The sequence below is a fragment of the Alteromonas gilva genome, from assembly GCF_028595265.1.
Lineage (GTDB): Bacteria > Pseudomonadota > Gammaproteobacteria > Enterobacterales > Alteromonadaceae > Alteromonas > Alteromonas gilva.
Map to the genome: position 1 here is coordinate 2,017,584 of NZ_JAQQXP010000001.1, position 57,671 is coordinate 2,075,254.

A 57,671-nucleotide genomic window follows, 5' to 3' on the forward strand; every position below is an offset into this window, starting at 1 on the left:
ACACTAAACAAATATCATCAGCCGATGAGTATCTACGAAGTGCATCTTGGTTCGTGGAAGCGTCCGGGCGACGCGTCTCAGCGTTATCTTGATTACCGACAGCTGGCCAGTGAACTCATCGCTTACGTGACTGAAATGGGCTATACCCATATTGAGTTATTGCCTGTCTCTGAATTCCCCTTCGATGGTTCCTGGGGATATCAGCCGGTGGGATTGTTTGCGCCCACCAGCCGCTTTGGTTCACCTGACGAATTCAAGCACTTTGTCGATAGCTGTCATCAGCATAACATCGGCGTTATCATTGATTGGGTGCCTGCGCATTTTCCTGAAGACGCCCATGGTCTGGCCAGGTTTGATGGCACGCATGTGTATGAGTACGAGGATCCTCGCCGGGGCTGGCATCCGGACTGGAACTCGTGCATTTACGACTTTGGTAAAGGCACGGTTCGTCAGTTTTTAGTGGCAAACGCGCTGTACTGGCTGGAGCATTTTCATATTGACGGGCTGCGCGTCGACGCCGTGGCCAGTATGCTTTATCTTGACTATTCACGGGAAGAGGGCGAGTGGATCCCTAATATACACGGTGGCAACGAAAATCTCGAAGCTATCAGCCTGCTGCGTTGGATGAACGAAGAGGTTTATCGCCATTTTCCCCATGCAATGACCATCGCTGAAGAGTCAACCAGTTTTCCTAAAGTGTCCAGACCTGTGTTCGAAGGCGGGCTCGGGTTTGGCTTTAAGTGGAATATGGGGTGGATGCATGATTCGTTGCATTACATCAGTAAGGATCCGGCTTATCGTTGTTACCATCATTCTGAAATGACATTCAGCATGGTGTATGCCTTTGATGAAAATTTTGTATTGCCCATTTCTCACGATGAGGTAGTACATGGCAAAGGCAGCCTGATAGGTAAAATGCCTGGCGACGAGTGGCAGCAGGCTGCCAACCAACGCTGTTACGCAGCCTTCATGTATGGCCATCCCGGTAAAAAACTCAACTTTATGGGCAACGAAATTGCCCAAAGCAGTGAGTGGAACCATGATGCGTCAGTAGACTGGTCATTACTTGAGTACGACAAGCACCGCGGCATGCAGCGTTTATATCGCGATCTCAATAAGCTGTATAAAACCTTGCCAGCCTTGCATCAACTTGATCATGACCCGGCGGGCTTTAGCTGGCTGGATCTGCATAATAACGAACACAGTATCTTTTCCTTCGTGCGCCACGCTAAGGAAGGCGGCCAGCAGGTTTATGTGATCAGCAATATGACCCCGCAGCCCCACGAGGACTTCCGCCTTGGCGTGCAGCAAGCAGGGCAATACACACTGGCACTGAATACCGATGACAGCGTATACTGGGGCAGTGGTTTTGCCAGCCCTGGGCACTGCGCAGCTGAAGCGATACCATGGAACCATCAGCCATATTCTATTAATATAAATTTACCTCCATTAGCGACGTTGTTTATCGTTTACGACAAGGATTAATTGTGAATAGTGCATGTCATTCACACCATCAGGAAGTCGATCTGGGCAGGCCGTTCCCGCTGGGTGCGACGGTCACCGAAAATGGCTGTAATTTTGCCGTTACCTGCACTGATGCCAGAGCAGTCGTCCTGTGTTTATTTCATGCCGATACAGAAGAAGTGCTGGGCGAAATTGTGATGCCTGCCAAGTCTGGCGATGTCTGGCATGCCCACGTAAAAGGCGTTAGTCATGGACAGTTATATGGCTACCGGGTTGAGCGTGGTGAGGAGAATTTGCATCATTCCCCCACCGATAAACTATTGATTGACCCCTATGCCAGGCAACTAAGCCGGCCGTTGCACTGGAATGCCCGCCAGTACAGTGGCGACAGTCAGTTTATGATGGCGAAATGTGTCGTGATAGCGAGCCAGTCTGCGCCGCCGGGGAGTGCCGACAGACCTCCTAAACCCACCATTCCGCGCCATCGGCGTATATTGTACGAAGCGCATGTGAAAGGGTTAACCAAACAACACCCTGATGTGCCTGTAGCGCAGCAGGGTAAATACCTTGGCGCTTGCCATCCGGCGATATTAGAACATCTCAAAGCGCTGGGGATAACCAGCGTGCAGTTTATGCCGCTGGCAGCCTTTATGCCCGAGCCTTACATTACCGAAAAAGGCTTAACCAATTACTGGGGGTATAACCCGGTTAACTATTTTGCGCCAGAGCCACGCTACGGTCAGGACGATCCGCTGACTGAGTGTCGCACAATGGTGGATGAATACCACGCGGCTGGCTTTGAAGTGATTGTTGACGTGGTTTATAACCATACCGCAGAAGGCGGACCTGACGGGCCGTTACTCAGTTTTCGCGGGATGTTTCCGCACCAGGCTTATCTGATGGAGCAAACGGCTAAAGGCAAGTTGGTCTATAGCAACCATTCGGGCTGTGGCAACACCGTTTATTCAGCCCATCCTATAATGACCAACATGATCATGGATGCGTTACGTTACTGGGTAAGTGACATCGGTGTGGATGGCTTTCGGTTTGACTTAGCGGCATGTTTGGGCCGCGATCCCCAGCAGTTTTCGGTATTTGCGGGATTGCTTCGGGCTATCAGTCAGGATCCGCAGCTCAAATCGGCAGTGCTCATTGCTGAGCCCTGGGATATCGGTCCCGGTGGATATCAGCTGGGCACCTTTGGCGCCAGATGGTTTGAGTGCAATGACAAGTTTCGCGACTCGGTGCGCGCCTTCTGGCGTGGTGACAAAGGCATCAAAGCAGATTTCGCCACGCGCTTAATGGGCTCGCGGGACGTCTTTCATAAAGGCTATCGCAATATTAATACGTCAGTGAACAATGTCACCTACCATGATGGTTTCACCCTGCAGGATTTGGTCAGTTATGCCGAACGACACAATGAGGCAAATGGCGAAGAAAACCGCGATGGTCATGGCCACAATTTATCGGCCAACTACGGCGTGGAAGGGCCAACCTCTGACAAGGCCATTTTGGCGCGCCGTGAGCAGCAAAAACGCAATTTCTTTGCAACCCTGCTATTTTCTCAGGGGACCCCGCATATTCTGGGCGGAGATGAACTGAGCCGCACGCAGCAGGGCAATAACAATGCCTATTGTCAGGATAATGAAATCAGCTGGTTTAACTGGGAACTGAATAAATATCAGCAAGACTTTTTGGCCTATTGTCGTCACGTGATCAGTATTCGCCAGCAGTCAGAGTTACTCAGCAGAATGTTTTTGGACGATGACGCCTACCAGTTACACAACAATGTGGCGGCTGTAAACTGGTATAACCCTGACGGTAGTGACAAAGGGAACGATGATTGGGCATCGCACAGCAATAAAGCTTTTGCGGTAGAAATCATTGGCCATAAAAATACCGTAAAAGAGCCTGAACACTGGTTGTTGTGTTTTAACGCCAGTGACAGGGACGTAAAATTTAATACCCGTCTGCAGTCGCATAACGGTGGCTGGTCACTGGTATTGGATACCCGCTACAGTCATCCAGCCAAGCAGCCTCATTTGCGCGTACAGCATTTATTTTTGCAAGCTAAACAGTCTTTCGTTCTTTTTCGATATACCGAATTTCCGCTTTAGTTTACATAAACTTACGTCATTTTTGGAAAAATCCCTGTTATACTAAGCGCCTATCAAGCGCTTTTCATTCTGTCGTGGGGTGGTATTATGCGCAACCAGCTAAATGTAGAGGGTAGTTTAATGCAAAACAGTGGTGGCGCTCAGCCTCATAATTCGTGTGATATTGGTGTAATCGGCTTAGGCGTGATGGGTAAAAATTTAGCCATGAACCTGGCTGATCATGGTTATCGTGTGGCATGCTTTGATCTAGACAGTAAGCGTATCGATGCTATTGTCGCCCAGGATGAAAAAGAACGCGGCGACCAGCCAGCCCGAATTGTCCCTGTTACTGATCTGACTGAACTCACTTCTGCGCTCATTTCCCCAGCGGTAATTTTATTATCCATACCCGCAGGTGCACCGGTCGATGCGGTTTGCGAGCAACTCATTAAGGTTGGTATCAATCCGGACGATGTGGTGATTGATACCGGCAACAGTTTGTGGAGTGACTCCGTCGCCAGGGAAAAACGTTTCGCTGACAAATTCTTATTCTTTACCACCGCCGTTTCTGGTGGCGAAGTGGGCGCCCGTTTTGGACCCTCTTTAATGCCTTCCGGCTCTGAGCAAGCGTGGCAAAGAGTCGGGCCAATGCTAAAGGCCATTGCCGCCAAAGTCGACCCGCAAACGGGTAAACCCATTGAGTCATCGACACCCGGTCAGCCTGTGACAGAAGGCGAGCCCTGCGCGGCGTATATTGGTCCTAATGGTGCCGGGCACTACGTGAAGATGGTTCATAACGGGATTGAATATGCCGACATGCAGCTTATCTGTGAAGCCTACCAGGTGATGCGCGTCGCTCTGAATATGACCCCCGTTGATATTGCAAAGGTGTTTCGTCGCTGGAATAAGGGGCCACTGGACTCCTACCTGATTGAAATCAGTGCGGAAGTGCTGGAACAAATCGATCCGCAAACCAATCAGCCTTTAGTGGATGTCATCCTCGATAAGGCCGGACAAAAAGGCACTGGCTTGTGGACAGCAGTGAGTGCGCTGCAAACCGGTAGCCCGGCACAAACCATCGCCCAGGCGGTTTTTGCTCGCAGCCTGTCGAGTTTAAAAACAGAACGGGTTGCGGCCGCAGAGATATTGGCCGGCCCGGATATCGCGCCGGTCAGTGAAGCGCAGCGAGAAGCCACGATCACCCAACTGGAGCATGCGCTGTACTGCTCAAAAATTTGTGCTTATGCGCAGGGCTTCCAGTTAATGAAAAGTGCAGCTCAAGAGCAGGGCTGGACCCTGCACTTTGCTGAAATTGCCAAGATATGGCGTGCCGGTTGTATTATTCGGGCGGTATTTTTACAGTCGATCGCCAAAGCCTATGAAAGCGATTCAGCGTTACCTAACTTGTTGGTGGACCCGTTCTTTGCCGAGCAAATAGCCACCTATCAGGCGGATTGGCGTGCAGCGGTATCATTGAGTGCACAGCAGGGCGTTGCTTGCCCAGCAATGATGTCTGCGCTGAGTTACTATGACTCCTATCGCACTGCGGTGTTACCAGCGAATCTGCTACAGGGACAGCGCGACTTCTTTGGTGCTCATACTTTTTCTCGTACGGACCAGCCCATTGAGGAAAAATACCATATTGAATGGAGTGATCCTTCGCGGCCTTTACAGCTTATCCAGTAGTATCAGGCCTGCGTGGAGAGAATATGAGTAATAACGATCAGTGGCGCGACAAACTGAGTGCCGAAGAGTACCGGGTTACCCGCCAAGCGGGCACGGAGCGCCCGTTCAGCGGCTCATTATTATATGAGTCGCGCAGTGGGACATACCAGTGTAAGTGCTGCGGTGCCAAGCTGTTTGATGACAGCAGTAAGTTTGATGCCGGCTGCGGCTGGCCATCGTTTTTCGCTCAGACTGACGATGATAATGTCGGTTACCGCTTTGATGAAAGTCATGGTATGCGGCGCACTGAGATTTATTGTAAGCATTGCGATGCCCATCTAGGGCACGTATTTGATGACGGTCCGGCGCCTACCGGCCAGCGTTATTGCGTAAATTCAGTCAGTTTAGATTTTATTCCGCAAGACTAACGTACACGTTTCCCAGGACTCACCTACACAGCGACCATCAAAGGCAGTGCAGGGCTGCCTTTCAGGTGGTCGAAATCCGTACCGCTCAACCTGTCGACACCATGCACTGCTGGCTGTTTTATGTTCAATGACGTGTGAAGTGGCGCCATTTCTTAATCTAATTGTGATTATTCATAAAAAAATACGCTTTTTTTTATGTAATTGAATTTCACAATTGTTAGTAAACTGTTGAAGTAAAGGTCGCCACAGTGAATGCGATGAGCCATCAATAGTGGGTTTTTTGAGGGCGAATTTCAGCGCTGAACTAATAATGCGGGTTTAACACTTCACACTGGCGAACTTACCCATGAGGTTATACATCAGCGTAGTGGGCGTTAGCGCCCGCGCAAAAAAACGACTCTCACCTACTTATAAGCGGTCTATTTTCAGGGCTTTTGCATCAAACTCACGGGCTTCCAGCGCATCGATGATGTCGTCAGCAATTCGATCTAACAGCGCAGCGGGGAGTTCATGCTTAGCAGCCATCGCCGTTAACTGACTGTTATCAGTACTCTCGGCAAAATGATTGGTCACTTTGGTCCAGACGTACGCCATTCGGTAATTTTCGGTATCTAATGATAACGACGTTAATAACCCCGTAATTCGGCCATCAATCTCCTCATCGACGTTGGCATAATGGCTCAGCGCTTTAAACAGGGCATTGCGCGCCGCCTTTGGGTTGTCGGCGATTTGAATACTGGCGAGGTCAACATAGTACTTGGGCTCGGCAAATACGTCGCGCTCAGCTGCGTCGACAAAACGTTGTTTTGCGTCCTCGTAGCCAAACCTTGACCATTGATAGTAAGAAATATAAGGATCAGGTGAGTGCTTTGTTTGCCACTGCAGTTCTTTAAGGGTTTGGGCCACCGACACCGAGGCCTGTTTACGGGCAAATTCTTTGTCGCGGTATTTTACATGTTGGATTTGCGCCGCTTTGTTGATGCACTGCTGATAATTTTCATAATTAACCAGTAAATCATACTTGGGTCTGTCACTGTCGTCATCCTGGTAATCATAGCGGTGGCGTACGATTTCGGATTTTTCGGTACGACACCAGCCGTCGGTATTTAGGTCACTGCAAAATTGCGGGTTGTCTTCGCAGATTTGCTTTATCGAAGGGGCAAAAAAATCACTGCAACCGGCGAGCAACAGAATGCCTGACGCCAACAAGGCGCGGCACAAAAATGTGGATAATTTACTAAACAAATTAGGTTGAATCGTTAATTTGGTTATTTTTTTGAAACTTTTCAACAATTTGGAGTTGCCCCTTTGATTATTTAGAATACCTGCTTGCAGAGATAAGGCGTTGTTACAGGTATTGTACTACCGACTGCTTCTGCTCACATCGTCAACTTTATACATGATTTTTTTGGTGAAGGCACTAGTATGAACCACCCATTTGAGCAAGAATTGCAATCCAGCTGGCAGGAACGTCAGGAATATGCGGAAATGATGTTACCAATCATTGGTAAATTATATCGCAATAAATCCATCGAAATCACAGTGTACGGCCGTACTTTACTCAATGCCAGCGCGATTGATGTGATTAAAGCTCATCGAAAAGTACGATTACATGAAGGCATTAAACTGCGTCTGCGGGAGAGCTTTCCGGTCCTGGAAGCCATCCACGCGATGCCGCTGGCACCGGCACAAATCGATATTGGTAAACTGGCCTTTGATTTTCACTACGGCAGCGGCGTTGATAAAACGGATCTGAGTGCGTATTTGCACAAAAAACTCGCCGATGTCGTCAGTAAAACAGATGAACATACCCCTCAGGATGTGGTTTTGTATGGCTTTGGTCGCATTGGGCGATTGCTGGCAAGATTAATGATCGAACGTCAGGGGCAAAGCAACAAACTGCGTTTACGGGCAATTGTCGTGCGCGGTGGTCGTGAGGGGGATCTGGAAAAACGCGCCAGCTTACTGCGCCGCGATTCTGTGCACGGCCCGTTTAATGGCAGTATCACGATTGATCATGAGCGCAATGCGCTTAAAGCTAACGGCGCTTATATTCAGGTCATTTATGCCAACAGCCCCGATGAAATCGACTACACCGCTTATGGTATCAACAATGCCCTGATTATTGATAACACCGGTATTTGGCGCGACCGTGACGGACTGGGTTTACACCTGAAAGCGAAAGGCGCTGCCAAGGCGCTGTTAACGGCGCCCGGTAAAGGTGATATCAAGAATATTGTTCACGGCGTCAACGATAAAGATATTTCGCCCGCCGATACCATCGTGTCGGCTGCCAGTTGCACCACCAATGCCATTACGCCGGTACTCAAAGCGTTGGATGAGGAGTTTGGTATTGCTAACGGCCATGTCGAGACCGTTCACTCCTACACTAACGATCAAAACCTCATCGATAACTATCATAAGGGCGAGCGTCGTGGTCGCAGTGCACCACTGAATATGGTGATCACCGAAACCGGTGCGGCGCAGGCAGTTGCTAAGGCATACCCTAAGCTGGCAGGCAAACTCACGGGCAACGCGATCAGAGTACCCACGCCGAACGTGTCGATGGCAATTCTTAATCTCAACCTGAATGAAGCGACGGACAAAGTCAGTGTCAATGAGTTTTTGCGTGATACCGCCTTGTTCTCTTCGTTGCAGCATCAGATAGATTACACCGCGTCAACCGAGGTGGTGTCGACTGACATGGTTGGCTCGCGAGCGGCGGCGGTAATTGATTCTCAGGCCACCATTGTGGCAGACAACCGTCTGACACTCTATGTTTGGTACGATAATGAGTTTGGTTACAGCTGCCAGGTAATGCGGGTTGCTATGAATATGGCAGGGATTACGATACCGGCGTTACCGGTATAATCAGCTACGCACCGTAAAGCGGCAACCAGGCTACACCGCACAGCTCCATTGGCGCGCTTGCCTGGCTTAACTGGTTGGCGAAATTGGGTGTAGAGGCGTGCGCAAAGGCGATTACAGCGTTATCCTGAGAATAAGATAACGCTGTATTTGTCAGGCGCGTTACCGTACTCTCAGCGGCAGTGCCAACTGTTCAATCTATCACCACAAACGACAAAAAACGGCTTTTCACCCTGCAAGTGCATGGTATTGTTATTCATGACTGTGTTAAATTAACCGAAAATTGATAACAATAAAGACAGATGCATATATCAAGTCAATTCGATAGCGGGAATATCCGTGTTGTTCGCGCAGAACAATGCAACGACATTGTGCTGGCCATCAATAAAGACAATAACTCCGATTTTTATCAGTGGTTTCACTTCCGGTTGAGTGGTGAAGTCAATCAGTTGCATCGTATTGCCATCACTGAACTGGCTGCCTCTGCTTATCCGAAAGGCTGGGAACAGTATAATGTGCTGGCATCCTATGACCGTCAGACCTGGTTCAGGGTCGACAGTGACTTTGACGGCGATGCGCTGACCTTCAGTATTGCCCTGGAGCAACCGCAGGTTTATTTTGCCTATTTTGTTCCGTACAGCTACGAAAGACACCTGGATTTGCTCGCCGATGCACAATGTTCACCCTTGTGCCGGTTGGTTCATTTAGGCGAGACCCTCGATGGCAGAGACATGTCGATGCTGGTGATCGGTGAGCCGGGCGAAGGCAAACGTAACATCTGGATTACCGCACGTCAGCATCCTGGAGAAAGCATGGCCGAGTGGTGCGCTGAAGGCATTATCGGGCGCTTACTGGATGAACAGGACGGCATTGCCCGCGCTCTGCTAGAGCAGGCGGTGTTTTATATCGTGCCCAATATGAACCCTGATGGCAGTGCTCGTGGCCATCTACGGACCAATGCGGCAGGCGCAAACCTGAACCGGGAATGGCAAACACCGACACCTGAGCGCAGCCCTGAGGTGTACTATGTGCTCAACGCGATGCGTGAAGCCGGCGTTGATATGTATCTGGATTTGCACGGTGATGAAGCCTTACCCTATAACTTTGTGGCAGGAAGTGAGGGGATTCCGGCGTATTCTGAGCGCCTGAAGACGCTGGAAGAACGTTTTAAATCGGCATTGTTGCTTGCTACCCCTGAGTTTCAGGATGAACATGGATACGCTAAGGATGCGCCGGGCAAGGCCGATTTAACCATCGCATCCAATGCGGTAGGGCAGGCGTTTGAGTGCCTGGCGTACACCGTCGAAATGCCTTTTAAAGATAATAATGATTTACCGGATCCATTATTTGGCTGGTCAGCGCAACGCTGTCAGCAGTTTGGTGAAGATTTACTGGTCGCGACCCATGCAGTTGTTGCCAGCCTTAGGACATAACAACAATAAACAACATTAACAACAAGGGGAATTTGGTTTGGAAGGCTTGTATAACTTTTTAACGTCACTCGATGGCATGTTGGGGGGAGCACCATGGTTCCCATTCGTGCTGCTTGGGGTGGGGTTGTTCTTCACCGTTTATTTAAAGTTTCCGCAAATACGCTTTTTTAAGCATGCCTGGAAAGTGATCACCGGCAAATACGATCATAATGATGACCCGGGTGATACCACCCATTTCAGAGCCCTGACTACTGCACTATCCGGTACGGTGGGAACGGGTAACATTAGTGGTGTCGCCTTTGCTATATTTCTTGGTGGCCCGGCAGCCTTGTTCTGGATGTGGGCAACTGCATTCTTAGGCATGACAACCAAATTTGTTGAGGTAACACTGTCGCATAAGTACCGGGTTAAAACCGAAGACGGCACTATGGCTGGTGGCCCCATGTACTTTATGGATCGCGGTCTGAACATGAAATGGCTGGCGGTTGCGTTTGCGATTGCCACCGTGGTGAGTTCTTTTGGTACCGGTAACCTGCCACAAAGTAACGGTATTGCGACCAGTATCGAAGCGACCTTTGGCTTTGAGCCATGGATTGTCGGCAGCGTGCTGGGTATTTTGCTGGCGCTGGTAATACTTGGCGGTATTCAGCGTATCGCGGCGGTCACTGCGCGTATTGTGCCCTTTATGGCTGTGGTGTATTTAGTGGGTGCCCTGGCGGTTATCTTTGCCAATATCGAAAACGTGCTGCCGTCGTTTATGGCGGTGATTAAAGACGCCTTTACCGGTTCTGCTGCGGCAGGCGGTTTCCTTGGTGCGTCACTGGCTTACGCCTTTAACCGGGGCGTCAACCGAGGCCTGTTTTCCAACGAAGCCGGTCAGGGTTCGGCGCCGATTGCTCACGCTGCGGCGAAAACCAAAGAGCCAGCCTCAGAGGGCATGGTGTCGTTGCTTGAGCCGTTCATTGATACCATTATTATCTGTACAATTACCGGTTTGGTTATTCTGTCGTCAGGCGTTTGGAAAGAAAAACACGAAAACGTGTTTGACCGTTCAGACATGATGTTTGTCGCGGGTGAATATACAGATGCTAACGAAGACGATAAAGCCCGTCTTTACGGTTTTTTAAATGACGTCGAAGGTAACGAACTTGAAAAGTTCACCGGCACCATCACCGTGGTAAATGGCTCTGCGGTCACTGATGGCTTTACCCTGATTAACGCCCGTTCGATAGCCGAAGATGTCCAGTATCTGGTGGGTAGCGAAGATCCCTTCTCGGGAACGTTACAAATCAACGATGGTAAACCGGTCAAAGATAACCTCATTGTTCAGGGTAAATCGCTGGTACACTCCGCGGCACTAACGACAATTGCCTTTACCCGGGGCTGGTTTGGTGACTTTGGCCAGTATATCGTGTCGGTGGGCTTATTACTGTTTGCCTTTTCTACTGCCATCGCATGGTCCTATTATGGTGACCGCGCAATGACCTATTTGCTTGGCCCGCGCTCTATTATGCCGTACCGGGTAATTTACGTGGCTGGCTTTGTGTGGGCGTCGTTTTCTGATACCACGCTGGTATGGGCATTATCGGCGGTTGCCATCGTGGTCATGACGCTGCCAAACCTGTTTGGTATTATGTTACTGAGCAAAGAAATGAAGAAAACCGTGGACGATTATTGGTCACGGGTTAAAGAGAACGATTAAAGTAAACCAGATGCCGCGTCGGGCTGTAAAAAGAACGACGCTGGCAGTATTTAAAAGCCAGGGTTTGACCTGGCTTTTTGGTATGAATTAAGTGTTGTATAGCTGACTATTCCAGAGGAGATATAATGGCATTAATTGATTGTCCGTCGTGTGGTAAAAAAATGTCAGATAAGGCCAAAACGTGCTCTAATTGCGATTTTTCTTATGCTGATGCGACGCCCGAAGATGTCGAGCGTAAATTGAATTTAAAGCGGTTTAAAAAAATGCACAGCATTCAAAATCAGTCGATGCTGGCAATGCTGTTATTTATTGGCGGTTTTGGATTTATGTACTGGGGCGGCGTATCACCGGGTGATATGCAGCATAATCTGGCGTTATTAAGTTGTGTTGTCGGTTTTATGTGGTATGGCATAAACCGGGTTCGAATCGTGTTATTAAAACGGTCAACAAAATGAATGTAGAGCAAATTCTGGCAGCCATGACGCCCGAAGTGTACGAACGACTTCGGTTGGCTGTTGAGACAGGTAAGTGGCCTGATGGCAATCCGCTGAATGAAGAACAGAAAGAAAACTGCCTACAGGCAGTATTGTTATATCAGGCTAAAGTAGCTCACTCAACCGAACATATGACGGTGAGTGCTGAAGGTGAAATAGTCCATAAGAGCAAAAGCGAGCTGCGTCGCGAATTACGCGAAAGTCAGTCAAATGAACATTCCATTGCGCGGTTTAAACAGGATGATATTTAGTCGTTTTTTCTCACCAGCTCATAGCAGTGACGATCCGAACATCCGGATCAAAGCTATTGCAAACCTGTCTCCGGATTCGGCAAATGAGCGTAGAATTCTCCACGAGTTGGCGTTCAATGATGCCGATGCAAAAGTGAGTCTGGCAGCGCTTGATAAACTCGATTCCTTTGTTCTGTGGCTTAAAATGTCGCAGATTGCGCGCGATCCTGCACTGGTCAGTGCAGCGCAGTTAAAGGTCGAAAGTGCGCTAATAGATGGTACCAGCGAGATTAGTCAGGCCGAAGTAAAAGAGTACATGCTTAAAGCCGCACCAGTGGAGTTGGTAGTCAGATGCTTGCCGCGTATGACCGCACTGCATGCCGATACCGACTTCTGTGGCAAGGTACTGGTTAAAGTCGGGCGCAGCAGTTTTTATCAGCAATTGTTGATGGAGACGCCGGTATTTGCCCTGAAGTCACATATTATAGAAAACAGCCATGACACTGATTTACTTCAGCGTGTGTTGCGTAAGAGTGACGATGAGTCGTTGCAGGCGCTGTTAAATAAACGCATTGCCATGCTAGCCGAAGCGGCACAAAAACCCATCACGCTGGCGCGACAAGTAACCTTAGTGCTGTCCAAGCTATTAGCGTTGTTAGATAAAAGTGATTATCAACAAATATATCAGGCACAACAATCACTCAACCAGGAATATGCCGAGCTGAGCAACGATTTTGCGTGCCTGGATGCGGAAACCCGTGGTGAGTTTGCCAATAAGTTAGCTAATATCAATCAGCGCATCGACAAGCTGCTTCAGCGGCTTCGGCCTGATTGGGAGGCTGAGCAACACGCGGCCGCTCATGCCCGGGCACGAGCGTCAGCCGAGCAGGCGGTTGCCGAGGTTAAGCGCCATCAAAAGCAATTGCATGGCGAACAAATACTGAGCCTTACCCTGGGTGAAGTCACGCAGTTTCAGCAGGCTGTTGAACAGGCTGAGAAAGCCCTGGCAGATTTACAAAAGTTTGAGCCCGCAACCGATGAATTTGAGTCAATGCTGGAGACCTACCGGCATATATGGGACCGGCTCCCAGACTTGCAGCGCCAGGTTGAACAAGCCCGTCAGCAACTCATGGTGTGGCAGGCATTAATTGAGTCGTCAGACACGGATTGGCAGATAGAGGACATCCGCTCGCAGTGGCAGGAGATTACCCAGTCCATGGCGCTGGTGCCGGCGTTTTTGCGTGACCAGTGGCAGCAACTCTTTGCCCAGTTTAAACGCCAGGATCAGCATCGCCGTGCTGAGCAACAGCGCGAGTTAAAACACTGCCGCAAACACATTAACATTATTAATCAGTTGGTAGAGCAGGGGCGCTTTCGGGCTGCGATGGGCAGATATCAGCGTCTTGAAACGGATTATAATAAATTACCTGATCAAACCCGGGCGATGCTGGAGAAACGGTTTGAACAAACACGTGAGCAAATCGCCAGACTCGAAGGGTGGCAGATTTATCTTGCCGCGCCGCGTAAACCTGAACTGTTAGAGCAGGCCAGTGCATTGCTCAGTGAGCAGCACAACGATATGCCTGCCAGAGCACGATCCATCAAGTATTTGCGACAGCAATGGCAAAGCCTCGGAGAAACCAATACGCCCGAAGACACAGCGTTGAACAAGCAGTTTGACGACATACTCGAGCAGGCCTTTGAGCCGTGTCGCGCCTATTACGCCAAGCTTGAAGAGCAAAATAATCAGGCTGCACAGGCGCGTCAACAGTTGGTTGATACACTGCAAGCATTGGCAGTGGATACCGATATAGCACCTGAGCAACGGTATCAGCAGTTTGAAACGCTTAAAAAGCAATGGCTTAAGGCGGCGCAAACCGACAGTGAGCGGTATCAGCGTCTACGTCAGGACTGGGATAAGCACAGCGCAGTGGTTACTGAGCTATTAAACCCATGGCTGCTGCAAAATCGCCAGGCCAAGCAGGCATTGATCAATGAAGTGAATGCGCTGGCCGAATTCGACAATGCAGCAGAAGCCCGGCAAAGGGCGAAAACGTTGCAGGCGAACTGGAAAAACATCGGCCCTGCCGGTAAGCGCAATGAGTCTAAATTGTGGATGGCGTTTAAAGCGGCTAATGACGCGTTGTTCAATAAAGCAAAATCGGTTCAGGCCGAACAAAAAGCGGCTCAAAACCAAGCCGCAGAAGGCTGGCGTGCATCATTGGCGGACATTCAAAACAGCATGGCCGCAGGTCAGTTAGACGAGGCCAGTCAGCAGCTTGCCCGCAGTCGTCAGGCCATTGCCGACTTTACCGATAACGGCTTACAAAACGTGTTACAGCGTGAACTTGAGGCCTACCAGCTGCGCCTTAATAAAGCGAAAAAACAACAGGCCGCTGAGCAAATTGAACGTGCCATTGCAGCGCTTGCTGAGCATATGGTGAGCACGCCTTCGGCGGCGTCGCTGACTGCAATGTCAAAACAGTTTTCTGAACTACCGTCGCTCTGGTTCAAAGCGCAACAGGCAGAGCAAACGGGTGACTGGCTCAATACGCTGATCACTTTGGAAGTCCTTGGCCAGATTGAATCACCTGAGCAGGATGCTTCAAAGCGCTCGACGATCCAACTTCAGCTCATGCAGGCCAAACTGAGCGGTGAGGCGCTACCTGAGCCCGACCATTTAATTGCCAAACTTGTGGCCGGCGTGTGTGACACCGATGCGGCTGATTTGGCCATGTATCAATCACGCTTTACGGCAGTTTTAACACACTTTAGCCGACAAGAGGTGCGTTAATGATGCGTAACGCGATTGAGTATGTGTTTCCCAATCAACCACTGGCGTATCGCTTCTTAAATACTGTAAAGCATTTTGACGCTGAAAAACTGGTGGTCAAATATGGCCAGACCAATCATCACGTTAAAGTGAGTTACGAGATTAAGACAGCAGGCTTTGATACAACGCTGGGACAGTTAGACGATTTGGCTGACCAAATGGACGGCAGCGAAATTTAAATATTTGTTATGGCCCTGCACCCAAAGCGTCACAGCGCCTCAGGTTCAGGGCATTATCGCAGCCGTGCCTGCGGCGTTACGTTGTACTCATACAATGGGCAAAGCCGTTCCGCCGGTGCCCGGCTATCTCAGGCACTATTTTTAACCCTGTTTCAGAACCGCTTTCAGCCGGGACTCTTATCTTAAGTTTCTTCAATACTGCGCAGGCTTTTGCGCTATGTCGCCTTCCATTCGGAAAATAAAGTAAGCTGACTACCTGTATCTGTAATAGTCTTTAACAGCTTAATTGTTAATATTTGTAACATCTTTTAATACGTCGAAAATAAGCTTTATGGGTACTATTAGATGTTGATAATAAACAATAAAAATGCGTTGCGCAGAGTTGCTAAAGGTGTTCTTTTGTTAACTGCGTGCGCTAGCCTTGTAGCCTGTAGTACGAATAAAGATACCGGTGCTGCTGAAAACGCTACCGCAACCAATGCGGCACCTGTTGCGTTTGACAATCCCATTATCCGCTACGACACCGCCGATCCGACAAATCAAAAGGGCGAGATTATTTATACTGCCGATCCGGCCGCCATGGTGGTTGATGACACGGTGTATCTGTATACCACCCATGATGAACAGTTTGTCGACGGTGAAGGTTACCGAATGTACGACTACCGTTTGTGGACCAGCACCGATATGCAGCGTTGGGAAAATAAAGGCACAGTGCTGAGATATTCTGACTTTGACTGGGCCCGTGGTGATGCTGAAACTGGCAACGCCTATGCGCATCACGTTATTCACCGTAAAGATGAATCCGGAAAATCCAGGTATTATTTTTATGCCACGGTTGAAGGGGGTCAAACAGACGGTGAATTTGGCTTTGCAATTGGCGTTGGGGTCTCTGACAGTCCGGAAGGTCCGTTCACTGATCCGCGTGGCATACCAATGATCCGGCTTGAGGATACCGCCGAGTATAAAGACCACTCCTGGCGTAATATTGATCCGGCGGTCTTTATTGATGATGACGGCAAAGCCTACCTGTATTGGGGCAACCAGCAACTGTGGTGGGTTGAGCTTGAGCCCGACTTAGTTCACCTGAAAGGTGAACAGTACACCGTGGACGCAACCGGTAACATGCAAAACCGGGATACGAGCGATGTAAAGATTCATGCTGTGGATACGTTACCGAATTTCGAAGAGGCCCCTTACGTTTCTAAGCATAATGGTATTTATTATCTGGTGTATGCGGCAGGTTTTCCCGAGAGTATCGCTTACGCTACCAGCGATTCGGCGACTGGCCCATGGCGATATCAGGGCGTGATCATGCCGCCTATTGAAAATACCACGACTATTCATCCGGCGATGTTTGATTTCAATGGTAATACCTACCTGGCGTATCACAGCGCGCAGTTGCCGGGCGGTGGCAGTTACAGACGGTCTGTGTGTATCGACAGGGTTTATTTTAATGAGGATGGCAGTATTAAGGATATTGTCAGAACATCCGGGCAACCTCAGTAACACACCGGTGCACAATGCCAGGTGATCACAATAAGTACGAGTCGGTATCAGGTAAGCCGCGGTGTGAGTGGTACGTTGCTGACTGATATTAGCTTTTTGGATTGTAGGTTTACAGTGAAAGAGTCATGATTATATGCAATATTTAGCTAGTCAGAGACACGATCTACGCGGCGCGATGCGCACACTGCGCGCCCAGGGTCAGCAAGTTGCGCGCGCCCTTAGGTCTAAAATCGCAGGACTGAAACCTGTGTTAATGGCAACGGGGGTGGTGCTGGCATTCCCTGTTGTAGCGCAGTTAGATCATACTATGACGCCGATTGCGGTGCCCACACAGCCAAACGCTATTGAGCTGGGGACGGGTGAGTTGCCAGGTGCTGAGATAGCTGAGTCGTGGCACGCACAATACGGCAGCCGTTTTGCGCGTAATGTTACCGTGGCGACGCTGACGCCGTTTCTGCCAGATCCGGACAAAGCTACCGGCGCCGCAGTGGTGGTTGCCCCCGGTGGTGGATTTCGCACGTTATCAATGGACAACGAAGGCTGGGATGTCGCCAGTGCGCTGGCAGAGCAGGGCGTTGCGGCCTTTGTGTTGAAATACAGACTTAATCAGACCCCGGCGACCATGGCCGATTTTCAGCGCTCGATGGAAGACATGTTTTCTGCTACCGGACGTCGTCCGCCTCGTCCGCAACCTTCTGAAATGAAAAAGCAACTTGCGCCTCAGCTTGAAGACTCCCAGGCGGCTTTTGCATTGATCCATGATAAAGCAGACGAGTGGGGCATCGACAGGGACCGCATTGGCATGATTGGCTTCTCCGCAGGTGCAATGCTGACTATGGCCACCTCGCTGGTGGGTGAAGGGCATAAACCTGCTTTTATTGGTAATGTTTACGGTCCTATCACCGCGGTCGACGTACCTGCCGATGCGCCGCCATTATTTGTCGCACTGGCTGCTGACGATCCATTCTTTGCTAACAGTGATTTTGGCCTGATTAAAAACTGGCACGCTGCGGGCAAACCCGTTGAGTTCCATTTTTACGAACAAGGTGGTCATGGCTTTGGTATGTATCAAAAAGACACGACCAGCACCGGTTGGTTTGACGCATATACAAGCTGGCTGGCTATGCATGGTATGCTGACGCAATCAGACGATTAACAGCTCCTTACCTCGGGTAATATAAAGGGAAACCGTCTGGTTTCCCTTTACATTCTGCAGGCTAATGAGAATCGAACTCAACCTCATAACCTGCGTATTTTCTGATATTGATCACGCGGTCCTCGTCCAGCAACCAGTACTGACCTTTAATTCCCTGTAAGATACCGCTGAACTGGGGTGTTTTATCGAGGTTAATGGATTTTATTTTTACCGGATATTGCTCAACCGGGTAGTCAATAGTATGGCTGATATCGTCAACGGCAGCAAAAGCCTGCAGGCCTTTTTGTGCGCTTATTGTACTCAGTTCTGCCTCAAGCTTTGCCAGCATTTGATGCTTTAGGGCAATGAGATCCTGTTGTTCGGGCTGGCCTTTTAACATGGTGCGCCAATTTGTTTTGTCGCCGATGTACTGGGTACATAACTTTTCGACCTGACCGCTGGTAAGCCGATCGGGCACGCGCAACATAACCGTGGCCTGACTGGCGCCCTGATCAATCCAGCGACTGGAAATACCGTCGGTGACATGACGGGTTATCCCCACTTTTAAATTGCCGGTATTAGCCAGGTAAACAAAGTGATCGGAAAAACAGTGTTCTTCACCCCATTGAGGCTCCCGACATGTCCCCTCATGATAATGGCACTGCTCGGGCTTAATTATGCAGGTGTCACACTGAGCCAGCGACCGCATACAGGGGTAGCAATAGCCCTGGTTAAAGCTTTTATTGGTTTTACGCGAACAGTGAACGCAGTAAATAGCGCCACTGTGGGTCAGGCTAATGGAGCGACCAATGAGTTCATTCATGGCCAGTAAGTCTTCGCCGACGGGTAATTGGTATTGTGCCTGGTGATTTGAATTGGTGGATACGCGCATTTTTCTTAGGGTACCAGTGTACGGCATGGCATTGTCCTGTTAATCAGTGAGTTCGCCGCGCAGGTTTTGCGTAAGGCGAGATTTAATTTGGCCAAAAGAAAGCGATTGACTGAGTAAATAATGCAGCTTGGCTAATGTCGCCTCCGGCGTCATATCATAACCGGATACCACGCCAGCTTCTGACAGACCATGGCCGGTTTTATATCCGCTCATATTGACCCGGCCTTTAAAGCACTGGGTACAATTGACCACCACAATTTCTTTTTGTGCTGCACTTTGCAGCTGTTGCAGCAGCGCTGCATTTTGTGGCGCGTTACCGACTCCGTAACTGAGTAAGATTAGTGCATTGACGGGCTGCTGCAGGGTGTTTTCGATGACCATTGGTGATATGCCCGGATACAAACTTACCAGTCCCACCGGCTGTGCGGTGACAGGGTTTACGGAAAGTTTATGGTCAGTGGCCTGAGTAATTTGCCCGGCTCTTAAGCGAATGTTGATACCCGCTTCAATAAGCGGCGGGAAATTGGGCGAGTCAAAGGCGTCAAACCCATCGGCATCCACTTTACGGCTGCGATTACCTCGCAGCAATTTATTGTTAAAAAACAGACTGACTTCCGCAATGGGATAATTCGCGGCAATGTACAAAGCGTTGAGCAGGTTTACCTGGCCGTCAGAACGAAGCTCGGCAAGCGGAATTTGCGATCCGGTCACGATCACCGGTTTGGTTAACCCCTCGAGCATAAAGCTCAGCGCAGAAGCCGTGTACGCCATGGTGTCAGTGCCGTGTAAAATAATAAAGCCGTCAAATTTATCGTACTGGGCTGCAATATCATCAGCAATGAATTGCCAGTCGGCCGGGCTCATATCTGATGAGTCGATGAGTTCATCGTATTCACGCAATGTATAGCGCGGCATCTCGTCGCGATGAAATTCGGGCATCGACGCCAGGGTATTGGCTAAAAACCCAGCCACCGGTACGTAACCTTTTTGCGAGGGTCTCATTCCGATGGTGCCACCGGTATAAGCAATATAAATATGTTTGCGCATGATTCGTTACTTAGCTGCTTTTTTGCCGTAGTGTAACAGGCTTTAGGGATTGCCAACATTGTATATCGGCGATTAGTATTTTACTTTACGTTGATCGGCGTGTGCGCCGAAGCAGCTTAATTTAAACCTGTTTTTTTGCAGGCTTAACAAACCCAGCAACAAGAAAGAGAGCCTGTTATCCGTGCGCCACAAATTGAACACTAACCCATAAAGCAATTCATTGGTTTAAAGGACTTACTTAATGCAACAACAACGCGGTAGCCTGGTCTGTGTCGGACCCGGGATGATATTGGGCGCGCATATCACTGAGCGCTGTCGAAATTATATTGAGCAGGCTGATGTGGTGTTTATGAGTTGTCACCCTATTGTCGAAAGCTGGATTGCGTCGATGAACAACGATGTGCGCTCTTTACAGGGGTTCTACGGAGAAGGTAAAGACCGCCGCGAGACCTATCGGCAAATGCAGGATGCCATTATGCAGCAAGTACGCGAGAATAAGCGCGTTGTTGGCGTGTTTTATGGTCATCCGGGTATCTTTGCTCAGGTTCCTCACAAATCCATTGCCCAGGCACGTGAAGAGGGGTTTGCTGCCCATATGGAGCCGGGGATTTCCGCGGATGCATGTTTGTATGCAGATATGGGCATCGATCCCGGTCGCTATGGCATTCAGCAATACGAAGCTAGTCAGTTTTTGTTTTACCAACGGCAAATCGATCCGTCGGCGTATTTACTATTATGGCAAATAGGCCACGCCGGCGATGTGTCACTGACAACCCGCCAGTCGGGTACCGCAGAGCGCCAGGTGTTAGTCGATCAATTATTGCAGTACTATCCCGGTGAGCATCAGGTGGCGATATACGAATGCCCTTTTATTATCACTGAGCATTCTAAAATAGACTGGTATCCTTTACGTTCTTTGGCCACGGCGGATATTTCACTGGTTTCGACCCTGGTAGTACCACCGTGCCAGCCTATGAAGCCAGCGCCTGAAATAGTTAAAAAGTTAAACTTGATTTATCAAAGCGCATAGTTTTACACTTGAACCACTTTATGTCTTGTCAGTAGCCAAAAATTACAGGCTGACGTCAGTGGGTTACGCGGTTATTGCGACTAATGTTGTTGGCAATTATGCGTTTAATGTATTGCGGCGTCAGGTTCCGGAAGTGTTTGGCGGTTCTGGTGGTATGGCGATATGGGGTAATTTGACAAACAGGTAACCGTCTCGCGTTGTTAATTTAGCAAACATTATCCAATAAAACAGAGGTAAAAAAAATGAGCGCTATAGAGTTACTTGACCAATTAGGTAAAAGACCGGACTTTGACATTAATACATTAACTGAAGCGCAGCGGGCTGAGATTGCCAATGCGGTAAAACTAGCGGGTGAGAACAAGCCAATTTTAACTATCGTAGAGCCTCAAGAGCCGGATAATGACGACGAGCCTAAAGAAAGCGTAACGAACTGATAGACATTGAGCAGGTTAGCCCTCTACATACTGTTATGCGTCGCTGTATTCGTTAGTAGCGAGTTAGTGGCAGCAGACGCTGACAGCACACTGCAGCATGCAGACGAGCTGCGGCTGTCAGACAAAGACAGAGCACGTGAATTACTCAATTCGCTGGATCCTGCCAGCCTGTCCGGCGAGCAAAGGGTTTATTATCAGTACATTGATACCGTTATTAATTTGTTCAACGGTGACGTTAAACGAGCAGCCGAACGCTACAAACAACTTTTGGGCGCTGTCACCGACAATGCCCTCAGAGTTCGTATCGAAGCATCTTATCTGAACCTTCTTGCTGCGCTGGGCAAGTGGAAAGAGGGCTTGTCCTTAGGTGAAGAGCTGTTTTCCCGAATTGCTAAAACGCAGGATACCGAAACAAAACTGCGCGCTTATTTGGGCCTGATTGCCTTTTATGACCAGTTAAATCAGCCTGAAACCGTCCTGATACTTACCAGTAAGGTGGTCGATAAAGAAAATGTCCCGCCGGAAGTTATGTGTGGCGCGCTGGCTGCCAGAATTAGTGCGTTTAATAAACTTGATGACTATTCTTATTCTTTTGAAGAAATAAACACTGCAAGTCAGTATTGTCTCGAAAATAACCTCTCTATTTACTACGTTACACTCGAAATGCATAAGGTTAACTGGTTAACTAACCAGGGAAATTATACTGAAGCGATCCCCTTTTTAGAAAACCTGATTAATAACCCTGATGTGCAGGCGTTTAAACCACATTTTACTTCAGCGATGGCGTTATTGGCCGCAGCTAATTTTACATTAGGGCGGGTGAATGAAGCCAAAACCATTGCGCTACGCGTACTTGAAGTCGATCCTAATAACAACTACACCGGTTCCGTCATTAAAGCACTGAGTGTGCTACATCAAGTTGAAAGAGACCATGGCGACATGGCCAATGCCTATCGATATCTTGAGCGACTCACCAGTCTGCAGAAAAAAACAAGTTCATCAGAGCTAACTAAGCAACTGGCGATTCAACAAGCATGGTTTGAAATTGATGCAAAGCAGAATGAGATAGAATTACTCGATAAGCGTAACGCGTTATTATCAACACAGGCGAAGCTGGCAAACGAAAGCCTGGAAAACACCTTGCTTGCGCTGGCATTGGTGTCGTTATTACTGGCGTCGCTGGTTTTCTGGTCCTACCGCAGTCATAAAATTCAGGTACAGCTCAAGCACTATGCGCGCACTGATATGATGACGGAGATCAACAATCGCGGGTATTTTACCGAGTGCCTGACACACTGTTTACAGCAGGCACATAAAGCGAAAACGCCGCTGAGCCTTATTTTATTAGATCTCGATCATTTTAAGAGTATTAACGACAACTTTGGCCATCAGGCCGGCGATTGGGCACTTAAAGAAGTGGCGAGTCGTATTAAGCACTCAGCAGGTAAAGACGCCATCGTCGGTCGTTTGGGCGGTGAGGAGTTTGGCGTTGTATTACCCGGCTGTGATAGTCGCAGCGGCGTAGCAGTGGCTGAGCAGTGCCGCATGGCAATCAACGGCATTGATACTATGCAAGCGGGTTATGGATTTTCGATTACCGTTAGTGCCGGGGTAAGTTGTACAACCGAAGCGGGTTATAGTCACAATAGCCTGTATACGGCGGCTGATTTGGTGCTGTATCAATCCAAACAGTATGGTCGCAATCGCGTGTATGAATACTCTTCTGCAACGTCCGGGTAATTAACCAGGCATGGTGTGATGGGCGCTTCAACCAGTCTATAGCCCAGATACTAACCACGGCAGAATGCCTGGCGTGACAGCACAGACACCATGTTCGCATTATCTGGTAAATGTCGTTGAATCAGTATTAAAACAGCCCATTACTGCGTGTTGTCAGACGCAGCATGGACTGTTTGGCAGCATGGCCGGATATTCAATAGCGGCTAGCTAACGTCTTCGCCAGCTGCTTGTCTGTCGGCATGGTAACTTGAACGTACCATTGGTCCGCACGCGGCATGAGAAAAACCGATTTGTTTAGCAATCACACCTAACTCGTCAAACTCATCCGGATGCACGTAACGTTTTACCGGATAATGGTGCCGGCTGGGTTGCAGGTACTGACCCAGCGTTAGCATATTGACACCATGTGCACGTAAGTCTTTTAAGACTTCAGCAATTTCTTCTTTGTTTTCACCCATTCCCATCATAAGTCCTGATTTGGTGGGAACATCCGGATGCTGGCTCTTAAATTTCTTCAACAAATCCAGCGACCATTGATAGTTAGCGCCCGGGCGGCATTCCCGGTACAGGCGGGGAATGGTTTCCAGGTTATGGTTAAATACATCAGGTGGTGCGGCCTTGAATATTTCTAAGGCGCGGTCCATACGGCCACGAAAATCCGGTACCAGTACTTCGATTTTAGTGTTTGGACTGTGTTCACGAATGGCCGTAATGCAGTCAACAAAATGTTGTGCACCACCATCGCGGAGATCGTCGCGGTCAACAGACGTGATAACCACATATTTAAGATCCATTTCTTTAATCGTGGTGGCCAGTTTTACGGGCTCTTCTGCACTTGGAGGAAGCGGCTTACCGTGGGCAACATCACAAAATGGACAACGACGTGTACAGATATCGCCGAGGATCATAAAGGTTGCTGTACCGTGGTTAAAGCACTCAGCCAGGTTAGGGCAACTGGCTTCTTCGCACACCGAGTGAAGTTTATTTTTGCGCAACGTTTTTTTGATATGGTCGATGCGATCGGTTGTGCGCGGCAGTTTGATTTTAATCCACTCCGGCTTACGCAACATTTCTTCTTTTTCGGTGGGCACAATGGTCACCGGAATATGTTTGACCTTTTCATCATCGCGGAGCTTTACTCCGGCTTTCGCTTTTACGTTACTCATTAAAGCCTTCTATAGTTTGAATGTGAGCGATACCAAGCTCTGCCTTTAAATGGCTGAGCATTGTTGTAGCGGCACTGGCTATTGAATCTACGCCACCAAGACGGGCGCAGTCGGTCATTTCCATCCCTTGATAACCACAAGGGTTAATTCTTTGAAAGGGCTCAAGATCCATGTTGACGTTTAATGCCAAACCATGAAACGAGCAACCTTTGCGAATTCGTAAACCTAACGAACAGACTTTTTGTTCGTTAACATAAACGCCGGGTGCATCAGCACGGGCGTTAGCTGTTATACGGCTGTCAGCCAGGGTATTGATCACCGCGTTTTCCATTGCCGTCACCAACTGTCGTACACCGATTTTACGCCGTCTCACATTAAGCATGAGGTACATAACCAGCTGGCCGGGACCGTGATAGGTTACCTGTCCGCCTCTATCGACCTGAACAACCGGAATATCGCCGGGCATGAGAACATGTTCTGCTTTGCCGGCTTGTCCCTGGGTAAACACCGGCTCATGCTCTACCAGCCAGATTTCATCAGCGCTGTGCTGGTCGCGGCTATCGGTAAATGTTTGCATGGCGTGCCAGACAGGCAAATAAGGTTGGCGTCCAAGATGTCTGACGATTACCGTATCCGCTATCGTATCTGTTACCGGGGAAGCAGCCGCGGCTTGCAAAACTGCCGTCACTTACAGCACAACCCTGACTAGTTCAATTTTTGCCAGTTCAGTATATATCAATTCCATATGCTCTTTACTGGTCACTGTCACGCTCACCGACACAGAGTGATAATTGCCTTTAGTGCTCGGTTTAACCGTTGGCGCATAATCGCCTGGTGCATGTTCCTGCAAGCAAGCAATGACATGAGCGGGTAAGTCTTCGTGAGCAACCCCCATCACCTTAAAGGTTTGTGCCGTCGGAAAGTCCAACAGCTCATCAAAACGCGTGTCCACTTTTTATCACCTCTCAAAAGAATACGGCACGAATTGTATCAATTCGTGCCGCACACCACCAGATTAACCAGACAGGTTAGTCGTTAAAGCCCAGCTGCAGCATAATGTAATCTGTTAAACGATCGATCAGGCCGCCTTCATTTACTTCGTGAAGTGTCACCAGCGGGTATTCAGCCACGTCTGTGCCGTCAAGCTGAATGTAGACCTTACCAACCACTTCGCCCTTGGCCAGCGGGGCTTCGAGCTCTTTGTCGATCTCAAAGTTGGCTTCCAGGTTAGCAATTTGGCCCCGTGGAATAGTAATGGGGGTCGCCTGGGTAATTCCCAAGTCTACCGTGTCGCGATCGCCCATATAAATGCGGTGGGCAACAAAGCTCTCGCCGGCTTTATAGGGGGTAACCGTTTCATAAAAACGGAAGCCATAACGTAACAGTTTTTTGTTTTCTACTTTTCTGGCACGCTCGCTCTCGGTACCCATAACAACAGAAATGAGTCGCATATCGCCTTGGGTAGCAGAAGTAATTAATGAATAGCCGGCGTCAGACGTATGACCGGTTTTAATACCGTCCACACTAAGACTTTGATCCCACAACAGGCTGTTACGGTTGTATTGTTTAATGCCGTTATACGTAAACTCTTTTTCACTGTAAATGGCGTACATGTCAGGCGTTTCTTCAATCAACGCTCTGGAGAGGGTAGCCATATCACGGGGTGAGGTGTAATGCTCTGCGTCATGCAGACCGTGACTGTTTACAAAGTGGCTGGAATTCATGCCCAAACTCGCGGCATGGGCATTCATCATGCTGGCAAATGCGCCCTCTGAGCCGGCGATATGTTCTGCCATTGCTACGCAGGCATCGTTGCCGGATTGCACTATAATTCCGCGCAGCAGATCCCGTACCGACACCGATGTGCCCACTTCGATAAACATTTTAGACGAGTCCGGGAAGTTTTTCGCCCATGCATTTTCGGAGATGGTAACTTCATCATCCAGCGAAATATTACCCGCTTGCAGTTCTTTACCAATGACATAAACCGTCATTATTTTGGTTAAACTGGCCGGTGCCAGGCGCATATCTGCGTTTTGATCGGCAATACTGCTGCCAGTTTCATGGTCCATTAAAATAAACCCTGCTGCAGCAACAGTGGGCGGCGGTGGAATGACTACCGCGGCATTAACAGTTTGCCAGCAGGTCGTAAGTATTAAAGAAAAACTGAACAACAAAGTTGTAAAGCATGACGGTTTAGCGCGCTTGATTTTATTATGCATGTTATTACCGTTTTGAGTTGGAAGCGAAATTCTAATTAATCGGCGGCATTTTACCGTATGCCAAATGATTGGACTAGGGGCAGGGCAAAAAGTTTAATTTCAATTAGCACAGTCTCACTGACAATGACTGACTACTAATTTACTGCCACCTTGTAGGCACCCGGATAACCATTTTGTCTGAGAGCGTCGAGCAGCATGTCGAGTTTAAACCGATCGGTGAGTGGACCAAGTCGTAAGCGGTATACCTGGTTGATCAGCGGGATCTCAACGGGCACCTGATACAGCGAGGATAAACCACTCGACAACTGTTTGGCTTTGTCGGCGTCCGACAGGGCCGCTACCTGGATATAATAACCCGGCTGACCGGCATCCGTTAAGCCACTGTCAGCGCTCTGCCCGGCGTTACTTTCTTGTGGCGCGCTCTGCGCAGCGACTTCCGCATCGGCATCGTGTAAAGCCTGTTGGGAGGGCAACTCACCGGCATACAACGCATAAGGCACGGCAGGGGCTTTGCCGACGGATACCATATCATTGCTATCGACATGAATAACTTCAAGCTTTACGGCGGTGGTACCATTTTTATGAAAGTCCAGTTTCTTCGCGGCGGCATAGGATAAATCAATAATTCGGTCGGAATGAAAGGGACCGCGATCATTGACTCTGACAATGGCGCTTAATTGATTGCTCAGGTTGGTGACCTTTACATAGGAGGGCAGGGGCAATGTTTTATGCGCCGCGCTCATACCAAACATGTCATAGATTTCGCCGTTGGAGGTAAGATGGCCGTGAAACTTCTGACCGTACCAGGACGCATTGCCAACCGCGGTATAGCCTTTGCCGCTGGTCAGTGGCTTGTAGTGTTTACCGAAGACTTCGTAAGGCCTGCTGTTAGTTTCGCGATACGGCTCGTATCTGGGCGTGACATCTTCCATTGCAGGCTCCGGGTAACTGCTACTCGGCGCCGAGTCTTTGGCCTGGCTATAACGCGAGGGCGCCTGACAACCACTCAGCGCCAGGCAGACTACAACGATGAAAATAAAACAATACCGGATCATTAGCGCGACAATAATCTCTTTTGTGTACCGATACCCATAAGCATGCCAAAACCGGCCAGCAATGTCACCATGGAAGTGCCACCATAACTGATTAACGGCAGTGGCACACCTACCACGGGCAGGAGCCCCGATACCATGCCCATATTAACAAATACATAAACAAAAAATGTCAGCGTTATGCTGCCGGCCAGTAATTTGCTGTAGGCATTTTGCGCGCGTACGGCAAGCATTAAACCGCGAATAATAATAAACAAATAAATAGCCAGTAATGCCAACACGCCCACTAAGCCAAACTCTTCACTGAAGACAGCAAAAATAAAGTCGGTATGGCGTTCCGGCAAAAACTCCAACTGAGATTGTGTACCTTGCAGCCAGCCTTTGCCCTCAAGGCCACCAGAGCCAATGGCAATTTTAGACTGAATAATATGGTAGCCCGAGCCGAGTGGGTCGCTTTCCGGATTCATAAAAGTCAGCACCCGTTGCTTTTGATAGTCCTGCATTAAGAATATCCACATGACCGGCAAAAATGCCCCTACTAAACCCGCTACAACCATGATGAGTTTCCAACTCATACCAGCCAGAAAAATGGCAAACACACCGGAACTGGCAATTAACAGTGAGGTGCCCAGATCGGGCTGTTTGGCAATCAGTATGGTGGGCACCACAACCAGTGAAAAACCGATAATTATGTGAGACAGGCGGGGCGGTAAATTAAACTTACTGATATACCAGGCAACCATCATTGGCACGGCCAGCTTCATGGCTTCGGAGGGCTGAAAACGAATAAAGCCGAGATCGAGCCAACGTTGCGCACCCTTACCGATATCGCCAAAAATCAATACGGCGATGAGCATTAACAAGCCGGTACCGTAGGCATAGATACTTAACCGTCTGAATGCCATAGGCGGTACCTGAGCCAGTGCCACCATCACTCCAAGGGCAATGCCAAGGCGCACTATCTGACGCTCGATGAGTCCAATATCCTGGCCTCCGGCTGAATAAATCGTTACCAGGCCAACGCCCATTAACACTAATAACCCCAGTAACAGCGGTAGATCAATATGAAAACGATGAGAAATCGACAGGTGATTTTCTCTGAGGGTACTGCGCTTCATTCACCGGCTCCTTGCTCATTTGCGGTACTGGCAAACATCTCAGGCCGGTATAGTTCAAAGTAAGTATCCATCATTTTGCGGGCCATGGGCGCGGCATATTTACTGCCACCGCCGACATTCTCTACTACTACCGCAACGGTAATTTCGGGGGCTTCATAGGGGGCATAGCCAATGTACATGGCGTTGTCCCGAAGGCGCTCATCCACTTCTTCGGCGACGTATTCTTCGTCCTGGGCGACCGAGAACAGCTGTGCCGTACCGGTTTTACCGGCAGATTGATAAGGGGTATTAGCGAAGGCAAACCGGGCTGTGCCAATCTCACTATTGACGGTTTTAAACATGGCATCCTGAATAATATGCCAGTTATTCTGGTCGACTATTTCAATCGGACGCAGGGTCTTAAGGGGTTCAAGAGACGTTTCACCGTTTGCTTCATAATAGCCGCGCAATATTTGCGGTACAAAACGGGTACCGTTGTTAACCAGCGCATTGGTGGCATGAACTAACTGAACCGGGGTGCTCGTCCAGTAACCCTGGCCAATGCCGACGGCAATGGTATCACCAATGTACCAGGGCTGATTAAAGCGTGCTCTTTTCCAGCCCCGGCTGGGCAGGTTGGCATCGCTTTCTTCGTACAAATCGATGCCGGTATAGTCACCAAAACCAAATTCAGACATGTAATCGCTGATGGCATCAATGCCCATCTCATAGGCCAGACCATAGTAATAGGTATCGCAGGACAACTCGATGGCTTTGGTAATATTCACATCTTTACCGTGGCCCCATTTTTTCCAGTCGCGCCACACGTGAGTCACGTTGGGCAAACGAAAACGGCCAGTGTCGTTAATGCTGTATTGCTCATCAATGGTATTGCTCTCAAGACCCAGCAGTCCCAACAAGGGTTTCACTGTTGAGGCCGGCGGATACTGGCCCTGGGTTGCCCGGTTAATCAGTGGCCGATCGGGGCTATTGAGCAGTGCAGAGTAATTTTTGCTGCTAATACCATGCACGAACAGGTTAGGGTCGTAGCCTGGGTTTGAGTACATGGCGAGTATGCCGCCTGTCAGGGTGGATGAAATCACAATGGTGCCGCGCATATCCGCTAACGCCTGCTGCGCCGCCTGTTGTAGACGGATATCCAGGTTTAATACGATGTCGCGCCCCGGTGTTGGCGGCTGTACGTTCAGGGTACGAATGATCCTGCCCTGACTGTTAACCTCGACCTGTTGAAAGCCGACTTCACCATGCAAAATATCTTCGTGGTATTTCTCGATACCCAGTTTGCCAATATCGTAGGTCGCGGCGTAGTTATCTTCTTGTCCGGCTTCCTGCAGTTTCTGCAGATCTTTTTTGTTGATTTTGGACACATAGCCAACCACATGGGTGAGCGTCTCCTGAAACGGATAATGACGAGTCAGACGGGCTTCGACTGACACACCAGGAAAGCGATGACTGCGACTGGCAAAACGCGCGACTTCTTCTTCGCTCAGACGGGTACGAAGGGCGACGGGTTTAAAACGACGTTGTCCGCGCAGCGCCTTTTTAAAGTCGGCTATTTCTTCGTCGGTAATGCCCATCAACTCGCGTAATAGCTGCAAAGTTTCATCGAGATCGCTGACTTTTTCAGGAATCACTTCGAGGCTGTAAACGGGGCGATTTTCGGCCAGTAATACGCCGTTTCGATCGTAGATCAGGCCGCGGTTTGGCGCGATAGGCAGTACTTTAATACGGTTGCCATTGGAACGCGTCTGGTAATCGTCGTGATGTTCGACCTGCAGGACATACAGATTACTTACCACCAGGGCCAGTAATGCGATAACCACCAAAGCAGCGATAACTGTCCGGCGCGCGAACAGATTAGCCTCAGCGGAATGGTCACGTATGGTCTGGCGTTTAATTGGCATCGTTTATTCCCGGTGATAGGGGTGGTTTTGCGTAACCGACCAGGCGCGGTACAACGACTCGGCAACAATGATTCTTACCAGCGGGTGAGGCAGGGTTAACGGCGACAGCGACCAACGCTGTTCTGCCAGGGCACAGCATTCTGGCGCCAGACCTTCAGGACCGCCAATGAGCAGGCTGATGTCGCGGCCATCCATTTTCCAGCTATCGAGTTGCCTGGCCAGAGTAGGGGTATCCCAGGGCCGGCCGGTGACCTCAAGCGTGACGACTTTATCCTGTTTGCCAATTGCGGCAATCATGGCCTCGCCTTCTTTTTGCAGAATACGCTTTATGTCTGCATTTTTACCGCGTTTGCCAGGGGCAATTTCGGTAAACGTCACCGGCATATCAGCGGGAAAACGCCGTAAGAATTCATTGGTACCGGTAGATACCCAGTCTGGCATTTTATTGCCTACTGCTATGACCTGAATACGCACTACTCACCAACTCCATCTAGCGACTGGCTTAACCCCAAAGTTTTTCTAACTGATAGAAGTCTCTGGCCTCATCCTGCATGATATGGACAATGATTTCGCCCAGATCAACCAATACCCATTCACCGGTGTCTTTACCTTCGATATTAAGCGGGGTATGGCCGGCATGTTTTGCTTCAATCTGCACATGTTCGGCAATTGAGCTGACATGGCGTTTGGAGTTGCCAGAGCAAATAACCATTGTATCGGTAACGGTTGATTTGCCTTTGACATCAAGTTCGACGATATCACGCCCTTTCATATCGTCAATTTTATCGACAATAAAGTCTTTGAGTTGCTCGTGTTGCAAAAGTTCTCCTCACTGGCACTTTATTGCGTGCCGTACAAGTGGTGTTGTTTAATATAGTGCAATACTGCCGGGTTCAGCCAGTAAGTCACATCGTTGTCATTAATATCCGTAGCGATACGTTCGCGTAGCCGGGTCGATGACACCGGATAATCCTGACTTGCAGTGCTGTATACCAGCCCTGACGATTGTGCGTGTAGCTGCTCAGTATTGCTGCACCGGCGTTCAGCCAGCCATTCCTGCAGCGGTTGACTCAGCGAGCCTGGCGCACCGGGTCGACGCATAACAATGATATGACAGTAGTCTGTCAGTGATTGCCATTCGTACCATGTGGGCAGATTATACAGTGAATCTTCGCCGAGCAGGAAAAACAAATTTGTGTCGGGCTGATTGGCGCGGATCTGGCGCAGCGTCTTAACGGTGTAAGAGGGCGCCGGTAATGACAGCTCCAGCGGTTCCACATAGAGTCTGGGATCGTCGGTGCAAGCCAGTTCGAGCATTTTCAGCCGGTGTGTCGATGAGGTTTCCGGCGCCGCTTTATGTGGCGGTATTTTACAGGGAAGTAAACCTAAGCGGTCGACCCCAATTTCACTGATTGCGTCGAGACCGGCGTTGATATGACCGCGGTGCGGTGGATTATAAGTACCGCCTAGCAACGCTGGCATCAGCTTATATCCTGGGTTTCAGCAAACGCCATGCGGGTCAGTGGAACCCCGGTAAACAGTAAACACAAATGGCACAGTTTTATGTAAGGGCGTATCACACTGGCTTGCTTGAACAATTGATCAGCATCGGTTAGCTGTTGCCCTATAGCGGCTAAGTCCTCTTTGTTCAGGCGCTGCATTGCCTGCTGGTAATAGCCCTGACGGTTTTTCCAGATGCCAAGCTTGGGCCAGCTGATCGTTTGCCCGCTGCTTTGCAGGTGGTTTAATTTCCACAGCGTTTGCCACTCACGGATTAGCGCCCAGATAATAATGTTAGGTTCTATGCCTTCACTTTCCAGCCGGTGCAACACTTTGACGCAACGGTTGCGGTCACCCTGCAGCATAATATCAATCAGCTGGAATACATTAAAACGGGATTGATCAACCAACGCGTTGGTGAGTCGTTCTTCATCAAGCTGCTTATCTGGGTAGGCCAGCAGCAGCTTTTCAATTTCTTGTGCGGCGGCCATTAAATTGCCTTCACTGAAATTGGCAATGTACTTTACGCACTGCGGCGTAAACCGGAAGCCGTGTTTTTGCAAACGTTGCTCAATCCATCTGTGCAGCTGACTGCCTTCCAGCGGGTAGCAAAGGGTATAAACCCCAATCGTATCGAGTGCTTTAAACCATTTGGTTCGCTGGACGTCTTTACCGATCCGGCCACCGTGAATAATCAGCAGCGTATCGGCTGACAACTTACCTGCCAGGTCGGTGAGAATACCGGCCCCTTCAGTGCCAGGCTTACCGGTTGGCAACTCCAGTTCAATTAACTGTCTGGCTGCAAACAAAGACATACTCTGGGTGGCATCAATAAGCGCCGACCAACTGAACTCACTGTCAGCAACCAGTACGGTGCGTTCATCAAAGCCTTGTTGTTTAGCGGTGTGACGTAATGCCTGGAGCAGTTCAAATTTTTGTTGAGGTTCATCACCGAACAGCAAATAACAGCCTTTCAGGCCGTTGTTGAGTGTCTGCACAAATTTGTCGGGATAAACCTGCATACGGCTAATTCCGCGGGGACTGGCTGGACAACAAACGAATAATCCGATCGGCCGCATCCAGGCGCATTTCATCTAACACCAGGTTGAGTTCGCGGGATTTGGCCAGCACCTGATCCGGATCGTCCTGATATTCGCGCAGGACTTCGAAAAAGTTGCTCACTTGTTTTCCGTCGGGGAAGGTCACCGTGTAGCGTACACTGTAAATAAGCTCGTATTCTGCCACTTGTCCGGTGGCAAACACCGATAATAAACGCCTGTCGAGCTTTTCTGGCTGCAAGCGAATGGTAATGGTGGTGTCCTCATAAACCGGCTTTGCCTCTGTGCCACCGTCTATCTGGTATACATCCATACGCACCTTCAGCGCCCTGAGTAAGGGCGCATTGCGGGTCGTGGACTCAATATGCAGATAGTTGGTATTCGACGGCAGGATTTTATCACTGCGCAGGTGAAAACCACAGCTGGCCAAAACCAGTGTGGTTAGCAGTACTGCGCAATAACGAACCGTGGTGTGCAGACCCATTAGTTAGCCACAATGTTAACCAGTTTACCCGGCACCACAATCACTTTGCGGATTGTTTTACCTTCGGTAAATTGTTGTACATTGGGCTGGGCTTTAGCCAGCGCTTCCACTTCATCTTTACCGGCCGATGCGGCAACCGTAATTTTGGCCCGCAGTTTGCCGTTGACCTGAACGATAATCAGTTTTTCATCTTCAACCAGTGCGTCCTTATCTACGCCTGGCCAGCTGACGGTTTCAATGCTCTCGGAGTGACCGAGTTGCGACCACAACGTGTGACAAATATGCGGTGTAATCGGGTTGAGGATCAAAATAACGCTCTCCACCGCTTCGCGCATCAGGGCAATATCCTGGTCATTGTCCTGCGGGGCTTTTTGCAGGTGATTGAGCAATTCCATGACGGCAGCAATGGCGGTATTAAAGGTTTGACGACGACCCAGATCGTCGGTGACCTTTTCGATGGTTTTGTGCACCTCGCGACGCAGCGCTTGCTGTGATTTGGTTAACGCTTTTACATCCAGTTCGCCCGGCTGACCAAGCTCAATATGCTCAGTTACCAGTTTCCATACCCGGCGCAGGAAACGGTTAGCCCCTTCCACACCAGAATCGACCCACTCCAGCGTTTGCTCTGGTGGCGCGGCAAACATGGTAAATAGGCGGACGGTATCGGCGCCGTACTGGTCGATAACCTGCTGCGGATCGATGCCGTTGTTTTTCGACTTCGACATTTTGGTCATGCCGCCATGTTTTACCGGCGTGTTGTCGGCGGTTAACCAGGCTTTGGTAATCCGTCCTTTGTCATCTTTTTCGGTGCTTACATCAGCAGGTGAATACCAGGTTTTTTTGCCTTTATCATCTTCGCTGTAGTAGGAATCTGCCAGCACCATACCCTGACACAACAAACGCTTGTATGGTTCGTCAGAATCAACCAGACCTTCGTCACGCAGGAGTTTATGGTAAAAACGCGAGTACAACAGGTGCAAAATGGCGTGTTCAATACCACCCACATACTGATCAACCGGCAGCCAGTAATTGGCTTTGGCCGGATCAAGCATGGCATCATCGCTGCCGGCACAACTATAGCGGGCGTAATACCATGATGACTCCATAAAGGTGTCGAAAGTATCGGTCTCACGCTGCGCAGGCTGGCCATTATAGGTGGCTTTTGCCCACTCAGGATCGGCTTTTATGGGCGATATAACGCCGTCCATTTCAACGTCTTCCGGCAGCAATACCGGCAGTTCGTCGGCAGGGACAGGCACTGACTCGCCATTGTCCAGATTAAGCATGGGGATTGGCGCGCCCCAATAGCGCTGGCGGCTCACACCCCAGTCACGCAAGCGGTAGTTTACCTTACGCTCACCGCAACCCAGTTCGACAAGCTTATCGGCAATGGCATTAAAGGCGTCTTCATATGCCAGGCCATCAAAGGCGTTAGAATTAATCAGAACGCCTTTTTCGGTATAGGCAGCCGCGGTTAAATCGCACTGTTCGCTACTTTCCTCGCCAGGCGCAATCACCTGTTTGATAGGTAACTGGTAGCGGGTGGCAAATTCCCAGTCACGCTGATCGTGTCCTGGTACGGCCATTACCGCACCAGAGCCGTAATCCATCAAAACAAAATTAGCGACCCATACCGGTACCTGTTCACCGGTTAGCGGATGTACCGCGGTAAATGGCGTCGCGCAGCCTTTTTTCTCCATGGTGGCCATGTCGGCTTCAGCCACTTTAGTATTTTTGCAGTCTTCAATAAACCTGGCGAGTTGCGGATTATTGGCCGCGGCGGCTTCGGCCAGCGGATGTTGCGCGGCAACGGCTAAATAGGTCACACCCATAAAGGTATCCGGGCGCGTTGTGTAAACCGTCAGCTCAGTTACATCGGCGGCAGGGTCGGTCAGCTGGAAGGTAATTTCGACCCCCTCAGAGCGTCCAATCCAGTTAGCCTGCATGGCACGTACTTGTTCCGGCCAGTCTTCAAGTTGTTCAAGATCGTTTAACAGTTCTTCGGCATAGTCGGTAATTTTAATGAACCACTGAGGGATTTCTTTTTGTTCGACGACCGCACCAGAGCGCCAGCCACGACCGTCAATAACCTGTTCGTTGGCCAGTACTGTCTGGTCAACCGGATCCCAGTTTACCGTTGAGTTTTTCTTATAGACCAGGCCTTTTTCGTACAAGCGGGTGAAGAACCATTGTTCCCAGCGATAGTAGTCTGGCTTGCAGGTTGTCACTTCGCGGTCCCAGTCATAGCCAAAACCCAGCGACCTAAGCTGGTTTTTCATGTAATCAATATTGGCGTAGGTCCACTTAGCCGGCGCAGTATTATTGTTGATCGCCGCGTTTTCGGCAGGTAAACCAAACGCATCCCAGCCCATAGGCTGAAGCACATTTTTGCCCTGCATGCGCTGAAACCGGCTGATCACATCGCCAATGGTATAGTTGCGCACGTGACCCATATGGAGTCGACCGCTGGGGTAGGGAAACATTGACAGACAATAGAACTTTTCTTTACTCGGATCTTCAGACACTTTAAAGCTGTCGGTGTCTTGCCAGTGCTGCTGAACTGAACGCTCGATTTCTTGTGGATTATATTGATTTTCGGCCATTTAACTGAGGCTTCCGCTTTATTAATACTGAAACAACTGGATGGCGACCGGTGAACTGCCGGCAGCCTGATATCATAACCGCATAGAATAACTTAGCCTCGTGGTAAGTCACAATAGCTCAGAAGCCTTTGCGGGTGAATAAATCGTTTATTTTGCGGTAATTTTCGAGCGCACCGATAAGAATGGCGAATTATCCATCAGTTATTGTCAGCGACCATCAACCTCCACTGCTCGTGGAGCGGTGCTATCGGCATGGATTATTGCGCCTCTGCAGCAGTCAGCGTGGTGGGTTAAAGATGCGCTCTGCAACAAATTAACCCGGACTAGTACGATAAATGTGCAACTACGCGCAAATCACTACCGCAGCGGCCATTTGGGTTTGACAGTCCGGGGGAATCAGGATTCACTGTACCCAGAGAGTTTAACAAGAAGAACACCGCTATGACCTGGGAGCGTTTATCTGCTGCGCAGCTAACTCCAACGCTTAACCGTCGGGCTATTAATCAGGCCCTGAAAGACGATGCAGCGCTAAATTCTACGTTTATTGGCCAGGAACGGGCCCGCGAAGCACTCACATTCGGTCTGAATATCGATTCCACTGGCTATAACCTGTTCGTGATGGGTGAGCATGCGACGGGGCGTTTCACCTTAGTAAAGGAGTATATTGAGCGCCACGTCAGTAAGCTGCCAACGCCCGATGACTGGTGCATCATTAACAATTTTGAAGAGGAACGCGAGCCGCTGGTGTTACGTCTGCACCCCGGCGGCGCGCGGGAATTTGCCAGGGATATGGCGAATTTGGTTGATGAATTGCTCGATACCTTTCCGGCGGCCTTTGATAACCCGGGTTATCAGCGCCGCAAAACGGCCATTGCGCGCACGTTTGAGCAACGCTACAACGAGGCTATAAACAGTGTTGAGCGCTTTGCGCAGGCAAATTCAGTTGCGCTGCACGAGGACAACGGCACAGTAAGCTTTGCCCCCATTGTGGATAACCGGCCTCTGGATGACGCCGAATTTGCGTTACTCAGTGATGAGCAACGCAGCTATTTTTATCATCTGATTGAAGAGCTCGAGAACCGCCTGAGTGAAAGTTTATTGTCGTTGCCAGTGTGGAAGCGCGAGAACTCTGAGCAGTTGCGCCAGCTCAACCGTGAGACAGCGGAGCATGGCATAAAGCCGATGTTACGTCAGCTTGAGCATAAATATGCCGCCGATCTGGCCGTGTTAAAACACTTACGTCAGCTAAAACCTCATTTAATTGAAGCGATTGTGGCGTTTTTAACCGATGATGCCAAAGCCGAAAAGCTCGATGAACGGGATCGTCGTGAATTGCTCGAGGAACACTTTTTACCCAACGTATTATGTGCCCGGACAATCGACAGCGGTGCGCCGGTTATCTATGAGCCCAACCCGACTTATCAGAATTTGTTTGGCCTGATTGAATATACCCATGTGGGCGGCGCGGTATATACCAATTATAAAATGATCCGGCCCGGCGCATTGCATAAAGCCAACGGCGGCTATTTGCTGTTAGATGCCGATCAGCTTTTAGAGCAGCCTTATGTGTGGGAAGCACTCAAACTGGCGGTCAAGTTTGGTAAATTAAAAATGGATCTGCCTCAGCAGGAAGTAGGCATGGCCAACGCAATGACGCTGATGCCCCAGGCTATCGACTTAAAGGTAAAGGTGATATTACTCGGCTCCCGCGATCTTTACTATGCCTTGCAGGATTACGACACAGAATTTAACGAGCTTTTCCGCGTGTTGGTGGACTTTGACCATGAGATTACCGCCACCCGCCAGAACCTGTTTGATTTTGTTGGACGGGTGCGTAAAAAAGTGCTGCAACTGGGGCTCACCGGGATTACGAATCAGGCCATGTACCGGTTGGTTGAATACTCATTGCGCATGGCAGAGCATCAGGAAAAGCTCTCTGCGCATTTTGCCGACGTTATCGAACTGCTTAACGAAGCCCACTATTTTTGTCAGAAAGTCGGCGCTGAGCAAGTCGACCTGGGTCATTTAAACTCGGCTCTGATGGCTAAGAAGCGTCGCACCGGCCGGGTTAGTACCTCGCTGCTCAATGACATTAAAGAAGGCCAGGTGCTGATCGCCACCGAAGGCAAGGCAATCGGCAAAGTTAACGGCTTAACGGTAATGGATGTGGGCGACACGGCCTTTGGCACACCGGCCAGAATTACTGCAACCGTGTATGCCGGAGCGAGCGGTGTGGTCGACATTGAACGTGAAGTAGAGCTGGGGCAGCCTATCCATTCTAAAGGCGTGCTGTTATTAACCGGATATCTGGGTAATAAGTACGCACAATCGTTCCCCCTGACGGTGTCGGCTAATATCGCGCTGGAACAATCTTACGGTCATATTGATGGCGACAGCGCCTCGTTAGGAGAATTAGTCGCCCTTATTTCGGCAATTACCGATATCCCTGCTAAGCAGTCTCTGGCGATTACCGGATCAATCAACCAGTACGGTGAGGTGCAGGCCGTCGGCGGCGTAAACGAAAAAATTGAAGGCTTTTTTGATGTCTGTCAGCACCGTGGTTTAAATGGTGAACAAGGGGTAGTGATTCCCAAGTCTAACGAACGGCATCTGGTGCTGGACAAAGCCGTCGTGGAGGCCGTAAAACAAGGCCAGTTTGCTATTTACACTGTTGAGACGGTTGATGATGCATTGTCCTTGCTGATGGATAAAGAAGCCGGTGTGTTATCGAGTCGTTGCCGGTATCCCAAAAATACGGTGAACGATCTGGCGGTTAAACGTTTATATCAGATAGCCTGTGTTGTAAACGGTGGCGAAGAATAACCGTCGCCGAAATAATCGACACAATATGATAAACACCAGCTGGTATGTACTTTAAAGGGGGCTGCTTGGCGCAGCCCTTAATGTGCGTGTTATTTAGGTTGCATTCGTAAGCCACCATCAAGACGAATGGTTTCACCATTTAGGTAACTGTTTTCGATGATGTGAATGACCAGCTGCGCAAACTCCTCAGGCCGGCCCAGACGCTTAGGGTAGGGCACACCCGCTCCCAGGGCATCCTGAACCGACTGGGGCATGGCCGTTAACAACGGCGTAGCCATTACGCCAGGGGCAATACTGTTGACGCGTATGCCTGTGGCTGCGAGATCCCGTGCCATGGGCAGTGTCATTCCGATAATACCAGCCTTGCTGGCAGCATAAGCGGTTTGACCAATCTGACCTTCGTAGCCGGCGATGGAGGCAGTATTAATAATCACACCACGCTCCTCAGACGGCGTTGGGTTGTTAGCAGCCATATGGGAAGCGGCCAGCCGGGCAACATTAAAGGTGCCACTTAAATTAATCGCAATCGCCTGATTAAACTTAGCTAAGCTGGCGGGTTGAGCAGCTTTGTCCAAGGTGCGCTCGGCCGGCGCTATACCGGCGCAGTTAACACAGATATCGATTTTACCAAAGCGCGCAACAGCCTGTTCAAGCGCTGCGGTTACCTGTTGTTCATTGGTGACATCGGCCTGGACAAACAGCGTGTTGGCATCACCTAATGCGTTAACCTGCTCAGCCCCGGCTTGTTGATTAATATCTAACAGCACTACATTGGCGCCTTTTGCCACCAATGCCTTTGCTGCCGCCAAACCGAGTCCCGAGCACCCACCGGTGATCACAGCTGCGGATGTGTTTATCTGCATGATATATCCGTTTGTAAGTAAAATGTTAAAAGTTAATTTAACCTTACGTTAACGGAAAGGGAATGTAGGAGCGTTGAATGCCGTTATTTTTTTGGCAACTCAATTTTACACTCTTCAGTAGGGCGGTATAAAATTAGGGTGTGACCAATGACCTGTAATTTTTCGGCATTCGTTTCCCGAATAATCGCATCCATGATGAGTGTTTTTTCTTCACGGTCGTCAGTGGGGACTTTTACTTTGATGAGTTCATGGTGCTCTAAAGCACTCTCCACCTCAGCTAAAACACCTTCTGTAAGGCCATTTGCACCCAGTTGTACCACTGGTTTTAAGGGGTGTGCTAACCCTTTTAGGAATTGCTTTTGTTTATTCGAAAGTTTCATTATTCAGCTTTTCTTACACTTTAAGTTTAGTATGCGTCTTGAAAAAGCGTATTCTAACGCCATCTCGACTACAATCCTAACGACATTGTGCAGGAATAACAAAAATTGTGCAGTAATAGCAAAAAAGAACGCTTCAGCCACGAAAAACCCATGGTTTGCAGAACATTTTGCCTATTAGTATGTCTCAGTAGCCTAAACCTGACGAGGGGCTTTACGGCTGGCGGGTTTTAAAGAATAGCTAGAAAGTCTGGTTTACAGCGTGGGTTCAACGGGCAGTAATTGATTGCATTCCTGATTGACCAGAATCAGTGGTTAAACCGTAATGACTGTAGCGCGGAATTCGCTGTGGGTTGATTACAAAGGCGGGGTACCGGCAGGCGAAGGAGTAGACCAGGCCGGCTCCGTTGATAGTTACCTTAGTCAGTGTTGCCCGCTATCGCGCTGCAAACAGACATTGGATTTGTGTAACCAAGTGTAAGAGTCCGTTGGCAGTTGTGCCATAAGGGGCTGACAGGGGGAGAGCTTAGAGGGGTATTGTCTGGCTCTTCGTGACAGATTTATAACGAATAAAACGCGTACGCCGGAATGTTCCAGAGCGCGTTACAGAAACGTGTAATTGGTAGCAAGCGGCTATAAAGTATAGTAGGCTTAGTTATCGCGTTTTAAAGGCACTCACCGACGCTACAGGTGACGCAAATCGGCGTCAATTGTGGTTCGGATGATTTTTACAGAGGTTAGTAGCATTGAGCGACATGGCAAAAAACTTAATCTTGTGGTTGGTTATCGCAGTTGTACTGATGGCGGTTTTCCAGAGCTTTTCTCCTGGCGAATCAAGCCGGGCGCAAACTGACTACACCACATTCCTGAAAGAAGTAAAGCAGGGCGCAATTCGAGAAGTGCGAATTGACAGCGACGCAAAGGAAATTCGTGGTGTTAAACGCACAGGCGAAACGTTTAAAACGATCATTCCGTATTTCGACGACCAACTCATTTCTGACTTGGTAAAACAAGACGTGCGTGTACTCGGTGAGCCACCAGAGTCGCCATCCATATTAACGTCGATCTTTATTTCATGGTTCCCAATGCTGCTGTTGATTGCCGTATGGATATTTTTCATGCGCCAGATGCAAGGCGGCGGTGGCCGTGGTGCAATGTCATTTGGTAAAAGTAAGGCCCGACTGTTAAGCGAAGATCAAATCAAAACGACCTTTGCGGATGTAGCAGGGTGTGACGAAGCCAAAGAAGACGTGTCTGAACTGGTCGACTTTTTACGTGACCCGTCGAAATTCCAGAAGCTGGGCGGTAAAATACCTAAGGGTGTTTTAATGGTTGGCCCACCCGGAACCGGTAAAACCTTGTTGGCCAAAGCCATTTCCGGCGAAGCTAAAGTACCTTTCTTTACTATTTCTGGTTCGGACTTTGTGGAAATGTTTGTCGGTGTCGGTGCCTCCCGGGTTCGCGACATGTTCGAGCAGGCACGAAAATCGGCGCCGTGTATTATCTTTATTGATGAGATTGATGCGGTGGGCCGTAAGCGTGGTGCCGGATTAGGCGGCGGTCACGATGAACGTGAACAAACCCTCAACCAGATGCTGGTAGAGATGGACGGGTTTGAAGGCCATGAAGGTATTATTGTTATTGCAGCCACTAACCGACCAGATGTACTTGACCCGGCATTGTTACGCCCGGGACGTTTTGACCGTCAGGTGGTTGTAGGTTTACCGGATATTCGCGGACGTGAACAAATCTTAAAAGTGCATGTGCGCAAAGTGCCTGTTGCTGATGATGTGGAACCGTCGGTGATTGCCCGTGGTACGCCAGGGTTTTCAGGCGCAGATTTGGCTAACCTGGTAAACGAAGCTGCTTTATTTGCGGCCCGGAGTAACCGTCGAATGGTATCGATGGAAGAGTTCGAGAAAGCCAAAGATAAAATCATGATGGGCTCCGAACGTAAGTCCATGGTGATGACGGAAGAAGAGAAAACCATGACCGCTTACCACGAAGCAGGTCACGCCATCGTGGGCCGACTGGTGCCAGAGCATGATCCGGTTTATAAGGTGTCGATTATTCCACGTGGCCGGGCATTGGGTGTCACCATGTATTTGCCTGAACAGGACCGTGTTAGTCACTCTAAACAGCATCTGGAAAGTATGATATCGAGCCTGTTTGGTGGACGTATAGCGGAACAGCTCATTTATGGTGACGACAAAGTGACCACTGGTGCTTCCAATGATATCGAACGTGCCACTGATATTGCCCGTAAAATGGTAACGCAGTGGGGCTTGTCGAGCAAAATGGGGCCGATGCTGTATGCTGAAGACGAAGGCGAGGTCTTTTTAGGTAAGTCAATGTCGAAAGCATCGAGCATGTCAGACGACACAGCGCGAGCCATTGATGCAGAAATTAAATCGATCATTGATCGTAACTACGAACGTGCGGTCAATATTCTCAAAGAGCATATCGACGTGCTGCATTCGATGAAAGATGCGCTGATGAAATATGAAACCATTGATGCCAAGCAAATTGATGATTTGATGGAGCATCGTGAAGTACGCGCACCGGCAGGATGGGAAGACCGTCCCGACGATGGCGATAAGCCAAAAGGTCCGCCGTCTAATGAAGGCGAGATTAAAGACGATGGTGTGGATAAGCCATCGACAGGTAAGCCTGGCGACTTACCGGGTTAACATCGCTACGTGGTAAATATCAAGCGCCGGCCCTCCGGCGCTTTTTTGTAGTTTTCAGAATATTCATTTGTCATTCATTATGAACATCAGGTCAATTTCTTTAAGTAAGACAAAGCCACAGGTGATGGGCATTCTCAATGTCACGCCTGATTCATTTTCCGATGGTGGTAAACATAACTCGCTTAGTGGCGCAGTTGAGCAGGCCCATGCCATGGCCGAAGCTGGTGCGACTATTATTGATATAGGCGGTGAGTCCACTCGCCCAGGCGCTCCCGAAGTCAGTTTAGACAATGAGCTTGAGCGGGTAGTGCCGGTTATTGAGGCCATTCGCCAACACTCTGATATCGTTATTTCTGTGGACACCAGCAAAGCAGAAGTCATGCGCCAGGCGCTGGCTGCGGGGGCCGATATGATCAATGATGTCAGGGCGCTGCGGGAGCCCGGTTGTCGCGAGGTTGTAGCTGAATTTAAGGTGCCAGTATGCCTGATGCATATGCAGGGGCAACCGCGCACAATGCAGCAGTCACCGCAGTATGAGGATTTGCTCAGCGACATCGACACCTTTTTTAATGAACAAATCACAGCCTGTATCGACGCTGGGATCAGTCGCGATAAGATCCTGCTTGACCCTGGCTTTGGCTTCGGTAAAACTTTGCAGCACAATTATCAGCTGTTACATTCATTAGCGCGATTTCATCATTTCAACTTGCCTTTATTGGTGGGTATGTCACGTAAATCGATGCTTGGTAAAGTGACAGGTCAGCCGGTAGAACGACGCCTGGCTGGTAGTTTAGCGGTGGCAACCATTGCCGCTATGCAGGGCGCACAGATCCTTAGGGTCCATGATGTCGCAGAAACTAAAGATGTAGTTGATATTGTCAGCTATTTAAATAAAGTCTAATAAAAGGGTAGATATGGGCAGCAGGAAGTATTTCGGAACCGATGGGATCCGGGGCAAAGTTGGCGAAAGTGCAATTAATCCTGAATTTGTTATTAAACTCGGCTGGGCAGCGGGAAAAGTGCTTGCCGGGCAGGGCACCAACAAGGTTCTCATTGGCAAAGATACCCGCATATCCGGTTATATGCTGGAGTCTGCCCTCGAAGCGGGGTTGTCCGCTGCAGGCATCAATATTGGCTTGCTCGGCCCCATGCCTACGCCAGCCATTGCTTATTTGACCAAAACTTTCCGTTCTGAAGCCGGCATTGTGATTAGTGCGTCCCATAATCCCTACTACGACAATGGTATCAAGTTCTTTTCTGGTGATGGCTATAAGCTGGACGACGGTATAGAGCTTGAGATTGAAGCGATGATGGATAAGCCGATGACCTGTGTGGCATCTAACAAGCTCGGCAAAGCTGTGCGCGTTAATGATGCCGCGGGCCGTTATATTGAATATTGTAAGGGCACTTTTCCGTCGGAATTATCGCTTAAAGGCTTAAAAGTCGTGGTCGACTGCGCCCATGGCGCTACCTATCATATTGCCCCTAATGTTCTGGCTGAACTTGGGGCTGACGTTATCGAGTTAGGCACCAAACCCGATGGGCTTAACATCAACGATAAAGTGGGTGCCACTGCAATGCGGGCAACCGTCGATGCGGTGCTGGAGCATCAGGCTGATCTCGGCTTTGCGCTGGATGGCGATGGTGACCGCATCATGATGGTTGATCACCTTGGTAATGTGATTGATGGCGATCAGGTGTTGTTTATTATTGCCCGAAATGCGTTAAAAGCAGGGCGGCTGAACGGCGGCGTTGTGGGCACACTAATGAGCAACCTTGGCTTAGAAGTAGCACTGAGTAAATTGGGCATTCCATTTTTACGCTCCAATGTTGGCGATCGCTATGTGATGGAATTATTACAGCAGAAAGGCTGGACCATTGGCGGTGAAAACTCAGGCCATGTGCTGAATTTAAACCTTGCCTCGACCGGCGATGGCATTGTGGCCGGTTTACAAGTGATATCAGCCATGTTGCAAGCGGATATGTCGTTACATGAATTAGCCAGCGGTTTTGAGAAGTTCCCGCAAACTCTGATCAATGTTCGTTATACATCAGGCGAAACTAACCCGTTGGAAAGCGATGCGGTATTAACGGCTAAATCAGAAGCAGAAAAAGCGCTGGGCAAAAAAGGCCGGGTATTACTGCGAAAAAGTGGTACTGAGCCATTGATCCGGGTTATGGTGGAATCCGATGACGAACTGGCTTCGACCACCTGGGCAGATAAAATTGCCGATGCTGTTCGGAATGTAGCCGGTTAGTGGCTTTTAGGTCAATAAATTGCAGTTTTGTACTTGTATATTTGCAGTGGAATAGTTAATATCACGCCCGCTTTGACGCTGGGATGAAGTCAAACACAGTTGGAAACACTATGCGAAAGTCTATCGTAGCAGGAAACTGGAAAATGAACGGAAGCCGTTCATTAGTAAACGAATTTTTTACGCTCATGGATGGCGTGAATAAGCAGGCGGTCGAGGTGGTTATTTGCCCTCCGGCTTGCTTTATCAGTGACTTTCAGGGCGTTGACTTTGCCCTCGGTGGCCAAACCATGAGCGAACTTGATAATGGCGCTCATACGGGTGATATTTCCGCAGAAATGTTACTGGAACTTGGCTGCAGGTATGTCATTGTTGGACATTCTGAAAGACGTGAAGATCACGGTGAGACCAACGACATGGTAGCCGCCAAAGCGGCAAAAGCCCTGGCAGCAGGCCTGACACCTATAATTTGTGTTGGTGAGTCGCTGCAAACCCGGGAAGCGGGTGAGTTGGAATCATTTATTGCGGCGCAATTAGATGCACTGACAGCAACACTGTCAGCCAGTCAGTTAGCGCAGGCAGTAATAGCTTATGAGCCGATATGGGCCATTGGTACCGGTAAAACGGCCAGTCCCGAGCAGGCACAACAGGTACATGCATTTATTCGCAGTCACCTGGCTGCATTCGACAGCAACGCGGCAGCGTCTTTACCGTTACTGTACGGTGGCAGCGTGAATAGCGCGAATGCGCAAGAATTATTTGCTCAAACTGATATAGACGGTGGTCTGATTGGTGGAGCTAGTCTGAAAGTTGACGAATTTAGAAAGGTTTGCCAGGCGGCAGGCTAACGAGGGTATAAAATGATTTATCAAGTGCTTCTGGTTGCGTACCTTATTGTCGCACTGTTGCTAATTGGCTTTGTGTTGATCCAGCAAGGAAAGGGTGCCGATATGGGCGCGTCTTTTGGTGCCGGCGGCTCAAGCACCGTATTTGGCTCAGGCGGTTCGGGCAACTTTATGACCCGTACTACGGGTATCTTAGCCACGTTGTTCTTTGTCATCAGTCTTGTTTTAGGTAGCATTACTGCACAGCGTGAAAAAGCGCCTGATGAGTGGGAAAATTTAGAAGTACCAGCAGTTGAGCAAACTGTTCCTGCGGACCAGGATGTACCGGCAGTACCTGCAGAGCAGGACGACGTACCACCGGGACATTAATTCAACAAGTTTTGCGGAAGTGGTGGAATTGGTAGACACGCCATCTTGAGGGGGTGGTGAGCATAGCTCGTGCGGGTTCAAGTCCCGCTTTCCGCACCAATTATTAAAGCCCGTACGGTCAAACGTACGGGCTTTTTTGTGTTGACGTATACCTCGTCCGCGCAGGTGTAGCTGCGCTGGCAGCTGTGGCCGTATTAATTGAAGCGCGTACATACCCGGAATAACGGCAACGTGTGCACAATTACTCGGTTATAAGCCAAAGGGAGTGAGGCTGATGCGATGAGACAATCTCTGCGAAAAAAGATAATACAGGTGTGTAATTCTAAGATTTCAGCAAAGGGCGCTAACGTCGGACTGTCATTCTATGCTTTCTTTGCGAATAAGAATGAAGACCCGGAGTTACTGATGGAAGCCGCGACATGGTGGATACAGACCCACCAACTGGACCACTTCGTTAAAGCGCGTGTTATTAAAGCAATGGTAGAGGCTGGGCTTTAGCCCTTTACCGTTAGTTGTTGCGCCCGCTGCAACACGACTTTGTTGCACTGGTCAGTATTCACTGTTGTCGTTTGGTACCTGGCTGGAAACACCAACACGCGGGCTGCTTTACAATGTAGCCTGAACGTTAGTGTCTCCCGGTTATAACCTTATTATGGCCAGCCAGCGTCAGCGTGGCGCCGTTTTGCATTAATTTGGCTGAACGATTTCTTGCGTGGCGCTGAACCGCTCCTTATCTACCAGCAATAAAAGACTTTTCGGCTGGGTTTCTATGCTGACTGATTGTCCCTTGTAGGTTTCACCGTCAATGACATAGGTCGTTTCGCTATCGAGTTCAACGCAGACTTTCTTCACCTTACGATGGTTAATTTTGTCTGATGAACGTTTGGATTCGGCATTACTGAATACCAGTTCGGCCACGGTAAATAATGGCTGCTCATTGTCATCGGCATTTAACCAGGTGACATCTAGTTCACCGTCTGTCATATCGGGCAAATTGCCGCCCTGGGCCAGCGCCGTACTTAACGGGGCGGCATTGGCGACGACGAAAGAAGGTGTAGTCAGCGAACTTGTATCATCGTCCAGGGTCACTTTTATCTGCATAGGTTCATTGTTGTTCATGGCTTTCCACAGGCCCGACAAATAGGCCATCTGACCACCACTGTCTTTTTCTTCCCGGTCGGCATGTTCAATCATTTTAGATTCAAAACCAATGGCCGCAACAAGCAGCATGAGCCGATCGTTGCATATCGCAGTATCCACCTTACGGTAGTGTTGCTGGCAAATAATCTCACAGGCGCGGGTGACAGGACTCAGCGTACTGCGCATGCCATAAATGACCTGGCTTAGCGCATTGGCAGTGCCAAGTGGGATAACCCCCAGCACTTTATTGTATTTGATTGCGGTTTCGGCAACTTCACTGACGGTGCCATCGCCGCCACACGCAATCAAAACTTCATCACCCGCTGCAATGGCTTGTTCAGCCATATAGCTGGCATTGAGATTGGGGGTTGTCTCGTAAATGGTTACCCGAAAATGATTGTTAAGATAAGACAGGATTTCCTCACGATTTTCTGGCCATTTACCGCCACCGGCAACGGGATTTGCAACAATAGCGAGTTGTCTATTGAGTTTTAACCGGCCGTTTTGTTTCACTGTAGATAAGCTTTTTAACTGATGTTTGTTTAGTCTTGCCGTTGCGCGGATTGATTGTATTTTATTCATTACATCAACAATCGACAGCGCATCATCCCGAGCCAGAAGGTACGCAGCCATCACCAGCACTGACCGTCCGCGCCCCAACGCACAGTGAACCAGTGCTTTGCGGCCATCTTTTAAATGCTGATCCAGCCAGTTTATGGCCAGGTGCAGTTGCTCAGAGGTAGGGCTGGCGTGATCAAGCACCGGGATATTAAGGTAGTCTACGTCGTAACGATAGGCCGACCAGTCAAGACCATCAAATTCCGCAGTGACATCTAAGATACAGTCTATGCCTTGTTCTTTGAGGTGTTCAACGTCGGCACTGACTAATCGGGTACCTAAATACAGTTGGTCTTCTATTTTCTGAATGTTCGGTACTTTGTCGTTTTTACGCTCAAAGTAATTGTACAAGCGAGCGCCCAGTAAGAAAGGGATAAATAACCACCTTACAAACCAGGGGATCCGCCCGTCTTGTTGTTTACGGAACAGTTCAGGGTAGTTAGATATGTACGCAAAACTCACCAGCATCAACGAAGCACTGCCCCACCATAGCGGGATATCAAGCCACCATATCGGTATAACAAAGGTTAACAGACCGAGGATCACGGCGGCTAATACGTAATACTTCACCATTTTCATAAACTTGTTCCTTATTTCGCAGTGAACTCACTGGCTGTTTCGTCGTATCTACATTACGTACTGCGATTACGCGTACTGCGTGTTGCGATGAATAACGTACCTTACGGTTATCCCGGGAAAAACCGAACAGGTGTTTTTAACCTGTTTTGTGGTCTTTCCAGCAAGATAGGATACAAATAGTGTGCCGAACACAAAACAACAGGAGTCTCGCCTTTGCAAAAATTCATTAATTTTGCCGGGTTTCAATTATTGTGGTGGTTGCTCATTCTGGGACAAAATCAATATGCCTGGCTGGCACTGGTGCTGCTTGGTGTTCACGTTGCACTCAGTGGCTCCGTACAAAAAGAAATTTTGATCCTCCTCGCTGCAGGGGTGATTGGTACCGCAGTAGACAGCGTGTTAGCACTGTCTGGTGTGTATATCTTTTCTCCCAGTCCGAAAATATTACTCATTCCATTGTGGTTATCCTGCCTGTGGTTGGCTTTTGCTGCCACGCTGCGCCACAGTCTGAGCTATCTACGGCATAAATACGGGTTAGCCGCACTACTTGGCTGTATAGGCGGGCCAGCCAGCTATTTGGCTGGCATGAAACTCGGTGCGGTTCAGTTTGGCCCCGGTGTTTTTGTGGTGATGGCACTACTGGTTGGCATATGGGCATGCCTTATGCCTCTACTTTTTTACATCAGTAATGTTATTGAAGCGCGATTTGATGCCTTAACCGTATCTACCGCAGATAATAAAAAGGAGTAACTATGACACCCATTGCAATGGTCACTGGCGGCAACCGTGGAATTGGCCTTGAAATTGTAAAAGGGCTTCTCAAGCTTGGCTACAAAGTGCTACTGGTAGGCAGGGATGAAGACAATACAGAGCAAGCTGCTGAGGAATGCATAGGTGACGTTCACCCCATCGTTATGGATCTGTCCAGTACTAACGCCATCAGCGACGGTGTTGTTCAGGCGCAGGCTGTGTTCGGCGATATTGATATTCTGGTCAATAACGCCGGTGTTATGTTTGACCAGGACGTCACCGAGTTACCTGAGCAGGATTTACAGACAGCGTTTGATGTGCATGTTAAAGCGCCTGCGCTTCTGACAAAAACGCTGTTACCGGCCATGATAGACAATAATTACGGGCGAATTATCAACGTGTCCAGCGGCTGGGGGAGCTTTGCTGAAGGGCTTGAAGGTCCGCCTGCCTACGCAATCACTAAAGCGGCACTCAATGCGTTAACCGTAAAAACGGCGGCACAGATCCCGGCCGGTAAAAATGTCACGGTTAATGCAATGTGTCCGGGTTGGGTGCATACCAGAATGGGCGGCAGCGATGCGCCACTCAGCCCCGAAGAGGGCGCCGATACGGCAGTATGGCTGGCTGGTCAGGACAAGGGCGGACCAAACGGGTTGTTTTTCCGTCAGCGCAAGCCGATAAATTGGTAGTTTGCACCGTGAAAAATTTTCATAGTGCCGGGTAGACTCGTTGTGTATAGGTCACTCGTAGTTCGGATATTTCAACTGTGATAATTCGTAAGTTATTAAATAATTTATGATTTTTGAGTTGGCTTTAGTCTTGCTTCCAACCAGTAGCGACAAGAATATGTGCGCGGGAAAATAATTACTGCATGTAGTCTTAATTATTGGTTGGTAAGGAGCATAGAGTGAATACATCAAGTGTTACAACCGGGAGCGTGGCCCGTCGACCACACCAGCGAAGTTACACCCGGCCTGAGCCTTCTGTTGTGACTGTTGGTGTGATCGTATTTGAATGGAATGACAGTATCCGCAAACGAATACAAAAATTGGGCAGTGTGTTAGGCCAGGCAGGTATTAAGTTACAGCTGTTAACCTACACAGACATCCACCAGTGTGACGATAAAACACAGAGCCTGGATGGGGTAGTAGTGCAGATTGTCGCCGCTGCCGGACACGTTGAGAAGCAGCGGTTTGATGCTATTTTGCAGCACCATCAACAACAGGTATTTGGCTCCCATGCTGTTATTGCCGCGTTTAGCACCGACGCGTCAGGTGGCGGTGAGGTTGAAGCGGCTATCGATCTGAGCATGAAAGCTCACAGTCGCCGCTGCGAGTGGCTTGGTCTGGTCGACAGTGAGCCGGAACACAGACAATTTAGTCAGTGGTGCACTGGTATCGCAATGCGGGTCAGACAGTCTGTTAAGCGTAATACAGTACTGGCCGCATAATGTTCAATTTAAGGTATGAATCAAATGTTTAGAGCCGTAATAAAAATGTCATTCTTATGCGATGGAACTAAATTCAGCAGGTTAACAGGTGTTTTTTGATTGAACGTCTTATAAACCTAATTCTTTAAATATATCTTCAATAAAAACATATGCTTAAATTGAATTATGATGTTTTTGAAAAGTGTATATTTTGTCGTTAAGATTTATTTATTTTAGACAAGTAGCTGTTTATAAAGAGATTAGTGATTTTGTTGGTGACACCGCAGGTTGTAATTATTTTTTAAATTAGTATAATTAGACCTCAAATTAATATTTAGATTTGACAATCTTACATAACATAAAGGCAGTTTATCTGTATGGCATTTGAAAGTTATATATCGTTGGCTATCTATTTCGCAGTGATGCTGGGTATTGGTTTGTTCGCCTACCGGCAATCGACAAGTGATATATCCGGGTACATTTTGGGCGGGCGGCAGGTGAGCCCGCAGGTAACTGCATTATCTGCCGGGGCCTCAGACATGAGTGGCTGGATGCTAATGGGCCTGCCAGGCGCGATGTTTTTAACCGGTTTCGATGCCATGTATATCGCGATTGGTCTGGTGGCAGGTGCGCTGGCTAATTATTTTCTGGTCGCACCGAAGCTTCGTGTCTATACCGAAGTTGCGGACGACTCGTTAACGGTTCCCGAATTTTTTGCTAAACGGTTTGGTTCGTCCACAGCGAGTGTGCGCATCGTATCCGCGGTAATCATTGTACTGTTTTTTACGTTGTACACGTCGGCGGGTCTGGTAGCCGGCGGTAAGTTATTTGAAAGCGCGTTTGAATTAAGTTATCAGACCGGGTTGGTTGTTACGCTAGCTGTGGTTGTGTCATACACGCTGTTGGGCGGCTTTCTGGCGGTTAGCATGACTGACTTTGTACAGGGCTGCATTATGTTTGTAGCGCTGGTGCTGGTTCCGGTAGTGGCGTTTACAGAGTTTGATAGTTTCTCACAAATGAATGGGGCCGCATTAGCGTCGGTACCGTCATTAGGTGAATCCTGGCAACAACTCACCGTCCTTGGTTTGGTGTCAAGTCTGGCATGGGGACTGGGTTATTTTGGTCAGCCACATATCATTGTGCGCTTTATGGCTATCCGGTCGGTAAATGCCATCAGCACAGCACGCAACATTGGGATGTCATGGATGCTGGTAACTATTATCGGCGCGCTGGGAACTGGCTTTGTGGGTATAGCGTATGCCAACCAGTTCGGTTTGGTGGTCGATGATGCCGAAACAATCTTTATTTTATTTTCACAAATATTGTTTCACCCACTCATCAGTGGATTTTTAATGGCGGCAATTTTAGCAGCTATAATGAGTACCATATCATCGCAGCTATTAGTGTCGGCAAGTTCATTAACGGAAGATATTTACCGGGTTGTCAGTAACAAAGAAGCAACCCAAAAACAAACGGTAGCCATAGGTCGCTACGGTGTAGCAGGGGTCGCCATTGTGGCACTTGTTCTGGCGTGGGATTCGTCTAATTCGATTCTGTCGCTGGTGAGTAATGCCTGGGCTGGCTTTGGTGCAGCATTTGGACCTCTGGTACTGTTTTGTTTATACAAAAAGAATTTAACACACAAGGCCGCACTGGCAGGGATTATAAGTGGCGCCGTCACTGTTCTGTTTTGGATTTATGCCCCCGTCCTCGACGGCGGACAAGCTCTAAGCAGTGTGATGTACGAAATCGTGCCGGGTTTCATTGTTAGTTCGCTAACAATCTGGGCGGTTAGCGTGTTCAGTGAAGAGCCACACGCTGATGTGCAGGCCAAGTTCAACGAAACTAATAAAGTCTTAGCAGAATTATCTTAAGGTGATAAGAAATATGAATCGCTCAAATTGGAAACGCATCGTAGTTAAGGTCGGTAGTGCATTGATAGCGCCAAACCGCCAGGGGTGTAGTAGTCATTATTTATTAAGTATTGCGCAGTTTATCGTGCGCTGCAGAAGTCAGGGCATTCAGGTTGTGCTGGTGTCATCGGGTTCGGTCGCAGCTGGTGCACACCAGTTCCCGGAGCACTCAAAGAAAAACATTGCAGTGAAGAAAGCCATGGCTGCTGCCGGACAAACCGAAATGATGGCAACCTGGGATCGGTTGTTTGACTTTGCCACGGCGCAAATTCTATTAACCCATGCCGATCTGCGCGACCGTGAACGGTATGTCAGTATTCGTGAAACAATCTTTAGTTTGTTGGATCACGATGTGTTGCCCATCATTAACGAAAACGACACCGTCACCACTGATAAACTAAAAGTTGGTGACAACGATAACTTGTCGGCAATGGTGGCCACAGCCGCCGATGCTGACGCTCTGATTATCTGTTCTGACGTAGACGGATTGTACGACAAAAATCCGCATAAACATGATGATGCAAAATTGTTGTCATGGGTGGATACCATTGACGAGAAAATTTTTGCTATGGCTGGCGGCGCCGAAGAAGGCGGTGTTGGCACTGGCGGAATGCGTACCAAGGTTGAAGCTGCTGAAAAGGCAGTGTCGCATGGTATTGATACCTTTATTATCAATGGTTTTACCGAGCTGTCGTTTAATTTGATGCTCGAAGGCCAAAACCCGGGTACGCATTTCCAGGCACACGAAAAGCCGATGAAAGAAAACGTTCACTGGATGACGCATACGTCAAATGCGCAGGGTGAGGTCGTCATTAAAAAGGCGTTTACTGACTCACTCGACGAGAGTGTTGATACCTTAACCAGTAGCGAGATCCTCGACGTTAAAGGCGAGTTTTCGGTGGGTGATACCATCTTAGTGCGTCGGGAAGATGGCCAGAAACTGGCTAAAGCAAGATCAAATTACAGTAGCTGTTTGTTGAACTTCATATCGAGTGAAGGCAACCAGAAGTTTGCATCGGAATTTGAAGAAAAGACCGGTCCAATTATTTCAGAACAGCACATAGCCGTATTGGAGAACAAATGAGTTTAATAACGCAAATTGCGAAAGATACTGCTAACGCGGCAAAGACGTTAGCAATTTTAGATGAAGCAACAAAAAATAAAGTGCTGGCTGATATGGCCAGTGCGATCCGTAATAACCAGGCGGATATCATTGAGGTAAACATCAAAGAAGTGGCCGAAGGTAAGAAGAACGGTCTGGATGATGCCATGATTGACCGTCTGACGCTTACGCCGGCGCGTATTGAGGATATGGCCGCGGGTATCGAAACCATTATTGAGCTAGCGGATCCGGTGGGGCAGGAGCGTTCGATCACCAAGCGCGACAATGGCCTGGAGATCAACAAAATGCGCGTGCCACTGGGCGTAGTGTGCATGATTTATGAAGCGCGTCCTAACGTAACAGCAGATGCGGGTGCGCTGTGCTTCAAATCAGGTAACGGTGTGATTTTGCGCGGTGGTAAAGAAGCGCTGCAAACGAGCCTGGCCATTGCCGGTTTACTGCAGCAGGTGCTGCGTGAGCATAAATTACCGGAAGCCCTGATCAGCGTAATTCCTGATCCAGACCGTGCACTCATGCAGGAGCTTATGGAACAGACCGACACCATCGACGTGATAATACCGCGTGGTGGTGAGGGCTTAATCCGTTATGTCACTGATAACAGTAAAGTACCGGTTATTCAGCACTTTAAAGGGGTTTGTCACCTTTATGTCGACAAAGAAGCCGACCTGGACATGGCGATGGCGCTACTCATCAATGGTAAAACCCAGCGTACCGGGGTGTGTAATGCACTGGAAGGCCTGGTAGTGCATGAGGCCGTTGCCGGCGATTTTCTGCCGCAGGTTAATAAAATGTGCCAGGAAAAGGGCGTGATTGTTCATGCCGATAAGGCCGCAGCAAGGTTTTTCGACAATGCTGATGTCATTGGTGATGATGAATTTGGCGAGGAATACCTCGGCCTTGAAATTGCTATTCGCGTGGTTAAAGACTACGATGCGGCGCTTGCCCATATTCATGAGTTTGGTAGTCACCACACTGAGGTGATTTGTACCGCCAACAATGATACCGCCAAGCACTTTCAACGCGCCGTTGATGCCTCAGCAGTGATGATCAACGCGTCTTCGCGCTTTAATGATGGTAGTCAGCTGGGTTTAGGTGCAGAAATTGGTATTGCAACCACCAAACTTCATGCGTATGGTCCGATGGGACTTGAATCACTGACAACCGAAAAATATGTGGTTAACGGCACCGGCCAGGTGCGCGAATAGCCCGGTAGCCTCCTTAAACGGCGCTAACTGTGAAGTTTGCGCCGTAAAGTTGCAACCCTAAGTCCGGAAGTCAATAATAAAGTCCACCGTTTATAACGGTGGGCTTTTTTGTTAGAGGATATTTAGAACATGGCGATAAACGAGTTTATCGACAAAAGCTGGGTAATACTGCTCCACTATACCCAGTCATACAAATTGCTAACGTCAATCGCACTTATTATTGTGTTTTTGGCGGGCAAGCGAGTGGTCATAAAGTTGCTGCGCCGGCAGGGCAAAAAGCATGGTGACGACCGCCGTCATTCCATCAACACTATTGATCAACTCGGTAATGCGGTATTACTCGCGCTGCTGTTGATGCTGTGGGCCGCCGAGGTGCAAAATCTTGCGCTGTCTATTGCCGCGTTTATGGTGGCAATTGTGTTTGCGACCCGCGAGATGATTCAGTGCTTTTTAGGTTTTATTTACTACATGACCACCCGTCCGTTCAGAGTTGGTGACTGGGTCCAGCTTGGCGAGCATGTGGGTGAAGTGGTGGAAATGGACTGGGCTAAAACAACCTTGCTGGAAGTGGATGCTGAGCATTATGGTTACACCGGTAAACATGTGTACGTGCCTAACAATCAATTGATGATTCAAGTGGTTAAGAATCTCAACTTTCTGCGCCGTTATCGACTGCATGAATTTCAGGTTACCGTAGAGCCACTGGTGAACCCTTATTCGCTGTTACCGGAATTCAGAGAGCTGGCTAATCATCACTGCGACCATTTTCGTGATGTCGCTGAACGCTACAAGAGCTGGATTGAGCGAAATCTTGATGCGGAATTTATCAGTATTAACCCCGTCATCGATATTGAAACCAATGAGCTGGCAAAATTTGTTGTGAAAATAGGCTTATTTTGCCCGTCAGATGAGTCCTTATATCTGGAAGAAAAGATCCGTTCCGACTGGTTAACGCTGTGGTTTGAGGCTGTCCAGCGGCAACAGATGAAAGGGACTTTAGCGCCCCTGGTCAGCTAACACCGGGTGGTAAATTGGGTCGGTGTGTTACAGCCAGTTACGCTTAGTGCTGAAGTGATGGCTAAGAAAGTCCATTTGGTCAGCCAGTATACGCCGGTTCATCAGGTAAAAGCGTTCGTAAAGATTGGGCTCGAAAGGCACTGCCAGTAGCGGCATGCGGGCCTCTTCCGGGGTTCTGGCGCCTTTTTGGTGATTGCAGCGGGCACAGGCCGTGGCAACGTTTTGCCAATGGTTGCGACCACCTTGTGAGCGCGGAATAATGTGGTCTCTGGTAAGCTGACTTGACCGGTAGCGGTTACCGCAATACAGGCAAAGATAGTTATCGCGGCGAAACAGATAACGGTTGTTGAGGGCAATTTTACCGTACTGGGTGACCTGTCCATCACAGGCTATGATAGAGCTTATTCGCATTTGACTGCGCTGGCCCTGGTTGTTCCAGCCGCCTAATAACGTGCGGGACTGGTGGCCGAGTTCAAAAAGGACCTTTTCCTGTGCATAATAACGCGCGGCCTGGTAGATGTTCAGCCAGTCTTGCGGCGCACCTGCTTTATTGAGTCGTAAAATTAACATATCCGTTTCTCAATCAATCCGTTACCGGTCTGTTATACCAATACTGTTACGAATGAGTATGACAGATAGATGAAAACGTGCCATGTAATTAAGCAGATAACGACGATGTAAAGTAAAATCGGCAATTTTTTGCAATACAAGTGATTAGTTATTGGTAAACATAGGTCTACGCCGCTATACTAAGCGCCGCGTTTAAAAGCGAAGAATTGTAAAGAAAGAAATAAAGGACAAATAGTGACTCCTATTACAAAAACATTCCAGTATGGTCAACATACTGTAACTTTAGAAACGGGCGTAATCGCCCGTCAGGCAACTGCCGCAGTATTAGCCAGCATGGATGATACTTCAGTACTGGTCACCGTGGTTGGTAAAAAAGAAGCCAAGCCCGATCAGGACTTTTTCCCATTAACTGTAAACTATCAGGAAAAAACCTACGCAGCAGGTAAAATTCCGGGTGGTTTCTTTAAACGTGAAGGACGTCCGTCAGAAGGTGAAACACTGACTGCACGTCTTATCGACCGTCCAATTCGTCCATTGTTCCCAGAAGGGTTCAAAAACGAAATTCAGGTTGTTATCACGGTTGTTTCAGCTAACCCCGATATCCCCACTGATGTGATTTCAATGATTGGTACCTCAGCGGCACTGTCTATTTCAGGCATTCCGTTTAACGGCCCAATCGGCGCAGCACGCGTTGGTTATACCGATGGCGAATACATCCTGAATACGCGCACCAGCGAACAGGAAACCAGCGAGCTGGACTTGGTTGTTGCCGGTACCGAAGGTGCGGTATTAATGGTTGAGTCTGAAGCTGACATATTGTCA

51 protein-coding genes and 1 tRNA gene (2 of these 52 cut by a window edge) are annotated in these 57,671 nt (G+C 49.0%); 32 read left to right on the forward strand and 20 right to left on the reverse strand.

The window, feature by feature from the left end; genetic code table 11:
- The 4 genes from glgB to msrB all read left to right on the forward strand — a co-directional run.
- Positions 1-1,485: the 3' portion of a 1,4-alpha-glucan branching protein GlgB gene (gene glgB, locus OIK42_RS08865; RefSeq protein WP_273639839.1), read on the forward strand. It extends 702 nt beyond the left edge of the window; 1,485 of the gene's 2,187 nt are visible here — the last part of the coding sequence; its start codon lies beyond the left edge, outside the window; its stop codon occupies positions 1,483-1,485.
- A gap of 2 nt (positions 1,486-1,487) precedes the next feature.
- Positions 1,488-3,581, forward strand: coding sequence for a glycogen debranching protein GlgX (glgX, locus tag OIK42_RS08870; protein WP_273639840.1), 2,094 nt, complete (start codon positions 1,488-1,490; stop codon positions 3,579-3,581).
- 120 nt (positions 3,582-3,701) lie between these two features.
- Positions 3,702-5,246, forward strand: a complete 1,545-nt coding sequence (gnd, locus tag OIK42_RS08875) for an NADP-dependent phosphogluconate dehydrogenase (RefSeq protein WP_273641459.1) — start codon at positions 3,702-3,704, stop codon at positions 5,244-5,246.
- 23 nt (positions 5,247-5,269) lie between these two features.
- On the forward strand, positions 5,270-5,653 hold the full coding sequence (msrB, locus tag OIK42_RS08880) for a peptide-methionine (R)-S-oxide reductase MsrB (protein WP_273639841.1): 384 nt from the start codon (positions 5,270-5,272) through the stop codon (positions 5,651-5,653).
- A 408-nt stretch (positions 5,654-6,061) separates the two neighbouring features.
- Here the strand turns inward: msrB and OIK42_RS08885 are convergent, their stop codons facing one another.
- On the reverse strand, positions 6,062-6,898 hold the full coding sequence (locus OIK42_RS08885) for a DUF2989 domain-containing protein (protein ID WP_273639842.1): 837 nt from the start codon (positions 6,896-6,898) through the stop codon (positions 6,062-6,064).
- 180 nt (positions 6,899-7,078) lie between these two features.
- Between OIK42_RS08885 and OIK42_RS08890 the strand changes: the two genes are divergently transcribed.
- From OIK42_RS08890 to OIK42_RS08930, 9 genes are all read left to right on the forward strand, one after another.
- Positions 7,079-8,524 (forward strand): glyceraldehyde-3-phosphate dehydrogenase, encoded by a 1,446-nt coding sequence (locus OIK42_RS08890; RefSeq protein ID WP_273639843.1) that lies wholly within the window; start codon positions 7,079-7,081, stop codon positions 8,522-8,524.
- Between the two features lie 299 nt (positions 8,525-8,823).
- The gene (locus tag OIK42_RS08895; protein ID WP_273639844.1) at positions 8,824-9,954 is read left to right on the forward strand and encodes a M14 family metallopeptidase; all 1,131 of its coding nucleotides are present in this window, start codon (positions 8,824-8,826) and stop codon (positions 9,952-9,954) included.
- 37 nt (positions 9,955-9,991) lie between these two features.
- Entirely contained in the window at positions 9,992-11,656 is a 1,665-nt protein-coding gene (locus OIK42_RS08900; RefSeq protein WP_273639846.1) for an alanine/glycine:cation symporter family protein, read from the forward strand.
- A 125-nt stretch (positions 11,657-11,781) separates the two neighbouring features.
- On the forward strand, positions 11,782-12,111 hold the full coding sequence (locus tag OIK42_RS08905; protein WP_273639848.1) for a hypothetical protein: 330 nt from the start codon (positions 11,782-11,784) through the stop codon (positions 12,109-12,111).
- On the forward strand, positions 12,108-12,401 hold the full coding sequence (locus OIK42_RS08910) for a YeaC family protein (protein WP_273639849.1): 294 nt from the start codon (positions 12,108-12,110) through the stop codon (positions 12,399-12,401). The genes OIK42_RS08905 and OIK42_RS08910 overlap by 4 nt, the downstream gene beginning before the upstream one ends.
- Positions 12,391-15,174: a DUF349 domain-containing protein gene (locus OIK42_RS08915; RefSeq protein ID WP_273639851.1), complete on the forward strand. Its 2,784-nt coding sequence runs from the start codon at positions 12,391-12,393 to the stop codon at positions 15,172-15,174. The genes OIK42_RS08910 and OIK42_RS08915 overlap by 11 nt, the downstream gene beginning before the upstream one ends.
- A complete protein-coding gene (locus OIK42_RS08920) occupies positions 15,174-15,392 on the forward strand; it encodes a hypothetical protein (protein WP_273639852.1) in 219 nt (72 codons plus the stop codon). The genes OIK42_RS08915 and OIK42_RS08920 overlap by 1 nt, the downstream gene beginning before the upstream one ends.
- A 399-nt stretch (positions 15,393-15,791) precedes the next feature.
- Entirely contained in the window at positions 15,792-16,898 is a 1,107-nt protein-coding gene (locus tag OIK42_RS08925) for a glycoside hydrolase family 43 protein (protein WP_273639853.1), read from the forward strand.
- Between the two features lie 133 nt (positions 16,899-17,031).
- Entirely contained in the window at positions 17,032-18,054 is a 1,023-nt protein-coding gene (locus tag OIK42_RS08930; protein WP_273639854.1) for an alpha/beta hydrolase, read from the forward strand.
- Between the two features lie 61 nt (positions 18,055-18,115).
- Here the strand turns inward: OIK42_RS08930 and OIK42_RS08935 are convergent, their stop codons facing one another.
- Positions 18,116-18,952 carry a DUF2797 domain-containing protein gene (locus OIK42_RS08935; RefSeq protein ID WP_273639856.1) on the reverse strand — a complete coding sequence of 279 codons (837 nt, stop codon included), beginning with the start codon at positions 18,950-18,952 and terminating at the stop codon, positions 18,116-18,118.
- Between the two features lie 12 nt (positions 18,953-18,964).
- The gene (gene ansA, locus OIK42_RS08940; protein ID WP_273639857.1) at positions 18,965-19,972 is read right to left on the reverse strand and encodes an asparaginase; all 1,008 of its coding nucleotides are present in this window, start codon (positions 19,970-19,972) and stop codon (positions 18,965-18,967) included.
- Positions 19,973-20,213: 241 nt separating this feature from the next.
- Here ansA and OIK42_RS08945 point away from each other — a divergent pair, with 241 nt between their 5' ends.
- The 3 genes from OIK42_RS08945 (at position 20,214) to OIK42_RS08955 (ending at position 23,176) form a co-directional block, all read left to right on the forward strand.
- Positions 20,214-21,002 carry an SAM-dependent methyltransferase gene (locus OIK42_RS08945; RefSeq protein ID WP_273639858.1) on the forward strand — a complete coding sequence of 263 codons (789 nt, stop codon included), beginning with the start codon at positions 20,214-20,216 and terminating at the stop codon, positions 21,000-21,002.
- Between the two features lie 242 nt (positions 21,003-21,244).
- The gene (locus tag OIK42_RS08950) at positions 21,245-21,436 is read left to right on the forward strand and encodes a hypothetical protein (RefSeq protein WP_273639859.1); all 192 of its coding nucleotides are present in this window, start codon (positions 21,245-21,247) and stop codon (positions 21,434-21,436) included.
- Between the two features lie 66 nt (positions 21,437-21,502).
- Positions 21,503-23,176 carry a diguanylate cyclase gene (locus OIK42_RS08955; protein ID WP_273639860.1) on the forward strand — a complete coding sequence of 558 codons (1,674 nt, stop codon included), beginning with the start codon at positions 21,503-21,505 and terminating at the stop codon, positions 23,174-23,176.
- Between the two features lie 203 nt (positions 23,177-23,379).
- Here the strand turns inward: OIK42_RS08955 and lipA are convergent, their stop codons facing one another.
- The 13 genes from lipA to leuS all read right to left on the reverse strand — a co-directional run bounded on the left by lipA (position 23,380) and on the right by leuS (position 36,283).
- Complete coding sequence (gene lipA, locus OIK42_RS08960; RefSeq protein ID WP_273639861.1) at positions 23,380-24,342, reverse strand: lipoyl synthase; 963 nt, start codon at positions 24,340-24,342, stop codon at positions 23,380-23,382.
- Positions 24,335-24,982 carry a lipoyl(octanoyl) transferase LipB gene (gene lipB, locus OIK42_RS08965; protein WP_273641461.1) on the reverse strand — a complete coding sequence of 216 codons (648 nt, stop codon included), beginning with the start codon at positions 24,980-24,982 and terminating at the stop codon, positions 24,335-24,337. Before lipB ends, lipA begins: the two co-directional genes overlap by 8 nt.
- Before the next feature lie 48 nt (positions 24,983-25,030).
- The gene (gene ybeD / locus OIK42_RS08970) at positions 25,031-25,294 is read right to left on the reverse strand and encodes a DUF493 family protein YbeD (protein WP_273639863.1); all 264 of its coding nucleotides are present in this window, start codon (positions 25,292-25,294) and stop codon (positions 25,031-25,033) included.
- Between the two features lie 76 nt (positions 25,295-25,370).
- Positions 25,371-26,564 (reverse strand): D-alanyl-D-alanine carboxypeptidase family protein, encoded by a 1,194-nt coding sequence (locus OIK42_RS08975; RefSeq protein ID WP_273639864.1) that lies wholly within the window; start codon positions 26,562-26,564, stop codon positions 25,371-25,373.
- A 134-nt stretch (positions 26,565-26,698) separates the two neighbouring features.
- On the reverse strand, positions 26,699-27,619 hold the full coding sequence (locus tag OIK42_RS08980; protein ID WP_273639865.1) for a septal ring lytic transglycosylase RlpA family protein: 921 nt from the start codon (positions 27,617-27,619) through the stop codon (positions 26,699-26,701).
- Complete coding sequence (gene rodA, locus OIK42_RS08985) at positions 27,619-28,734, reverse strand: rod shape-determining protein RodA (protein WP_273639866.1); 1,116 nt, start codon at positions 28,732-28,734, stop codon at positions 27,619-27,621. Before rodA ends, OIK42_RS08980 begins: the two co-directional genes overlap by 1 nt.
- On the reverse strand, positions 28,731-30,638 hold the full coding sequence (mrdA, locus tag OIK42_RS08990) for a penicillin-binding protein 2 (RefSeq protein WP_273639867.1): 1,908 nt from the start codon (positions 30,636-30,638) through the stop codon (positions 28,731-28,733). Before mrdA ends, rodA begins: the two co-directional genes overlap by 4 nt.
- A gap of 3 nt (positions 30,639-30,641) precedes the next feature.
- A complete protein-coding gene (rlmH, locus tag OIK42_RS08995; protein WP_273639869.1) occupies positions 30,642-31,112 on the reverse strand; it encodes a 23S rRNA (pseudouridine(1915)-N(3))-methyltransferase RlmH in 471 nt (156 codons plus the stop codon).
- 28 nt (positions 31,113-31,140) lie between these two features.
- Positions 31,141-31,458, reverse strand: coding sequence for a ribosome silencing factor (gene rsfS / locus OIK42_RS09000; RefSeq protein WP_273639871.1), 318 nt, complete (start codon positions 31,456-31,458; stop codon positions 31,141-31,143).
- 20 nt (positions 31,459-31,478) lie between these two features.
- Complete coding sequence (nadD, locus tag OIK42_RS09005) at positions 31,479-32,120, reverse strand: nicotinate-nucleotide adenylyltransferase (RefSeq protein WP_273639873.1); 642 nt, start codon at positions 32,118-32,120, stop codon at positions 31,479-31,481.
- On the reverse strand, positions 32,120-33,160 hold the full coding sequence (gene holA / locus OIK42_RS09010; protein WP_273639875.1) for a DNA polymerase III subunit delta: 1,041 nt from the start codon (positions 33,158-33,160) through the stop codon (positions 32,120-32,122). Before holA ends, nadD begins: the two co-directional genes overlap by 1 nt.
- 4 nt (positions 33,161-33,164) lie before the next feature.
- Positions 33,165-33,680 (reverse strand): LPS-assembly lipoprotein LptE, encoded by a 516-nt coding sequence (locus tag OIK42_RS09015; protein WP_309568758.1) that lies wholly within the window; start codon positions 33,678-33,680, stop codon positions 33,165-33,167.
- A complete protein-coding gene (gene leuS / locus OIK42_RS09020) occupies positions 33,680-36,283 on the reverse strand; it encodes a leucine--tRNA ligase (RefSeq protein WP_273639877.1) in 2,604 nt (867 codons plus the stop codon). Before leuS ends, OIK42_RS09015 begins: the two co-directional genes overlap by 1 nt.
- A gap of 441 nt (positions 36,284-36,724) precedes the next feature.
- Between leuS and OIK42_RS09025 the strand changes: the two genes are divergently transcribed.
- On the forward strand, positions 36,725-39,106 hold the full coding sequence (locus OIK42_RS09025; protein ID WP_273639879.1) for a Lon protease family protein: 2,382 nt from the start codon (positions 36,725-36,727) through the stop codon (positions 39,104-39,106).
- A gap of 89 nt (positions 39,107-39,195) precedes the next feature.
- Here OIK42_RS09025 and OIK42_RS09030 read toward each other — a convergent pair whose 3' ends face one another.
- Positions 39,196-39,969, reverse strand: a complete 774-nt coding sequence (locus tag OIK42_RS09030; protein ID WP_273639880.1) for an SDR family oxidoreductase — start codon at positions 39,967-39,969, stop codon at positions 39,196-39,198.
- Positions 39,970-40,052: 83 nt separating this feature from the next.
- On the reverse strand, positions 40,053-40,349 hold the full coding sequence (gene yhbY, locus OIK42_RS09035; RefSeq protein ID WP_273639881.1) for a ribosome assembly RNA-binding protein YhbY: 297 nt from the start codon (positions 40,347-40,349) through the stop codon (positions 40,053-40,055).
- Between the two features lie 743 nt (positions 40,350-41,092).
- On the opposite strand from yhbY, the gene ftsH reads away from it, so the two are divergent.
- From ftsH to OIK42_RS09070, 7 genes are all read left to right on the forward strand, one after another.
- On the forward strand, positions 41,093-43,036 hold the full coding sequence (gene ftsH, locus OIK42_RS09040) for an ATP-dependent zinc metalloprotease FtsH (RefSeq protein ID WP_273639882.1): 1,944 nt from the start codon (positions 41,093-41,095) through the stop codon (positions 43,034-43,036).
- Between the two features lie 79 nt (positions 43,037-43,115).
- Complete coding sequence (folP, locus tag OIK42_RS09045; RefSeq protein ID WP_273639883.1) at positions 43,116-43,937, forward strand: dihydropteroate synthase; 822 nt, start codon at positions 43,116-43,118, stop codon at positions 43,935-43,937.
- Between the two features lie 13 nt (positions 43,938-43,950).
- Entirely contained in the window at positions 43,951-45,294 is a 1,344-nt protein-coding gene (gene glmM / locus OIK42_RS09050; protein ID WP_273639884.1) for a phosphoglucosamine mutase, read from the forward strand.
- 110 nt (positions 45,295-45,404) lie between these two features.
- Complete coding sequence (gene tpiA, locus OIK42_RS09055; protein ID WP_273639885.1) at positions 45,405-46,139, forward strand: triose-phosphate isomerase; 735 nt, start codon at positions 45,405-45,407, stop codon at positions 46,137-46,139.
- A 12-nt stretch (positions 46,140-46,151) separates the two neighbouring features.
- Positions 46,152-46,505 carry a preprotein translocase subunit SecG gene (gene secG, locus OIK42_RS09060; protein WP_273639886.1) on the forward strand — a complete coding sequence of 118 codons (354 nt, stop codon included), beginning with the start codon at positions 46,152-46,154 and terminating at the stop codon, positions 46,503-46,505.
- Positions 46,506-46,518: 13 nt separating this feature from the next.
- Positions 46,519-46,604, forward strand: a tRNA-Leu gene (locus OIK42_RS09065).
- 180 nt (positions 46,605-46,784) lie between these two features.
- Positions 46,785-47,003, forward strand: coding sequence for a DUF6500 family protein (locus OIK42_RS09070; RefSeq protein WP_273639887.1), 219 nt, complete (start codon positions 46,785-46,787; stop codon positions 47,001-47,003).
- 189 nt (positions 47,004-47,192) lie between these two features.
- Here OIK42_RS09070 and OIK42_RS09075 read toward each other — a convergent pair whose 3' ends face one another.
- Positions 47,193-48,842 carry a diacylglycerol kinase family protein gene (locus OIK42_RS09075; protein ID WP_273639888.1) on the reverse strand — a complete coding sequence of 550 codons (1,650 nt, stop codon included), beginning with the start codon at positions 48,840-48,842 and terminating at the stop codon, positions 47,193-47,195.
- 213 nt (positions 48,843-49,055) lie between these two features.
- On the opposite strand from OIK42_RS09075, the gene OIK42_RS09080 reads away from it, so the two are divergent.
- From OIK42_RS09080 to OIK42_RS09110, 7 genes are all read left to right on the forward strand, one after another.
- Positions 49,056-49,592, forward strand: coding sequence for a DUF2878 domain-containing protein (locus OIK42_RS09080; protein ID WP_273639889.1), 537 nt, complete (start codon positions 49,056-49,058; stop codon positions 49,590-49,592).
- 2 nt (positions 49,593-49,594) lie between these two features.
- On the forward strand, positions 49,595-50,281 hold the full coding sequence (locus OIK42_RS09085; protein WP_273639890.1) for an SDR family NAD(P)-dependent oxidoreductase: 687 nt from the start codon (positions 49,595-49,597) through the stop codon (positions 50,279-50,281).
- 218 nt (positions 50,282-50,499) lie between these two features.
- Positions 50,500-51,042 carry a hypothetical protein gene (locus OIK42_RS09090; RefSeq protein ID WP_273639891.1) on the forward strand — a complete coding sequence of 181 codons (543 nt, stop codon included), beginning with the start codon at positions 50,500-50,502 and terminating at the stop codon, positions 51,040-51,042.
- A gap of 356 nt (positions 51,043-51,398) precedes the next feature.
- Positions 51,399-52,895: a sodium/proline symporter PutP gene (putP, locus tag OIK42_RS09095; protein WP_273639893.1), complete on the forward strand. Its 1,497-nt coding sequence runs from the start codon at positions 51,399-51,401 to the stop codon at positions 52,893-52,895.
- Between the two features lie 13 nt (positions 52,896-52,908).
- The gene (gene proB / locus OIK42_RS09100) at positions 52,909-54,018 is read left to right on the forward strand and encodes a glutamate 5-kinase (RefSeq protein ID WP_273639894.1); all 1,110 of its coding nucleotides are present in this window, start codon (positions 52,909-52,911) and stop codon (positions 54,016-54,018) included.
- Entirely contained in the window at positions 54,015-55,262 is a 1,248-nt protein-coding gene (locus OIK42_RS09105) for a glutamate-5-semialdehyde dehydrogenase (protein WP_273639896.1), read from the forward strand. The genes proB and OIK42_RS09105 overlap by 4 nt, the downstream gene beginning before the upstream one ends.
- Before the next feature lie 129 nt (positions 55,263-55,391).
- The gene (locus OIK42_RS09110; RefSeq protein ID WP_273639898.1) at positions 55,392-56,279 is read left to right on the forward strand and encodes a mechanosensitive ion channel family protein; all 888 of its coding nucleotides are present in this window, start codon (positions 55,392-55,394) and stop codon (positions 56,277-56,279) included.
- 27 nt (positions 56,280-56,306) lie between these two features.
- Here OIK42_RS09110 and OIK42_RS09115 read toward each other — a convergent pair whose 3' ends face one another.
- The gene (locus tag OIK42_RS09115) at positions 56,307-56,849 is read right to left on the reverse strand and encodes an HNH endonuclease (protein ID WP_273639900.1); all 543 of its coding nucleotides are present in this window, start codon (positions 56,847-56,849) and stop codon (positions 56,307-56,309) included.
- 234 nt (positions 56,850-57,083) lie between these two features.
- Here OIK42_RS09115 and pnp point away from each other — a divergent pair, with 234 nt between their 5' ends.
- A protein-coding gene (gene pnp, locus OIK42_RS09120; RefSeq protein ID WP_273639902.1) for a polyribonucleotide nucleotidyltransferase crosses the window boundary here: on the forward strand, positions 57,084-57,671 show its beginning. It continues 1,524 nt past the right edge of the window; 588 of the gene's 2,112 nt are visible here — the first part of the coding sequence; the start codon lies at positions 57,084-57,086; its stop codon lies beyond the right edge, outside the window.

Excerpts from the sequence above, each read along its gene's own strand:
- gnd (WP_273641459.1), top strand. The coding sequence starts at position 3,702 with ATGCAAAACAGTGGTGGCGCTCAGCCTCATAATTCGTGTGATATTGGT.
- msrB (WP_273639841.1), top strand. The coding sequence starts at position 5,270 with ATGAGTAATAACGATCAGTGGCGCGACAAACTGAGTGCCGAAGAGTAC.
- OIK42_RS08890 (WP_273639843.1), top strand. The coding sequence starts at position 7,079 with ATGAACCACCCATTTGAGCAAGAATTGCAATCCAGCTGGCAGGAACGT.
- OIK42_RS08895 (WP_273639844.1), top strand. The coding sequence starts at position 8,824 with ATGCATATATCAAGTCAATTCGATAGCGGGAATATCCGTGTTGTTCGC.
- OIK42_RS08905 (WP_273639848.1), top strand. The coding sequence starts at position 11,782 with ATGGCATTAATTGATTGTCCGTCGTGTGGTAAAAAAATGTCAGATAAG.
- OIK42_RS08910 (WP_273639849.1), top strand. The coding sequence starts at position 12,108 with ATGAATGTAGAGCAAATTCTGGCAGCCATGACGCCCGAAGTGTACGAA.
- OIK42_RS08915 (WP_273639851.1), top strand. The coding sequence starts at position 12,391 with ATGATATTTAGTCGTTTTTTCTCACCAGCTCATAGCAGTGACGATCCG.
- OIK42_RS08920 (WP_273639852.1), top strand. The coding sequence starts at position 15,174 with ATGATGCGTAACGCGATTGAGTATGTGTTTCCCAATCAACCACTGGCG.
- OIK42_RS08930 (WP_273639854.1), top strand. The coding sequence starts at position 17,032 with ATGCAATATTTAGCTAGTCAGAGACACGATCTACGCGGCGCGATGCGC.
- OIK42_RS08935 (WP_273639856.1), bottom strand. The coding sequence starts at position 18,952 with ATGCCGTACACTGGTACCCTAAGAAAAATGCGCGTATCCACCAATTCA.
- ansA (WP_273639857.1), bottom strand. The coding sequence starts at position 19,972 with ATGCGCAAACATATTTATATTGCTTATACCGGTGGCACCATCGGAATG.
- OIK42_RS08945 (WP_273639858.1), top strand. The coding sequence starts at position 20,214 with ATGCAACAACAACGCGGTAGCCTGGTCTGTGTCGGACCCGGGATGATA.
- OIK42_RS08950 (WP_273639859.1), top strand. The coding sequence starts at position 21,245 with ATGAGCGCTATAGAGTTACTTGACCAATTAGGTAAAAGACCGGACTTT.
- lipA (WP_273639861.1), bottom strand. The coding sequence starts at position 24,342 with ATGAGTAACGTAAAAGCGAAAGCCGGAGTAAAGCTCCGCGATGATGAA.
- OIK42_RS08975 (WP_273639864.1), bottom strand. The coding sequence starts at position 26,564 with ATGCATAATAAAATCAAGCGCGCTAAACCGTCATGCTTTACAACTTTG.
- OIK42_RS08980 (WP_273639865.1), bottom strand. The coding sequence starts at position 27,619 with ATGATCCGGTATTGTTTTATTTTCATCGTTGTAGTCTGCCTGGCGCTG.
- rodA (WP_273639866.1), bottom strand. The coding sequence starts at position 28,734 with ATGAAGCGCAGTACCCTCAGAGAAAATCACCTGTCGATTTCTCATCGT.
- mrdA (WP_273639867.1), bottom strand. The coding sequence starts at position 30,638 with ATGCCAATTAAACGCCAGACCATACGTGACCATTCCGCTGAGGCTAAT.
- nadD (WP_273639873.1), bottom strand. The coding sequence starts at position 32,120 with ATGCCAGCGTTGCTAGGCGGTACTTATAATCCACCGCACCGCGGTCAT.
- holA (WP_273639875.1), bottom strand. The coding sequence starts at position 33,160 with ATGCAGGTTTATCCCGACAAATTTGTGCAGACACTCAACAACGGCCTG.
- OIK42_RS09015 (WP_309568758.1), bottom strand. The coding sequence starts at position 33,680 with ATGGGTCTGCACACCACGGTTCGTTATTGCGCAGTACTGCTAACCACA.
- leuS (WP_273639877.1), bottom strand. The coding sequence starts at position 36,283 with ATGGCCGAAAATCAATATAATCCACAAGAAATCGAGCGTTCAGTTCAG.
- OIK42_RS09025 (WP_273639879.1), top strand. The coding sequence starts at position 36,725 with ATGACCTGGGAGCGTTTATCTGCTGCGCAGCTAACTCCAACGCTTAAC.
- OIK42_RS09030 (WP_273639880.1), bottom strand. The coding sequence starts at position 39,969 with ATGCAGATAAACACATCCGCAGCTGTGATCACCGGTGGGTGCTCGGGA.
- yhbY (WP_273639881.1), bottom strand. The coding sequence starts at position 40,349 with ATGAAACTTTCGAATAAACAAAAGCAATTCCTAAAAGGGTTAGCACAC.
- folP (WP_273639883.1), top strand. The coding sequence starts at position 43,116 with ATGAACATCAGGTCAATTTCTTTAAGTAAGACAAAGCCACAGGTGATG.
- glmM (WP_273639884.1), top strand. The coding sequence starts at position 43,951 with ATGGGCAGCAGGAAGTATTTCGGAACCGATGGGATCCGGGGCAAAGTT.
- tpiA (WP_273639885.1), top strand. The coding sequence starts at position 45,405 with ATGCGAAAGTCTATCGTAGCAGGAAACTGGAAAATGAACGGAAGCCGT.
- secG (WP_273639886.1), top strand. The coding sequence starts at position 46,152 with ATGATTTATCAAGTGCTTCTGGTTGCGTACCTTATTGTCGCACTGTTG.
- OIK42_RS09070 (WP_273639887.1), top strand. The coding sequence starts at position 46,785 with ATGAGACAATCTCTGCGAAAAAAGATAATACAGGTGTGTAATTCTAAG.
- OIK42_RS09075 (WP_273639888.1), bottom strand. The coding sequence starts at position 48,842 with ATGAAAATGGTGAAGTATTACGTATTAGCCGCCGTGATCCTCGGTCTG.
- OIK42_RS09085 (WP_273639890.1), top strand. The coding sequence starts at position 49,595 with ATGACACCCATTGCAATGGTCACTGGCGGCAACCGTGGAATTGGCCTT.
- putP (WP_273639893.1), top strand. The coding sequence starts at position 51,399 with ATGGCATTTGAAAGTTATATATCGTTGGCTATCTATTTCGCAGTGATG.
- proB (WP_273639894.1), top strand. The coding sequence starts at position 52,909 with ATGAATCGCTCAAATTGGAAACGCATCGTAGTTAAGGTCGGTAGTGCA.
- OIK42_RS09105 (WP_273639896.1), top strand. The coding sequence starts at position 54,015 with ATGAGTTTAATAACGCAAATTGCGAAAGATACTGCTAACGCGGCAAAG.
- OIK42_RS09110 (WP_273639898.1), top strand. The coding sequence starts at position 55,392 with ATGGCGATAAACGAGTTTATCGACAAAAGCTGGGTAATACTGCTCCAC.
- OIK42_RS09115 (WP_273639900.1), bottom strand. The coding sequence starts at position 56,849 with ATGTTAATTTTACGACTCAATAAAGCAGGTGCGCCGCAAGACTGGCTG.